This window comes from Halorubrum miltondacostae (assembly GCF_041379815.1).
GTDB lineage: Archaea > Halobacteriota > Halobacteria > Halobacteriales > Haloferacaceae > Halorubrum > Halorubrum miltondacostae.
In genome coordinates this window covers 111,652-169,322 of record NZ_JBEDNY010000005.1, presented here as the reverse complement: position 1 = coordinate 169,322, position 57,671 = coordinate 111,652, and the positions used below count along the sequence as shown (strand labels likewise).

The window sequence follows — 57,671 nt, the reverse complement described above, 5'->3', positions numbered from 1 at the left end:
ATTCCTTCGAACACGACGTACATGATCGGAAGATTCGAAACACTCCGTACGTGTTTGAGCAGGAATGAGCGATCGGCCGAAATTAGTTGACTCTTCACCCCTCTACCCGCTCCCGGATGCGCTCCTCGTTGACTCGAGCGTCTTGGGTGGAATCGGGCGATCTACTCCAGAACGGCGACAGCTAATCAACTACATTCAGTCGAATGATAAGCAGTTGTACGTCTCCACTGGAGTAGTCGAGGAGTTGGACAAGGAATGGGCTGGTCCCTACGGTGTCAACGATTGGCTTGATCCAATACGTAACGAGGACTGGATTGTTGCCCTTCCAGAGCCGGATTACGGTGCGCGAATCCGTGACGGCCCTACCGTGAGCGAGATGGTTGACGAAGCACACAGAGAATTAGCCAAGCTCGAACAAGAGCGAGAAGATGAACTCCCGAAAACGGACGCCAAATTCGCCGGTAATCTTGTTCAAATACGGGTGTCTGAGAGTCACGATTCCGTGGGGCTGATCATCGACGACAGGAACGCAGAGCGCGCACTGTCCCAAGTAGTCAGTGAGACAGAGTACGAGCAATTCTTCCGGATACTGAGAGGGCCAGAGGTATTAGAAGAAATACAATAACGTTCCCTCTTCATCGGGGCCACCCCCCTCGCGCAGCTTGTGAGATGAGTATCCGATAAGTCAACGACCTCACCATACCGCTCGCGCCGGTCCTGAGACGTGTTGCGAAGATAGGGAATAATGCGCAGGTTCGACGTCGACCACTTACCAAACTGAGTGCTCTGTGTGCCTCTGCTCACCAGTAAACAAACCTACTAGTCTCCTGAAGTCATATTTCTCAGACACATTCTAGCGTGAAACAGATGTTCGCTGAAAACTACACATCTTGTGGAGCGGTAGATATCAACAATATTAACAATCCTCGTCAGATGTCCTATCGTATGTAGTATCAGCGCCTGAAGAACCAATCTCCGTATCTCATCCAGGGCTTTGGAGCGGTACTATTTTTTTATTGCTGTCGTTCACCATGGGACCGAATTTTACGTCCTTAGTCAGCTGGCTGGTCCATTGGTCGCAATTTTCTTGGACGGCCTACCAGCACTTACACTAGCGTACGCCGGCCACTGGCTTAGTGAAGCTGATCTTCCTCCTGAGGGCCGCTGGCGGGCTTGTATCTGGTGTTTCGTTGGTACAACCCTGTTCGCGGTCGTCATGGGTCTTTCTTTGATTGTACGGGCCTTCGAGGGACGCGTCGTCGGTGAGGCCTTGTTTCCCCTCTTGATCGCTGCTGAAGCAGGGGGAATCGCAGGTGTGACTGCAGGCTATTACACTGGTCGTGCCCGAGTAGAGACTCGCCGAGCACAGACCGTGAGTGATGCGCTCGGATTCGTGAACGACCTCATTCGCCATGACCTCCGCAACGATCTGAACGTAATCCAAGGCCACGCTGACCTGATCAAGGCCAATGCTGGTTCGGGAGACACCGAGACAGAGGTTGATACTCCGTCGATCATCGCTGAGAAGGCTGATGAAGCGCTCACTCGCATCGAAACGACTAGCGCGGTCGCACAGACTTTGACCGGTGATGCTGATTTCGGGCAGGTTGATCTCGCGGCCATCACGACAGAAATGGTTACGCAAATTGAGAATAGCTATAAAATTCCCGTCACGACTGAGATTCCTGACCGAGCGCCGGTGACCGCTAATAATGGACTGCGATCAGTTGTCGACAATTTACTTGAAAACGCAGCCGAGCACAACGATGCCGACGATCCGCAGATACGGGCTACGGTAGAAATAAATGCAGAGACAACTCGATTGAGAATCGCCGATAACGGACCGGGAGTCTCAGATGTGGATAAGAAGCGTATTCTTAATTCTCAGAGTGGAGAAAATAACACCGGAGGTCTCTCACTCGTTCAGGTACTAGTCAAAAGGTACGGCGGAAGGGTGTGGATTGAGGACAACGAACCACGCGGGTCAATTTTTATTGTGGAACTCTCGCGGCCAGATGCTGAACAGGTATGATAGCACTTCCTTGGTCGATATTGCTTTGATATGTACTGAACGCTCCGGCTTGACCAAATCCGAGAGGAACTTATTACGAGATTCGCGCTGTGTATTCAGCAAGCCACTATGAAAATCAACGAAATTTGATAGAGATCTCAGCAGTAGGTTCGCATAGTAGTTGTAACAGGCTAGCGCTACAACGAACCGTGTGGAATGAGGGCTTGAGGAGCCGGTTTGATCGTGAGATCGACGCTATCGATAGCTGAATACTGGAGTCTACTACCCCGGATCGAGGGTCATTATTGCGACCAACTATCTGCTTCCTATGAGCGTACTCGAAACGGATAGTCAGCTCTATCCTTTGACATCCTCCCCGCGCTGAAGCGCGAGGATTCCCACGGCACCGCGCCGCTGAGTTGGGATATTGTGGTTTACGACGTGACCTGTTCTTGAGGCGCGAATGCGCCAGTTTCCGTGTCAAACAGGAACGTCGATGGCTGTGCCAACCAGCCGTTACTCCTATTCACCGAGAGAGTCGGTGAACTCGGAGATACTTTCTGTCGAATGTTCTCGGCTCCGTTCACGTCCGCGTTCGCCGTCGTTCCACACTCGTCGCACACGTACAACCCACGCTCGACACGGTTTGTATCGCACTTGCGACTACAGCACGAACACGATTTCGACGTATTGCGCTCAGACACCTCCTCGACGGTAATGTCTTCCATCTCGGCCTTGCAGGTGAGTAGCTCCGTGAAGCGGTCGAACGCCCACGAGTGAAGATCGAGGTTCCCATGCTTGCCCCGGTTCTTCGACTCACCGTCCTCGTCGTCCTTGCGGATGCCAGAGAGGTCGCCGATCACTATCGTGCCGACATCTTCCTCAACACACCGCTCGACGATGTGTCTCGAGAGCGTGTGGAAGTAGTGCGTGCGCCGACTCGATTTCTTCTGATTCAGCCGTGTAGCCTGCTCAGATTTTGAATCGTCACACCGCGCAAGCCGCTTGCTGAAGTAGTAGTCGTCCTGCTTCAGACAGTTGAGCGGATACAGCTCGCTGTGACCGTTCTCGTAGGCAAGCGCGGCGAAGTTGTTGATCCCGAGATCAATACCAACCGTCTTTTCGCCGGGCGACTCAGATACCTCAATCTCAATCTTACAGACGAAGTGGAGTTCCCACTCGCCGCCTGCCCACACTGTCTTCACCTGTTGGACGTTCTCCACGGTGGAGAGATCAACGTCGGGTCGCGTCTGATAGGTACAGAGGATGAAGTCCGACCAATACTCTTTGAGATTCGATCCCTGAGAGAGTCGGACGCGGTTGTACTGGGTATCGAGTTTGAAGCCAGCGGCTTTGAACGTGACCGTGCTTCGCGGGTGTTCGTCGCCGTGTTTGCGGTAGCCGGGCGGGTTCGCTTTCGTGTCTCCGTTACGTCGTTTACCGTACCAGCCGTTGAACGCCTCAGCGAGTTCTTGAAGGACTCGCTGACTTGACTGCGAATGTAGGTCATCGTAGCGTTCGTGATTCTTGAGGTAGGTGGTGAGCTCGTTGTGGTTTGGGATATGACCGATCTCGTCCCAAATCCGGCTACACGTCCACCGCCCGACGTTTCAAAGTTTCGAGGCTGCGAACCCGAGGGCATCAAGATCGTCAGACACCCGAGACTGATTCCGAATGGAAGCAGTATAGGTGCGTGTGACGACCTGTTTTGCCATACGTAACTTATGACAATAATTCTAGTTAATAGTAGCCATTCAGATGGTGTGGAATATCCAACCATGCCTTCGAGCGGTGGGCTGTGGAGGAGTTGTCGGATTCATCCCCGCGCTGAAGCGCGAGGCTTTCTCCTTGATTCTCCGTAACTGACAAAGTAGTCTAATCCTCAGATATCAAATCTATTAAATACATGTTGATAAAATTATACAACATGGCCAAACAACACATCTTCACTCGGATGATTCCCGAACAAGACGAGCCAGCACTATATATCAATCCCCGTTCTGAACAACTCGCAGCTTTCGCAGACGAAGCAGTAACGGTTGAGGATCAACCCAAGGTCCGGCTGCTCGCAGACCCAGGTGAACTCAAAGACGCCTTCTACAGTTTCCTTACAGCATCGAAAACCGCCGAGCTGATCCGCCGAGATCAACTTAGCATCCGAACACTCAGAGAGCCAGTCCAGAATACCATCTTCACAACCGAGTCTGAAGCCGTAGTTCCTGTGATGGACAACCACAGTATTTCGAGCTCGGACCCCGAGCTGGTCTCATCAGTCTATGGTGAGTTCGACTCCAGATTCGAGGCTGCCGAGCAGTACCACCTCCGGACACCTGCCCTCTCTATAGTGGAACAGACGCTCCGGGAGAAGATTGGCGACGACGTCGCAGACGAACTTAACGAAGTCCTCGCACACGCTGAAGAGATTTCCAGCAGCAACGAATACCTCAGTATCGTCGAGATTATGCTTATTCTCGCAGCCCGCAATGAGGTCCTCCTCTACGACATCTCGAAATGGGGAGAGGATACAGGTATCGCTTCGAAAGCGACCTTCTCACGGGCCAAAACAGCACTGGAAGATGCTGGCCTCATCGAGACTGAAAAAGTCCCGCCAGAAATCGGTCGCCCCCGACTTCGACTTCTCGCAACCGACGAGCTCGCGACAGCAGACCTAAAAACACTCTCCACCGAGATCCGGTCTCCGCTGTAGTATTTCAAAAATCGGATAAGTAAATTGCGACATGTACGATCTCACTAACTTTCAGCGCGATCTGCTGTACGTAGTTTCAGTACCTCACAAAGCATTCACAGCTAACTCATTCTGAAGCTCTGGTCCTATCCTGAGGTCCCATCGAAACCGGATGAACGTCGCTTTTCAACGAGAGAGCAGTCGCTGTCTACGGCGATCAGCCACCGACGCGACGGCGTAGCCACTCACTAACAGGCTTTTCACCGATCAAGAATCACTGGTGGAACCGGTCGCCACGTGGTCAGTTCGCAGGGACGCCTCAACGCACTGCGAGGGCCGTTAGGACCCCGAGGCAATCGCCTTGTTTCTCTGTATACCAAATCGACCACATGGTTTCTTATAGATTGGTCGGCCAATCTCGGCCAGTAACAGATGGTCATAGATGCACAGACCGTTGGTGGGCTTCAGTTGGTTGCGGGAGTGCTAGCTTTGACACTTCTGCAGCCGGCGGTCAACAACATAGACACGCCTGGAAGCAAGGGGTACGCCCTGCTCACCGTCGGGACTGCACTATGGATGTTCAGTTTGGCGTGGGCAAACTTCGTCACAAACTACACGCTTGTTACATTCGGCTACCACTTCCTTGTGCTGGGTACCGAACTCGCTACGGTGGGGTGGCTGTTTCTAGCGCTGTTTACCACCAATCGAACGAACCTCGTCCGACACACTGCAGTTGTTGTCGGTGCCGGGATTGTGCTCTTGCAACTCCTACTCTGGACGAACCCACTCCACAGCTTCATGTACCAGTCCGGCCCTGGGGTCGTCGGGGGAGTAGTTCGAAACAAAAATCAAGCAATCGTGGGAACCGTAACATGGTGGTGGCTCCACGTCGCCGCGAGCTATCTGTTGGTGATTGCAGGCGAGGCGTTGCTGGTGTGGGAACGGTTTCGGTCGACAGGCATTCGACGCAAACAGTTCAGTTGGCTGTCGCTCACGTTTGTCCCATTATTTGCAGCGAGCGTTGTCTCGACGTTTGGGCTGGTTGACGTGCCCTACAACGTTTCCTCGTTTGGATTCTTGCTGGCGCTCCCGTTTCTGGCTGTGGGGCTTTTTCGAACGAAGCTTCTGGACATCGTTCCCGTGGCCCGACGGACCGCAATAGCCGAACTGAACGCGGCGGTCGTAACACTCGATGAACAGGACCGTGTCGTCGACGCAAACAGGCGTGCTCGTGAGCTGTTCGATAGCGGGCAGGACTACGTTGGGACGGACGCTCGGAAGTTCTTCGGCTTAGTCCGGGAAGATGTATTTTATCGGGCCATCGACAGCGACAGCGCCGACACCGAACTAACAGTCAGCGTTGAGGGGCAGCAACGACACTTTTCTATTTCTACCGCACCGGTCGGTGAGCAGACGACGCAGGGGCGTGTTGTCTTACTTTACGATATCACCTCCCAGAAGCAGCGCGAAAAGAAGCTCAAGGAATTGAATACGCGGTTCGAACTCGCACTTGAGGAGACGGAGACGGGTGTCTGGGAGTGGAATCTCAAAACCGGCGAACTCGTATGGGACGAAACCAGTAAGCGATTGTTCGGCTACGATGCCGGTGAGTTTCCTGGCGATTTTGCTGGCTTCAGCGACCGGATTCCAGAGGCTGATCTACAACGTGTCGAAGAACAAATTGATCATGTTATCGAGACGGGCGACCAGTACCGGGCTGAGTTCCGAGTTCAGCCACCCACGGAGGATCAGCGGTGGATCCAAGCGCGTGGCATCGTTGAGTACGATGGTGATGGCAAACCGGAGCAGTTACTCGGTATTCAGACCGATATTACAGAACATAAAGAGCGCGAGGAGGAGCTAAGAGAACGTAAGCAAGAAATCGGGCGGGCACACGAACAACTCCGGCAAATTATTGATCTCGTCCCAGATCCACTCTTCGTAAAAAACCTAGACGACAAGGTGCTCCTCTCGAACGAGTCAAATGCTGCATTACATGGAATGACCGCGGAGGAACTTGAGGGACAACGCGAGTTCGAAATTGAACCGAACGTCAAGAATATCGAAAACTTCGACCAGTACCGACAGCGGGAGAAAGAGGTTATAGAAACGGGCAAAGCCATGACTTCTGAAGAGGAACTGCTGAATCCCGACGGTGAGACACGAAGTTTTAAAATGACAAGAATCCCGTTCAAGACCAGCGAGACAGGTGAGGATGCAGTACTTGGTTACGCGCGGGACGTGACTGATCTCAAGGAATACGAGCAAGAACTCAAAGACACGAAACGAATGCTCGAACAATCGAATGAGAAACTCGAACAGTTTGCCGGTGTTGTGAGTCACGATCTGCGGAATCCACTAAATGTCATCAAGGGCCGAATGGAACTTCTTCGCCCAGACGCACCTGACGAACACGTCGGACCCATTCTCCGTAGTGTCAACCGGATGGAAGCGATGATCGAAGACCTGCTGACGCTGTCACAAGCGGGCGAAAGCGTGAATGCCCCCGAACCAGTCTCACTAGCGACTGTCGTCACCGATAGTTGGGAAACTGTCAGTAGCGACGACGTCGAACTCAAAGTGGATATCGCAGACACCGTAGAACTAGAGGCGGATGGGGACCGGCTTCAACACGTCTTCGAAAATCTCTTTCGCAACGCCAGCGAACACAATGAGCCACCAGTCACAATCCGTGTCGGTACGCTCTCCGGTGAGACTGGGTCAGTTTCGGGATTCTTTATTACCGACGACGGTGACGGTATCCCAGAGGCAGATCGTGAAGAAGTGTTCGAACACGGCTATACAACGAACACAGATGGAACCGGATTCGGTCTCTCGATCGTTAAGGAAATCATTGAGGCGCACGGATGGGCTATCTCGCTCACCGAGAGTGACGCAGGCGGCCTTCGTTTCGAAGTTCATACATCTTGCCAGAACTGAATCTAGTTTCAGTACATCACAAAGCCGGTTAGTTGAGACGTTTGCTTGCTGAAGGTGTGTCTAAAACCAAGCAAGCAGACGGTGAAATTCACGAGGACCAGCTTCTTAACTTCCTCGTCAACTCCCTTGACGAGGAAGTTGGCCTCACACTCGCTGAAAACGCTGAACTCGATGCTGAAGACATCTACGAGGCCCTCGTCGGCGCGTGCGCCGACGGGACCTCGGTCTAAACGCTTTGTGAGAAAAGTGAAGATGTACCCTACGAAAACTCGGTTCTCTACCATCTCCGCACCAAATTCGATCTTGAAACGCTCGAACAAGTCGGAAACGCGCTCCTTCAGAAGGACGTCCTCGATGTCCTTCCCCAGCAGGCGGAGGTCGTTTCAGACCTCCACCTGCGGCCCTACTACGGCGACGAAGACGGGACAGACGGCCTGTATCACTCACAAGCGAAGCGTGGAACAACTGCGTTCCATGCCTACGCCACACTCTACGCGCGTGTGAAGAACAAACGCTACACGCTGGCGGTGCGCCGTCTCGAAGACGGCGACACCGCCAGCAGTGTCCTCGCAGAGTTTCTCGGTATCCTCGACAATCTTGACCTTGAGGTCAAGGCCGTCTTTCTTGATCGCGAATTCTACGACAGTAAGTGTTTGACGCTGCTTCAGGCACACAACCACGCCTACGTCATGCCGATCGTCCGCTGGGGACAGACGATTAAGCAAGAACTCTCGAAAGGCTGGAGTCGCGTGATTCAACACGAGATGACGGCGAAACTCGACGGTCACAGCTGGACCGTCGATTTTTCCGTCTACATCGACTGTACGTACCAAAACGGACGGTACGACGAACATGGGGTGGCGCGTCACGGCTACGCCGCTGACGCGCCGTTCATTGACTCGCCACGAGACGCTCGATACCACTACGCGAAACGTTTCGGTATCGAGGCCAGCTACCGACTCTCCGAGCAAAGTATTGGGACGACCTCGACACAAAATCCGGTCGTACGGCTGCTGTACGTCGTAGTGAGCTTGTTGTTACAGAACGTCTGGCGCTATTTACACTGGGAGTACGTGGCGACGCCCCGCCGTGGGGGGCGTCGCCTCTGGAAGTGGTCGTTCAAGGAGTTCATCAACATGATTCAACGGGCAGCGTGGACGACCCTCGCGACGCGTCGGGACGTCCCCGCAAACCGACCACCAGACGACCGGTTTACCCGCTAATCTCCGACCGAGTTAGCCTTCATCAAGAGTGGCAACGCTGTCGCGTCGGCGGCAGCCGCCGCCGACAGCGACAGCTCTCCGTCGGTTCGTTGACGATCTTCTTGTCAAGGCCACCAGTACAACCGCTCCGCCGTGGAACTCAAGCTTCAGAAACAGCTAGCCGAGGATGCTTTGTGAGGTACTGATATTGACTTCGAGTCGATGGCACTCAGCCAACTGGGCTGGCTACCAGTTGCGGCCCGTATCAATACAGCCGAAGCAAGAGGCCGGGGGTGAGGGAGCACATCCGACCTGTGCGTGTGAATGGCTATGCCCCAATCGCTGAGACAATCAAATATATTATACTTTTGTATAAAAAAGTACTTGACTAGTTCTCAAAATTGATTGTGTAATCACATAGGAGGTGTGGCGTTGTGCCAAGTATGAGTTCTTCCCCTGCTCTCTCAGAAGCATTGGTATAAGAATTCACCCTGCCCGGTTGAGATGATTAGAAGTTGATATATACTGGGTGCGAGATGTATCGGGTACGTTCAATAGACCAGTACCGACCGGGGATACCTCTATAACACAACCAATTGAAATGTAAACTGAATGTCTCTGGAACCTCGATGGAATGAACGCATTTCAAAAACAGGTCGGCCTGAGCAGCCGCTTCGGGCGAATACAGTCCGAATCCGTATGGAACAGACCATCTCTCGGGGGATCACCACAGACGTCCGAGCACGAGGCCGGTATTTTTCCAGCTTCTGCTGGGCGATGTATCGTGTCTCTAATTCATCTATCACCGCTGATCTGCCGAAGGCAGACAAACGCGATCTTCTTGAAGGGATCGAAGAGATCCTCGGACTGGCTAGCTATTATCGGCAGTTGACCAAAGAAGAACAGCAAGATGGCTTATCCGGCGTCACCGGTAGCTCGAACATTTCAGACGATTCATTATACGATGGCGAGACAATCGATCTAGATTCTTTTACACTCTTAAGTAACAGCCCATACGCTATCTTTTTTCAAGGCGAGAATCCCGCCGTTTACAGTAGTTGCCGAATCAAATCTTGCTCCGTACTAACCACGCCGTTGCGTTCGCGCACTTCACGATCGTCGCGGATTTCACTGTGACAGATTCAGTGAGAGAGCGAGGGAACGCCGCGCCAGCGGCGTTCCCGAGCGATGCCTCTCTGCGATAAGGCGTACTCACCGGTTATCCCGGTCAGATCCGAAGTGGACTCAACCGTAGTCTGTCGAGAGAACGAATCTGCGGAAGATCCGTGTTGAGATCAGCGGTGTCTCTGGAACTGTTTCAGCTGAAGCTAACACGTTGGCTAACACCCACAGATTGTACAACGACACCGCGAACAGAAAGTAGAATAATCGCACCGAGAACGTCGGTGACGACGTTCTCGGGAGAAAATCGCCGAGCTGTCGATATGACGTTTCGATCCCCCAGCGGCGGCGGAACGCCGCCGCGTACGCCTTCGCTGTCGACGAATTGACGTCCAAACTCGTCACGAACCAGACGTGCTCGTCTTCGCTTGTACGGTGCGGAACCGCGAAGACTGTGACATCTATCGACGCCGTTGGTTTGCGCTTTCGCTGCATCGTATACTCGTCTGCGACCGTCTCAGCGCCGGCGCTGAGACGGTCTTTCATTCCACTGCTCGGGCGCGCACGCACGATATAATCAACATCCTGCTGTTCTAACTCTGTAACGACGTGGACTTGGTAGAATCCACGGTCGAGGTAGACGTGTCGAATGGAGACGTACTGTTTGGCTGTTTCGAGCAAGGAGCGAACGGCTTCGCGCTTGGCGCGAAAGCCGTTCGCGTCCATCGGGACCACCCCAAGCGTAAATCGCGTGCGAGGAGCGACGATACACAGTGTTGCGAAGCAAAACGCTTTGTTTGTTCCGAGGTCTGGATACGTGGTTAAGACGTGGTCAGTGTCGGCAGAGCCGTAGAAGCGCCACTCGTGGAGATCGATGGCAACATCGACGAACGCAGGAAGTCGGCGCTGAGACCGGAGGACTTCGAACAGTCGACCTTGGACGCCATCGAACTGGTCGGTGATAGCCTCTGATGAGAGATTGCGTAAGTGATACAGCAGCGATTTAGCGAGCGAATTTCGAGCCGTAGCGGTGATATCGACGTGCTCGTCACGATCAAGCTGGAGCGTTTTCCCACCCGTATTTGCGAACTCCTGATCAAAAGCGATCCGAGAGAGGATTTCCAAGAAATCCTCTCTCGTGTACTTGCCACACGGTTTCACGCCGAATTCGAGAGCTGGAAACAGCACCGTCGACGCAGCACGGCAAACCTGTTTCGCCTCAGCTGTCTGGACCATTTGGTGACCAACACAGCCCAGCGTGAAGAGCCTCAGTCAGGTTCGGCAACTACTGTTTACGGCGGGCGTGAAGCCGACAACTCCTACACGAACCACTATCGGTTACAGACCGAATACCCTACGACTGCAAGTCTTTATTAGAATTGGGTATATAGAAATTAATACGGCCAAATGAAGTACAACCTCGAAACCGGGTCGCACACGGTCTACGCGCTCCAATATCACTTTGTGACCGTCACGAAGTACCGTGTAGACCTACTCACCGACGAAATCGCAGAGCGCATCGGTGAGATTGCCAGCGACATCTCCGAGGACTTCGGCGTGAACATCCAGAACGTCAACGGCGGTTCCGACCACGTTCACATCCTCTTCACGGCGAAGCCAACGACCGACCTCACCAAATTCATCAACTCACTCAAAGGCGTCACATCCCGCAAAATCCGTGACGAAAACCCCGAAATTCGGCAGGCGCTCGACAAGGCGTTCTGGCAACCGGGATACTTCCTCGCCACCACCGGCCAAGTGAGCATCGACGTACTCATGAAGTACGTGGAGGAGCAGTAGCGTGTCTCCGACCGTCACGAAAACGTTACAGGCGACGTTCGCGCCACCCACGGCGCACAAGCAGTCGAAACTGAACGACCTGCTCGAAACGTACCGTGACGGTCTACAAGAGTCGTTCGACGCGGGGGCAAGTACCATGTCGGCGGTGAGCGACATCGTGACGCCCTACGACCTGCCGTATCAGGCCAAAGCCGCTCTCTGTAACTACGTCCCGAAACTCCGCAAGACGTACAACGCGAAAGAGTTGGACGACAGTCACCCGATACGGCTCACGAACCAAGCGGCGAAGTTTGACCACTCCGAAGAACGCGACTACGAGTTCACGTGGTGGGTTCCCCGACCGGGACGGGGAACGAACTTCTGGATACCGCTCCGTATCAACCCCGAGCAGGAAGACCTCTGGCATGATCTCGTATCCGAGGAGGCGAAAGCAGGCGAGATACGGCTTCAAAAGCACCGGAAGAACTGGGTACTACACGTCACCGTCGAGTACCCGGTCGAAGAACCAACGACAGACGGTGACGCCACGCACATCGGCTTAGACATCGGAGAAACCTCCCTCATCACGGGCTGTGCCCTCAAGGATGGTTCTCCGACTGACCCGTTCGTGTGTAGCGGAAGCAGAGCGAAGCATCTCCGCAAAGAGATGCACACGACCCTGAAACGCCTCCAAGAGCGTGACGCATCCGAGTGGCGGATTGAAGACCGATTCAGCCACTACCAGAACGCGCTCACCGACATCGTGGAGAAAGCGTCTCGGCAAGCCGTCGAGTACGCCAAGCAATTCAAGAACTCGGTGTTAGTGATGGAGGACTTGACGTACATCCGTGAGCGTCTCGACTACGGGAAGTACATGAACCGTCGGCTTCACTCGTGGGCGTTCGCCCGACTGCAAGGACGCATCGAGGACAAGGCGATGGAAGCAGGCATCCAGGTCGAGTACGTGAATTCGGCGTACACGTCGCAGACGTGCCACTCGTGCCACCGTATCGGTCGGCGGGACTCGCAGGCCGAGTTTCGGTGTCCGAACGACGACTGCCACGTTTCGACGTTTCAGGCCGACATCAACGCTTCCGCGAACATTGCACGACGGATTGACCCGTGGGGAGAGAGCGTCCCGCTTGACAAGGCGGAACGCGATGACTCGCCACGGGATAGGAGCGGTTGTGACACCGCCACGACTCACCGTGAGACGAGCGAGACACCCTCGCAGATGACGCTCACGGCCTACGAAGAGTCGAAACCCTCTGCCAGCGACGACTAACTGGTATTCCCCATGCGTGGGAAGCCTCGCCGTTTACGGCGAGGAGGATGTCACATTCAACGGTCGGTTCCTGACAATCTTAGAGTAGATATCGTGAAGCGTGCTGTATACAGAGCGCAAATCGGTCACCGGTCGACTCGCTGAGAAACGGGACTAGGAGTCGCTCAGTACAGGGGACTGATGTCCCGCTTGGTCGGTTGAACTATACTATCTATCAAGAACGCTTTGTGAGATACAGAAGGCGAGTATAGCAGGTGAGAGATTCGGCGGCTGGACCCCTCCCAAAATAAGTTAGTGGCCTCGCAAATAGTGTCTATGGAGGGTAAAGTTAGCATACTTCATGTTGACGACGAGCGCTCGATGCGAGACCTGACGGAGACATTTCTTGAGCGCAATGAGCAGTTTACTGTTGAGACAGTCCCGAGTGCCGAGGAGGGTCTAGAAAGAATTGAAGCCCACCCGCCTGACTGCGTTGTTTCCGACTACGACATGACTAAACTAGATGGGCTTGAGTTCTTAGAGGCTGTCCGCGAGCAGCATCCTAATCTACCATTTATTCTGTTTACGGGCAAGGGCAGCGAAGAGGTTGCCAGCGATGCGATTGCTGCTGGTGTCACCGACTATCTTCAAAAGTCAGGGGGTTCTGAGCATTATGAGTTGTTGGCTAACCGGATTCACAACGCCGTCCAAGCTAGGCGTGAAGCCAAGCGAGCTGACAAACAAGAGCGGTTTACTTCACAGGCACTCGACACGCTAGAAGATGTCTTCTACGTGCTCAACGAGGATGGCAGTTTCCGCCGGTGGAACAACCGACTTTCCGAGATCACAGGGTACCCCAGTCAAGAACTGGCTGAAATGCATGCCACCGGCCTGTTTCCCGAAAACGAACACAACAAAGTCCACGACGCTATCGAAACAGCTCTCACCAGTGGAGAGGTCACAGAGAAAATAGACCTCCTTACCGCTGATGGCGACCGTCGCCCCCACGAGTTCAGAGGAACACGCTTAACAGACGGGGATGGAGAACCGACCGGTATAGTTTGGATCGGTCGGGATCTAACCGACCGCAGACAACAGGAACGCCGGTTTCGTGCGCTTGTCGAAGAATCAAAAGATATTATTTCTGTCATTGACTCCTCTGGCCGGTTCCAGTACCAGAGTCCGTCTGTCAAGCATATCCTCGGTTATGATCCTGACGAGACGGTCGGTAACATGGCTTGGGACTACATCCATCCCGACGACCGTGACCGTGTTATTGAGCAAGTTGAAGAACAAGTCGCTAACCCCGACTCTGAGAGTAGAACAATAGAATACCGCGCTCGTCATGCTGATGGGTCCTGGCGCTGGATGGAGGCCAACGGCAACAACCAACTCGATAATCCTGCGGTTGAGGGACACATCATCACCAGCCGTGATACTACCGAGCGGAAGGACCGGCAACAAGAACTCAAGAAGTACAAAACAATTGTCCAGTCGCTGACCGACGCGGTGTATGTGGTTGATAACAACGGACGGTTTACTTATGTTAACGATGAGTTCGTAGAATTGGTTGGCTACGACCGAGAGACAATTGTCGGGAATACACCCTCGTTGATCAAAGACGAGAATGCCGTTGATCGGGCAAACCGCCAGTTGGGTCGGTTGTTATCAACTGATGGGCCAAACACAATTAGCTTCGAGGTAACAATACACCCCCGCACGGGTGATCCATTCGTCTGTGAGGATCATATGGGTGTTCTTCCCTACGATGATGAGGAGTTCGAAGGCTCCGTTGGCGTTCTCCGAGATATCACCGAGCAGAAAGAGTACGAACAGACGATAGAGGCAGAAAACGAGCGATTAGCAGAGTTCACCGGAATTGTCAGCCACGATTTACAGACCCCACTCGGCGTCGTCGAAACTCGTCTCGAACTGGCACAGCAGGAGTGTGAAAGCGACCATCTTCACAAGGCCCGCGACGCTCTTGACCGGAGTCAGACACTAATCGATGACCTCCTGATACTGGCACAAGAGGGCAGTCAGGTAGTTGAGTTTGAGCGCGTAGAGCTTACGCATGTCAGTAAGCAGTGTTGGGAGAGTGTCGAGACCGATCAAACAACCCTCCAAGTCGAAGATGTACCGGTGATTAACGCCGACCGAAGCCGAATTAAACGACTGTTCGAGAACCTCTACAGTAACGCCGTTAATCATGGTGGAAGTGACGTAACTGTCCGCGTTGGTACAATGGACGACGGGTTCTATGTGGCGGACACTGGCTCGGGTATTCCTGAATCCGAGCAGGAGGCGGTCTTCGAGGCAGGGTACTCGACAAACGAAGAGGGGACAGGCTTTGGCCTCCGGATTGTTGAGGAAGTTGCCGATGCCCATGGCTGGGAGTTGAGCGTGACAGAGAGCAAGCAAGGTGGGGCTCGATTCGAGATGAGCGGTGTCGAGACTATAGAATGATACATACGCGCCCTATATTCAGTACGAGACTATAGACATCACCGGAAATTGGCGGGAATCTTTTCGGTCAACGAGCAAGCGCATTCTATCGGCCGATTCAGGACTCAGACGGAGAAAATAACGTAGTTCCTGTGCTGACTAGATTCTCTGTATCTCGCACGACGTTCCTGACAGGTAACAAGTAAGTCCGTAGCTTGACTGGTACGTGAGTTTCCTGTACTGAACGATCCGGCTGACCGTATCTTGGAGAAACTTAGTACGAGATCCGCGCACTCTATTCAGCAGCGGCTCGGTCAACTCCCGACTGTCTGCCAGTACCGGTGTGACCGATACAAAGGATGTAACCAACACCGGGGCTGTGTTATTTTCTCCAAAATATGTCCTGAGCTAACCGATAGAATGCGCTTGCGTATTTTGCGGTGATTGAATTTCCAGATACGATTGGTATTTGTACTGGTATACAAATCGTGAGAAACACAGTAAACGTCATATATTCTCCACTAAAATATCTCAGTATGGGAGTGGATACTTATAACCACATCGACACGATGCTTAAAAGCGCTCAACAGGACGTGACGGATTCAGAGATAAGATTCAAATTACGTACCGCCCGTCAGTTGTGCGACGCAATGAAAAAGCAATATACTGAGGGACAACAAGCAATTGAAAGAGCCGACATAGATGAAGAAACGATTGAATCGCTCCGTGACTTAGGATATCTTGACTGAGTAAAGTGCTGTACAAGATCTGCGCTGTGTATCTTGTGCGGTACTTGTGACGAGTATCTGGGAAGGTGTGCTCCCTACTGATCACTACTTGCTCTGTACTGAGCGATTTGTAAGTCCTCTGTACTGACCACATCCGGTCAGAATATATCATTTCCTAAGGATTTCAACGAGGCCGCTCAAGTATAATCCTGCGCTTGGCGACTCGTTCGCACTGGCAACGGCTGAACATGTCGACGCGACGCTCTTAGTTGGCGGTGACGACGATTATGACGATGTCTCTGATATCCCGATCGAACGGTTCCGCGACGGTTCCGCGTAGGTACCCGCTCGAAGATCTGACTTGTCTGTGACTTCCAACATTCTATGAGTGTCTGACGCACTCTTATGCCTCTCCGATATCTTTGCTCTCTTTGAGGACAAAGACACGTATGAGACTCGGAGTTACCAACCAGAAAGGCGGTGCCGGGAAGACAACCACGACACTGAATGTCGCCGGCGCACTAAACCAGCGCGGCCATGATGTTCTTGTCATCGACCTCGACCCACAGGGACATGCCACTGAGGGGCTCGGCTTCGAGGATCTGTACGACGATCCAGATCGTGACTCGCTGTTCGACGTCCTCCCTGATCTCGACCGGATGGGCGACCTCGAGCAACTAGCCGTCAAGCACCAAGAGGTCGACGTCGTTCCCAGTCACGAGCGGATGATCAACGCCGAGGATGAGCTCGCGAACGTGATGAAGCGCGAAGAGCGCCTTGACATGCTTTTCAAAGAGAGCGACGCCGATCAGCGCTGGGACTACATCCTCGTTGACTGTCCCCCGAACCTCGGTGTGCTCACCGACAACGCAATCGTCGCGACGGGGAACGTCCTGATCCCCGCGCAGGCGAAGTCGACGAGCATCCGCGCAATCGAGCTCCTATTCAAGCAGTTGCGGTCGATCGAGTCCGCATTCGGCGATGTCGACGAGGTTGGACTCGTCGCGAACGAGGTCGGCGTCGACGGCGAGGCCGAGGAGATGATGGAGTGGTTCAAAGACATCTTTGAGGACAGAGAGGACTGTGAGGTCTTTGAGATCAGAAAGCGCGTCGCACTACAACGGGCGTGGAACGCCGGCGTCTCCATCTTCGAACACGAGGAGGACTGCGACATGGAAGAGGTGTACCTCGATGTCGCTGAGCACTTGGAGGACTATGCTGATGACTGACAGTGATGAGAAGCGCGATCGGAACCCTTGGGACGACCGCTACGACCACGATGACGACAATCATGACGATGCCGTCCCCGAAGACGATCTGTCGACCTCAGAGACAGAAGAGACATCAAACACACCAAATACATCAAAGAACTCAAAGACCTCAAAGAGATCAGAAACCACAAAGATGTCAAAGAATAAAATGAACGCAGAGAGCAAGGAGAACAGAGAGAGCAGCGGGACTGTCCGAGAGCGAAAGAATGTGAACATGTACCTCCCAGAGACGCTTGTTGACGACCTACAACTACGCTACTCAGAACTGAACGTCAAGTGGCGACGACAACACGGCGAGGACATGCCGAAAAACGAGGAGTTCTACCCGGCCGCAATCCGGGCAGCGCTGGGGGAGTCGTCTATCGAGGAAGAGCTCGGCCTTGAGGAGTAGCGGTCACAAAATTCCTATAGCGAGATGCGATATATTACATGTCGATAACGGGGAGTTTCTCCGAGTAGATCCCGGATCGAGGCGTGTTTACCCCTGCTTCGAGACAGAAGGATCGACCTCCTCGGAGGTATGAAAACGCCGGAAACAACGTTTCCGGTAGGTTTAGTTCTACAATTTCGGGATAATGTAGTTATCCGAACATGTTGGACCAGTTAGGACCCCGGTAAGAGAGCGAGGGTCAGCTGGTGGCTATTCTATAACCAATCACCACAGACCCAGTAGCACATCGAGGCGGTTCCCACACTTCCTAAGGATTTCAACAGAGCCAACGATTCCTATACCGAGGTGCGTGAGTATCTTTCTGTCAGGATAATTCTGGGGAAGGATTGCGCTGTGGTGATTACGTGAGCCGGTGTTGATTATCAATTCTCGCAAAAGAGACAGTCTTAAGACCAAATACACCAGATCAAATCTCCGCGGTTGCTTGGGCTATTTACGCTGGTGAACGTCGAGAAGCGTACTACTCCACCGGAACAACGGGCGATATCAAAGAAACTCTCGGGGACACGATCGCGCTGTGGACACGTGATATGACAGGGCTTGCTGAATGGGACGATGCTGAGAAGATGGCCGCGATAGCGTTCTACTATACTGATCTTAAGGAACGAGACATCCGTGGCATCTTTCGCACTTCTGGAGCGGATGAGTATCCGGGGAATCCACCGTGGGAAGTTCGCCATCCGAATGAAGACGACCAGATCCTGAAAATCCAACAAGAATAGGCGTCTGAATCGCCTGTCTAAGCAAGTAACAAATGGCAACGGTGATCCGATGCTTGTTATTCGGTGTGAACCTGAATATGATATCGAGTCGCCTGTGCTACGCGAAATCTTAGACGATATTTTATCAGTCTCAACAAACTGATCCGCCCCAGCGAAACACCTACTAACGATGATAAACACGTAGTAACTCCCAGTCGCGAACGCGAGGGGGCCTACCATGGTTGTGAACGCATGAAGAATCCATTGGCAAAAGCGACGCCGGAGGTCGGGTATCAAACAGTCGAGTGGGATATGCTGAAGCCACCGGACGAGAGGGTGATGCCGCTGAGACACACGAACCGGCTGAAACTGTCTGATATGTCGGTCCGGCCGGACCAGAATCTAACTGAGTACAGTCTCGTTGACCGAGCCGGGAACACGTACACGCAAGCTGATTTCGACCAGATTCCTGAGACACCGGATCCGGAACGGCTCGATGAAGTTTTGAGAAAAGTCAAATCATCATCCGGGAAGCAACGCCGCGTGGCGCTTGCGCATCTCGCCCCGATGACAGCGGTAGCGCCTGCTGCGTGTGCCGCGGCCGTCGAACCGATGGTCGAGTTACTCGCCACCAGTCCGCCTGCGGTACAAGGCGAGGCACTCAACGTTCTCACAACAATTGGTGAGTCAGACCCGGAGCGCACTCACCCAGCAGTCGACCCAGCAGTGGCGCTGCTTAATTCTGGGACACATTCGTTGCTGTGGAACGAAGCAGTACCGTTTCTCGCGATGTTTGCTGAGCACGATGCGAGTGCTGTCACAGCTGCTGTGCCAGCGCTTGCGACACGCCTGCGAGCTGAATCTGCGAACACGAATGATGTCGCACGCATTCTGGCTGCGATCGGTCGATCACAGCCCGACGCATTGATTGATGTCGTCCCGAAATTAGAGGTATTCTTAGAGACGGAGCCTGGACGCGCACACGTCTGGATACTGACCGCAATCGGGCACCTCAGCAAGGAGCATCCGGACATGACTGTCGAAGTAGTCCCTACGGCCGGCGAGTTACTTTCACATGAAGGGTTGGCGCTCCGATCAAACGCGGCTGGGGTACTGGCTGATATCGCGGGTGAGTATCCAACAGAAGTCAAGCCGTGGGCTCCAGACGCAATTGGGTTACTAGCCGACGATGATGCGCAGGTGCGCCAGAACGCAGTCGCAATTTTGGCCCGGGTCGCAGCAGAACATCCCGATGCGGTACGCCCGGCTTCAGAGGAATTACTCGCCGTGCTTGAGGATGACTTAGACCGGACACGGTTCAACGCCTGCTGGGCGCTCAATTACATTAACGCGACAGAGGCCGTCGACGCGTTGCGAGAAGTCGCAGCAACCGATCCCGCCGGCGACGTCCGGTCAGTCGCCGCGTTAGCCGTAGATAATATTGAGAATTGAGATGTAGCATGGAGGCACCCCACCGATATTGCCTCTGTACACCGGCAGCGTTGCGATTCAGAGATCTCCGTGTTGGAGAGTATGACGAAACCACTCGCCGATTTTAGACGACACGGCTACCCTAGAATGTCAACAGCGTGCTCTAACTACCGCGTATTGTCTACTATGTCGCTTTTTTAGTCGGTGCCTCTAGTGGTGGGGGTTTGGGGTAGTAGAGCCGAAATTTGAATTAGAAGTGGGCCCTTAATTTGTACACCGACACTCGCGAGGCCTACAACCAACTCCTCGACGATGGCGAAACGGGACGGTTTGACCTCGTAATCGTTCACGAAATCAGCCGACTTTCTCGCCTCGGCCCGACTGAGATTCACGAATTCATCCAGCACTGCTTGGAACACGACACCGGCGTTGAAGCTCTCGACGTCGCCCTGAAGATTCACGTCGACGACGGCCAGCTCCAGCAGACAATATACAGCATGGTCGCTCGATTGATGGGCGACCTCGCCCAGATAGAACACCAGCAAAAGCTCCAACGAATCCGATCGGGAGTCCGTGCCACACAGCCTGCCGGAAAGTGGACCGGGAGTCGCGCCGTGGGGCCGTCCAGCGGTCAGCGAATGTCGGTACAATCGAGCGGATCCTCCACACGAAACCCACCAACGAGGTATCAACAGCGCTCTGTAGCGTTCTATCGATACCGACGCTTCCCCGCGATTTTCGATACCGCTTCTCCGGTCACACCACACCGCCCAGATCCGCTAACACCTCGATTTCGCCTGTGGTGCGAGTCTGACGTCACGGGAGTACATCCCGAGGCAGTCACCCCTTACTGGTCGAGCGGGTCGTCGGTCGACATCACGGAGACCGGCGGTCGATCGCGGGACCCAATCGTCTCCCCGACGTCGGCGTACTCGTCGTCATGGCGGTGACACGCGCTGTGCCAGCTTTCGGCGTGTTGAGTCGCGTTCGGGTGGACCGTCTCACACACCGAGCCGAACGTCGAATTGAACCGTTCGATGGCCGCATCGGTCTCTCCCGCCGCCGCGAGCCCGACCACATCGTCGACGACCGCGTGCGCGTCACGAGGCAGTGTCACGTCGTTGAGCAGTTCCTCGACGGTGGCTTCGAACTCGTCGCCGTCGCGGAGGCCAAGTCGTCGGGCGAGCGATCCCACTACCGGCTGGGACTCACCGGCGCGGCGGTAGAGGACCGCCTGGACCGCGTCGATCGCCTTCCACGCCGCCGGCGACAACGACCAGTCGTCGGGCCGGATCTTCGCCGGACACCGGGTGGCGAGCGGGCACCCCTCGGGCGGCGTCCGCGGGCTCGGCGGCGTTCCGGGGAGCGTGACGCGCTCGCCCTCCCACGGCGACCCGCTCCCGGGGATCGCGGAGAGGAGCGAGACGGTGTACGGGTGTTGTGGCGACTGGTATACGTTCGTCGTCGGGCCGATCTCGACGATGTTGCCGAGGTACATGACCGCGACGCGGTCAGCGATGTGGCGGACGACGCTCAGGTCGTGCGCAATAAAGAGGTACGTCAGCCCGAGCGTCTCCTGTAGCTCTTCGAGCAGGTTGATGATCCGCGCTTGGACGGAGACATCGAGCGCGCTCACAGGTTCGTCTAACACGAGGAACTCGGGCTCTAAGGCAAGCGCACGGGCGATCCCCACTCGCTGGCGCTGCCCACCCGAGAACTGGTGAGGATAGCGATAGAAGTGCTCCTCAGCGAGTCCAACCCTGTCTAACAGTCGGAACGCTCGCTCGCGACGCAGCTCCGCGCGCGACGGATCGACGTCAACGGTGACGGTCGCGGGGGCGCTCGCGTCGGTTGCTGTCGGCTCGTTGACCGAGACGGTCACCTCATCTCGGTATAGTGGAAGCGTCTCCCGGATCTCAACCCTCGGCGCGTCACCGCTGATATCTATCGTAAGCGCTGGAGAGTCCGTGGCACTCGCCTCGGTTGCGTCGCCGGCGAGCGCGGCCTCACCGCCGCGGACCGCGACCGAGAACGTCGGCCAGTCGTGCGCCGAGAGCGGTTCCTGGACGATCTCGCCGACAGTCATCCGGTCGTTGAGGCTCTCTGCCGGGTCCTGAAACACCATGCCGATCCGCGTTCGCCAGTCTCGGCGCTGCTCGCCCGATAGCGCGGTGATATCGGTCCCATCGACGGTGAACCGGCCGTCGGTAGCGTCCAGCAGGCCTAAAAGCGTCCGTCCGAGAGTCGTCTTTCCACAGCCCGACTCGCCGACGAGCCCGAGTGTCTCCCCGCGCTCGATGGTAAAGCTGACATCGTCAACGGCTTTTACTGGGGGCTGGGCGCCGATCAGACTATCGTCTTCGTAGTAGGTCGAGAGGTTTTCGACGCTTACGAGCGGGTCACGAGTCATTGTGAATCGGTCTGCTGGTGTGCTGTCGAGTCTTCGTACAGGAGACACGCCGCCGACTGGGTCGTCTGGGGCGCCGCCGATTCGTCATCGACGGCGTCCCGGTTCGAGGATCGTTCGGTAGCGCGCCCGGCAGACGCGTCCCGGGGCGATGCCGACGAGGAGCCGCCTCCGCCGGTGTCGATGGAGACGTGCGTCGGGGCGGTGTCTTCACACGCCGCGAACGCCTCCGGGCACCGCGGTGCGAACCGACAGTGCGAGGCCGGACCGGTCGGCGTCGGGACTTCGCCGTCGATCGTCGGGAGCTGTGCGTCGGGCGGAGTCCGTCCGGGGATGCTGTCCAACAGCGCCCGCGTGTACGGATGCGCCGGCCGATCGAACAGGACGTCTGTCGGGGCTCGCTCGACGATTTCGCCCGCGTAGATCACGTTGACACGATCGGTCGCGTCCTCGATGACGCCCATGTCGTGCGTGATGAACAGGATCCCGAGGTCGTCGTCGCGTTGGAGGTCCGCCAACAGGTCGAGGATCTGCGCTTGGATGGTGACGTCCAACGCTGTCGTCGGCTCGTCACAGACCAAGATGTCCGGGTCACAGGCCAACGCGATCGCGATCACGACGCGCTGTTGCATCCCGCCCGACAGCTGGTGGGGATACTCGTCGACGCGAGCGGTCGCGTCTGGAATTCCGACGTCTTCGAGCAACTTGACGGCACGGGTCGTCGCCGCTTGCCCGCGGAGCCCCTGATGGATCCGGAGCGCCTCCGTGATCTGGTCGCCGACCGTGTACACGGGGTTGAGCGAGTTGGCCGGGTCTTGGAAGACGATCGAAATTGTCCCGCGATGGCCGTCCCAGCCGCTCGTCGTTAGCTCCGTCCCTTGGAGTCGGATCTCCCCGCGCTTGATCTGCCCGGGCGAGGACAGCAGGCCGAGAACGGCTCTCGCGGTGACCGACTTTCCGGAGCCGGACTCGCCGACCAGCCCGACCGTCTCGCCGGCGCGGATCTCGAAGCCGATCCCGTCAACGGCGCGGATTACCTCGCGCTCCGTCGTAAATTCGACGACGAGGTCCTCAACGGCCAGCAGCGGCGGTTCGCTCACGCTCCACCTCCGCGCCCGGCCTGCCCGGCTGTCTCGGCGTCCGACTGCGGGTCGATTGCGTCACGAACGCCGTCACCAAGGGCATTGAACCCAGTGACGACGAGAGTAATCAACAGCCCGGGGATCAGCGAGATGTGCCACGAGCCGGTTCGGACGTAGTCTTGTCCGAGATTGATCGCGCGACCCCACTCCGGGGTCGGCGGCGCGACGCCCAGCCCCAGATAAGATAGTCCGGCGATCGAAATGATTGCTCCGCCGAGCGTCATTGAGCCGTAGATCAGCAAGTAACCGGTGATGTACGGAAGGATATGTTTTCGCATGATCGTCCGGGGACGCTGACCGAACCCCTTTGCGGCGTCGACCCACTGACGGCCGGCGACTTGGAGCGCCGGACCACGGAGGGACCGCCACATGTACGTCCAGCCGGTGAAGGCGAATATGATCGCCAACAGGAAGCCGCCGCTGTAGATGTCGTTCAACCACGTGTTGCTGAGGACGCTCGTCAGCATGATCAACAGCAACAGCTGGGGCATCGCCATGATGGCGTCAGAGACTAGGACTGCCCCAAGGTCGACTCGATTCTTGTAATAGGCGGAGATCATCGCAAGCGACGCCGCGACGCTCGCGCTGAGACCGACAGAGACGAGTCCGATCACCAGTGAAATACGCGATCCGGCAGCGATAAATGTGAATAGATCGCGTCCATTCGGAAGTGTCCCGAATGGATGGAACCGGTTGTAGTCATCGTACTGGAATGGTAGGACGCGTTCTGCGTTGCTCCCACGGGATTGCGAATTGAGGTTCGCTTCGCCAACGAGGACGGTCTCAACTTCGCCGGTGTCCGCGTTCCAGTAGTCGAGTTCGTGCTCGTAAGAGTTGCGCATGTTTTCCTCGACAGTCGTCGGGCCGAGAGTCGGGGCGAACACCGCCATCACGATAAACATGAACACGACGATTAGGCCGAAGATGCCCCAACTGTGCGACCGAAGGCGACCGATCACGTCGTCGCGTGGCGTCCAGTCGGCAACGCGGTAGCGAGTCCGGTAGAGGCGGTATCCGACGACGGCCCATCCCGCGACGGCGAAGGCGTACAGGTACACGAGCCCGACTCGAACTCCCCACGCGGCAGCCGGTTCGAGCCCGAGGAACGTCCCAACCCAGCGATTCCCATTCCAGTACCCTTGGTTGGAGACAAGATCGCGTGAGAGCAGAGTGGGGAGTGACTGTGCGGTCGACTCTGTCGCCTGAAGAAGCGTCGTGACCGTCCCGAGCGGGCCGCCGCCGGCAAAGACAGCGACGGAATCCGCGAGTAGGCCGGCGACGAAGGAAGCGAGCGCCCCCACTTGGAGCCCGAGTAGTACGGCACCGACCACGAGCCATACAACGGGCGGCCGACCGCGAAGTGTGTTATCTCGGGTGCGACGGCGACGATGATCGGTGGTGTCAGTACTCCTACCGACTCCGGTTGAATTTTCTACATCAGTCATTTATGAGTTCTCCAGCGCAACGCGCGGGTCAATAAGCGTGTACAGGACATCTTGGACGAGGTTTATCCCGACGATCATGAGGATGAACACGTACATTAGCGTGCCAACGAGCGGGAGGTCGCCCTGGATGGCCGCTCGGAAGAACAGCCAACCGATGCCGTTGATCCCGAACACCGTCTCAACGAGTACGCTCCCACCAATGAGGAGAAACGCCTCGCTCGTGATGATCGGTACCAGCGGGACGAGGGCGTTACGGAAGATATGCTTCCACACGAGCGACCGGTCGGAAACTCCTTTCGCCTTTGCGAGGTCGACGTAGTCTTCGTTTCGGACCTCTAAGACGGCTGTCCGGCCGATACGCATCTCATTTCCCATTGAGGCCGAGCCGAGGACGACCGCAGCGGGCAAGACCTTCTTCACCGCAGCGAGGAAGCCGTCAACCGTGGTGAGCCGCGAGAGGTCCGGGCTGCCGGTCAACGCGTCAAGTGGAATCAACACCGATTGCCACTCGATGCCGATTACCGCCCCCGTACTGGCCAGCACCGCGAGCAGCATGATCGCTAGCCAGAAGTTCGGCATAGCTCGCCAGACGATACCGCCCATCGACGCCGTGTAATCGGACAGCGAGTTCGAGTGTAACCCGGCGTAGAAGCCGAGCGGAATCCCAACGAAGATCGCAATCACCACTGACCAGAAGCCAAGCCATAGCGTCTGGGGGAGGAAATCGAGGATGAGTGCGTTCACGTTCGAGCCCTGATACAAGAGCCACGTCTGGCCGAGGTCGAACACGACAAGACTTGAGATCCAGTCAATGTAGTGTTCGAGCGGCGGGCGATCCAATCCGAGCTGCTGTTGTGCCGCTTCGTACGCGGCTGGATCCCGGAGTTGGCCCTCGCTGAGCAGCCGCGACGTCGGGTCGACAGGCCCCATGAAAATGATGAACCACGTCATCGAGGTCCCTATCCAGACCACGGGAATGCTCATCACTACTCGCTTGAGCAGGTACAGTCCGCGCCCCATTTTATCGCACCATCATGCGACACGTGTCCGTCTGTCGTTGAGACCTATCGTTGTGGCCGCGCGGCTGAACAGCGGTCGATCGGAACGCTCGAGAGGAGCACATAAACTGTGGCTCTTGATGGTTACCGCGACAGCGTGAGACCGTTGAGGGTCTGATCTTCCATGACGCCGTACATCGGGATGTCGACGCCGGTATGCCAGAACCGCTGGACTGTGGGGTGGACGGTTGGCAGCTCCTGAACGGACGCCCAATTGACCTCTTCGATCGTCTGGAACGCCTCGTTGCGTGAGGCCGCTGTCGCGTCTTCGGCGGCGTAGTTCGACTCCCAAGCGTCGATGGCGAGATTACGAACCTCCTCATCGTAGTAGCTCCCCTCAGCACCCCACCGAGTGAACTGCGAACCGGGGTTGCTCCCCCACAGGAAGCGGAGGAAGTTCTGCGGCCCCGGGTACTCCATCCCATCGCCGAGCGCGAATACCTCCATATCTCCGGAGACAGCGCGGCTGATGATGGTACCGAACTCGGCTTCCTCGATCTCGATGTCGATATATGCCGGCCGGAGCTTCGACTGAAGTCGAGTGAACACCGACGCGTACGCGCTGTTGCCGGCGATTGTTGTCGCGGTGACCGTCACTCGGTTGTTGTCACCGTATCCCGCCTCTTCCATCACGCTGGTCGCGTCATCGAGTCGCGTCTCGCCGTACCCGTAGGGATAGCCGTCAACACCAAACTCGGTGTTCGACTCATAGCCCTCTTCCGCGTGGCGGGTGTACGTCTCGGAGCCAGACACCCCGTCCTCGAATGTGGGGTACGGTGCAGGCGGCGTAATATGGTAGCCCGGCGTCGCGTTCCCTTTATATACGTTTTCTGCGATGTCGTGCTGGTTCATCGCATACGCGAACGCTTTGCGCACGGGAAGCGGCACTTCGAGGGTGTTAAACACTATATACTCCGTCTGAAGGGCTGGCACCTCGCCATAGTTGACCGTCGTGCCATCGTTGAGCGTGTAGGTGCCGACAGAACGGTTGCCCTCTTGGGATTCTATCGAAACGTTGTCCGGGCTGAAAGAAGCCGTCGGCATGCCGTCGAGGATGTCCGCGTTTCCATTCCGGAATCGGTCCAGCCGCGTGTTGCCGTCGCTGATGATCGCGTAGGTGATCTCGTTGATTTCTGCGGGCGTGCCGTGGTACTCGTCAAACGCCGTCAAGCTGAGCTCGTTGCCTTTCACCCACGAATCGATGGCGAAGGCCCCGAGACCGGCGTATTCTGGCCCGTCATTCTCCGTGCTGAAGAACTCGTTGTACGCATACTCGCCATCGTATCCTTCAATGTCACCCACTGACCCCTCGGGTAAGACTGCGAACGCGCCGCCAGCGATTTGCGAGAGAGTGAACTCGAACGGCGATCGGAGGGTCATCTCGAACGTGTAGTCGTCGACAGCTTCAACAGCGAGCGAACCGGAGACGTAGTCTTCAAGTGTGGTTTCGTCGCCGGAGGTGTCCTTCTCGTGTTCGATCGTCATCGTGTCACCGATGATGTCGTCCCGATTTCGGGAGTTGCTTGAACCTGCGAGACGGCGGTACGAATACACGACATCAGAAGCAGTCAGTTCTGTCCCGTCATGGAACTGGACTCCTTCCTTGAGATCGAACGTGTACGTCAATCCGTCGTCAGACATTTCATAGTTCGTGACGAGCGCCGGTTCAGGGGGATACTGTCCATCGGGAAAAGTAAACAGCGACTCCCCGTATTGGCTGAACCCGGCACCTGATCCCTTCGCGTTGATCGGGTCAAGTGACTGGATCGGACCGGACGACATCAGTCGCAGTGTATCGCTCGGCCCGCTAGCGGAGTTCGTTGTCTCACTCTCAGTGGTGCCTCCCGACTGTCCGTCATCGGTAGATTCGGATGTGTTCGACTCCGGAGGCTCTCCCTGACATCCGGCAAGCGCAGTGACCGCACCCGTCCCAGCAATCGTCAGGAACCCACGTCGTGTATTCGAATCCGACATCATATTTTTTGAATTTGTTTAGTATAAAGAACATTTATATTATTATCCTAAACTGATATGTGACCCACGTGAGGCCTACATAGTAACATTAATCTCTAAGTATATCATTTATTACACGAAAACGTATTTTATTGTTCGCGGAGGACATCAATTCGTGAACACAGAGCGGTCCCAGACCACAGGATGGGAAACGACGCTGAGTACAGCCAGCGAGATGGCGGACACACTCCGCATGGACGGGTGCGAGGTGACAACAGCCCGCGCTGCGCAGGTAATTCCGGAAGCCCCCGCCGATGGTGAAACCGACCGATTTGGACTGGTGTACGTTATCGGGCAGTCCGATGCGGACGCGCTGCAGTCACGCGTCTCAACAGGCGAGTTCACTGAGTACGAAGTGTACAACCGACGGCAGGGGGACACGCTGTTCGTGTTGACCCGCATATTTGATCAACAGCGCGAGAAGGCGGTGTTGCTGGTCGGGGCCGTTGATCTCACCCACGCGGATAAACTTCTAAGAGCCGTTCAGGATAGAGACGAGATCTACTCGCACGTCCAACTGCTTGACGGGACGACAGTCTGTTCGTTTCGTCACAGCAATCCAGCCGCCGTCGTTCCCATCAATAAATGAGTGGTGATACCCACCCGGGTCAGGTGCTTGCGCGGTTACCCGAGCCGCGCGGGGAACTGACACGAATCGCAATCGTGGCTGACCCGCATGTGGCGACAGAAGCGACCGGAACGTCGAAGCTGCTTGAAAAAACCCTCCAGCACTTTACCGCGGCGATTGACGACATCCGCGGCCGGGAGTTCGATCTCGTTCTCTCGCCGGGTGATCTCACAAAGGACGGTGAACCGTGGAATTACCGCGCTGTCGATTCAGCGCTTGCGGACCTCGAATGTCCGTTCTACGCCGTTCCAGGTAATCATGATGTCCCGAAGGCCGGCGACGAACACGAGACGCCGTCGGTACAGCGGTTCATCAGCAAATACACACCGGGAAAGCTGCCGTATAAGCTGTCAACGGAAGGGGTCGACATCGTCGGCGTCAACACTGCTGGCACAGCCGACCGACTTCTAGAATCGCATAACGGACGCGTGACTCGAGACACACGTGAGTGGCTTACCGACGCGCTTGACCCGGGGCGACCGACAGTCGTCTTGGCCCATCACAACTTTCCCCCGATCAGCGACCAGATTGCCGCCCACCAGTCGATCGACCCAGAGATGCACCTTCCGCCAGTTATGGAAGACCCTGAGCCGTTCGCGGACGTGCTCGCGAACGGGGACGTCGAACTGGTCGTCACGGGACATTACCACCTGCCGGCAACGGGAACATATCGTGGCGTGAGAGAGATCGCGGCACCGACCACTTGCTCGTTCCCACAGGCGTACCTGAGCTGTACGATCGGGCCGACGGGGACGACGATTCGTCAGATACCGGTCGCGGACGCGCACGGTCTCGAATACGGCCATCACGAGCGGACGACCGCTTCACCTACGAGCGCCGGCCTCACTGCGATCGCGGCGGCCCGCCTCGCTTCTTTCCCACTCGTCGGATCGTCCGAGCAGTCTCCTGAACGATGAACGTAGTCACTTGTACTCAGTCTGAAGACGGTTCCGTGCTCCGTCGCGCGTTTTGAAGTATCGTCGGTCGCCCTCCGCTGTCCGAACAGCCCAGTCGTACGTCTCGCTATCAGGACGGTACCAGTGATCGGAGTACATATCGAACACGGACGCTCCCCCATCCGAGTGAGTCTGTTTTTCATCGGTATCCAGATCGGCTTCGTCCGACACCTCGGATCGAGCGTCTGTCTCTATCTCCGTGACATCCTCAACGAGAAGCGCTTCCTCGATCAGATTCGTATTGACGATCATTCCAGGACCGTAGCCGTTGTCAAGTGCTGCTTCCGTCGCTGTCATCAGTATCTTTTGGATGTCTCGAACCGGGTCGTCGTCGGAAGAGACCGCTTCGTAGGTTCCGTCGCTTTGCATTACCCATCGACGGCGGTTATCTGTTAGTGACGCCTCCAATATGAACCGGAGCTGTTCGCGCAGTTGCGTGTCTTCGACCGGCGTGACCGCTTCTACTCGATAGTCAAGATTCCGGGTCATCCAATCGGCGGAGCCGATGTACCACTCAGGATTGCCTCCGTTCTCGAAGTAAAATATCCGAGCGTGTTCGAGGAACCGGCCGACAATCGAGTGGACGGAGATATTCTCGCTTAGCTCTTCAATACCGGGACGAAGCCGGCAGATATCTCGAACGATCAAATCGATTTCGACGCCGGCCATCGAAGCACGATAGAGTTCCTCGACCATCGACGGGTCTTCAAGCCCGTTTATTTTGACCACAATCCGTGCCCGCTGACCAGCACGAGCATGCTCGGCTTCTCGTCTGATCATCTCCGTGAACCGCTCACGCATCGTGACGGGTGCAATCAAGAGCTTCCGGAAGCGGTCATCGAGTGTCGGTCCAGTAAAGAAGTTGAACACCTTCGTGAGATCGAACCCAATATCGCGATCGGCTGTCAACAACCCCAAGTCGGAATACCCTTTCGCGGTCCCAGAGTGGTAATTGCCAGTGCCGATGTGCGAGTAGAGCTGAACGCCGTCGTCCTCTTGGCGCACAACGAGCGCCGTCTTCGTGTGGGTCTTCAACCCCACAGTCCCGTAGGCGACGTGGATGCCCTCCTCTTCGAGTTGCCGAACCCATTCGAGGTTGTTCTCCTCGTCGAATCGAGCCTTGAGTTCGACCATTACCGCTACCTGCTTGCCGTTGTCGGCGGCGTTGATGAGACTTTGAATGACCTTCGAGTCGCTCGCCGTCCGATAGATGGCCGCTTTCACGGCGAGCACGTCGGGATCGGTCGCCGCCGCCTTGAGGAACCGCTGAACCGTCCCCTCGAACGAGTGATACGGGTGATGCGCGAGTATATCTCCATTTTTAATCTCATCGAAGATACTTTTCTTTTCGTCTCTGGTGCCACTCGTTAGCGAGCTCAGTCGCGGATGGGGCTTGGGTGACCACGCAGGAGGCTTGAGGTCGGGACGATCGAGATCGATGAGTTCAAAGAAGTCCTCGAAGTCGATCGGTCCCTCCCGGTGGAACACTTCTCGGTCGTCTACCTCGAGCTGATCTTTGAGAATCGCCAGCGACCCGTCGGGCATATCGGCGTCGACTTCTAGCCGAACCACCGTTGCGAAGCGTCGCTGTTCGATAACCTCTTCGACCATATCGACGAGGTCTTCGGCGACCTCTTCGTTTCGCCGCACCTCGGCGTTCCGAGTCACCTTGAATTTCGATACATCACAGATGTCGAGATCGGGGAGCAACAGGTCGAGATTACGTTCGATGAGGTCTTCGATGAGAACGTATCTGTCAGCCTCGCCAGAAACGCTGATGAGGCGGGGTTGATTCGGCGGAATCTTGATCCGGGTGAATGTCGGCTCGTCACCCCCATTCGACGAGAGCACAGCGAGCGACAGCGAGAGGTTGGAAATGAACGGGAACGGGTGAGCGGGGTCGAACGCGAGCGGCGTCAGTGTCGGCAAGATAGACTCCTCGAAGTGCGTCCGTAGCTGTTCTTGATCTCCTTCGGATAACTCGTCAGGGGTACAGATCTCGATCCCTTCGTCGGCGAGCGTCGGTTTGAGAACGGACTGCCAGTATTTCGACTGCTGCGCAAAGAGTGGGCGTGCGGTGTCGAGCACTTCGACCCACTGCTCCTTCGGTGTCCGTCCATCAGGCGTCGTCTTCGTCACACCGGCGTCGATCTGCTGTTTGAGTCCGCCGACGCGCTTCATGAAGAACTCGTCAGTGTTTTTCGTGAAGAACGCGAGAAATCGGAGCCGTTCGAGCGGCAGATTCCGATCGTCCATTCCCTCTCGAAGAACTCGCTCCTGAAATGCCAGTTCGGAGAGTTCTCTGTTGAGGTAGTACTCTGGGTCCGTGAGGTCTCTGTCGGTCACAGAATCACCCGCGTAAAGAGAGTTGATACCGTGAGTCGGCTCCTGTATCTGTCAAACTGAACGCTTCCTATCATCTCTGAATCAGCAGAAACAGCACCTTACAAATGAGAGAGTAGTACTCATTTTTCGGATTCACCTTGTTGTGATCGGTTACCCTTCGACATCGAGTTAGCGGGACGAGATCTCAGCTGACGGTTCGGGTGCTGACAGAGACCCTTCGCCACCGGACAGGGCACCATCGGGAAGCCATGCGTCGTCGCGTTCCGTCCACTCCTCGACCGGAAGTCGCTGGTGAGTCTCCGAGGGAATGACAATCTCAGTAGCGTTAGAAATGATCCCGTACTTTCGAATCGCCATTTTGGGCTCGTTGAGATCGTGCCTACCTAAATGCGGCTTCACGCGAGCATGTAGATCCTCTTTCGAGTACTCGCTTCGTCGCCCTTCGAGTGCGCGAACAGCGTCACAAACTGGACACCTGAGAAGCACAGCCGATTCCATACTTTATTTAGGCTACGCTAACTACAAGAATCCCCATTAATAGTCGTATATATCAATATATAATAGTTTGGAGTTCAATATATTTGCTACACTCAGTCTCCACGTCCCGAGATAATTGACGCCGGTGAAACCGTCCGTATACAACTCACTTTGAACTCTGGAACGGTGACGCCGAGTGGCAAATTCACCGTCTACTTGCCCGTGTTCGAGGCTAAGTTTACGGATAAAAATTTCTCCCACCGAGCGAAGTCGATAGACTGAGCGAGGTAAGGTGGGGTTGTTGACCACGGTTGCTCGGGTCACTGGGGGCGCTTCGCCGACGCGTCGGCAATCGTCTGAAACTGCGTCGGGTCTTGGAGGAAGTCTTCGCCTGTGTCGGTGATCGCCGACCGATCGATGTATTCGACGCCGTCACCGTACACCGCTAGCACGGGCTCGTCTTTGAACTCACCAATCGGGCGAGACGTAGTGCACTCTATTGCGACGTGCGTTCCTCCCGGAAGGGTGGGTGCGTCGGCGTAGGCCGCCGGGAGGTCGTCTCTGTGAACGCCCGCCAGCATGTGGCCGGGAAGGATCACCATCGCGGTCCGGTAGCCGAACGCCGGCTGCGAAAGCATCCCGACCAGCAGATACGTGAGGTCCTCGCAGTCACCACAGCCATCAACGAGCGTCTCCTCGACGGTTCGGATGTAGTCCGGCGCTCCTATCGATTCCGCATCCGTCGCGTATTCGAGCGAGTGTACGAGTCCGATCGCCCCGTCTAGAAGGACCGACTCAGGGAGCGACCGCCGAGTATACTTGCCCGTCGCGCTCGCGCTGGCGAGCGCCTCCGTGAGCCGCTCAGCATGAGCACTTGCCTTCGCCGCTTTGAAGCCTCTCAGATATCCGTTCGCCTCATCGGCCGCTTCTCTGTACGCGGACCGCTCAATCGGGAACTCCAGATGCCACTCACGTCCGGACGGGCCCGTCCACTCGTACGTCATGGCGTAGCCGTCCGCAGTCCGTTCCCGAGTAGTCGGATCTCTCGCGTTGATGGGTGTCGGCCGCGTCGGCTCACTCGCAGAAAGAGACAGCGCCGCAGACCACAGATCAGATAGTTCGACGACCGAGGAAGCGACGGCCCCGAGCGCGACTCGGTCCAGCGTTTTGTTGAGGAGTTCCCGTCGTTTTATGCCCACCGACGGACCACCTCGGATTTGTTCCTTACCGGTAGAGGCGTCCGACTCGGCGGCGGGCGAAACATCCGAGTCCGTGTCGACCGGGGCACCGGATTCGACGCGGGCCGGCACCGTCGGGCCTCTTGACCGCCTCGCCCGCTGTGGTCGCGGTACATCCGGGCGGTTATCGGAAGCATTCGGGCTTGATGACGGAGTCGACGTCCACCGTCACCCACGTCGACAGCCGCTCATCATCGGTTGCCTCCGCTGGGAACACCGTGACCCGATCGGGACCCGACGGCCGCCTGTCGACCTGATGTACCAGACCGGTGGACGCGGGGCTCACCGATTTCTGTCCGGTCGTCTCATCGTTGCTTGACCTCCGGTTGATATCCGTTGTCATTTGTTACTCGTTCGGACTATTCGGCAGCCTGCGCTTGAACGCTTATAATAGGTGAACGGACGCGTCAGAAGCCGACCGGTGGGATATATACTCGTCGTGACCAGTCAGTCGTTCCCGTTCTCGCTCGGCAAAGACAAGTTCTCTCCAATGTTTAAATTGTGGTCTTTTAAACTGAAATAATTAGACTGCGACGTGGCCCCGGACAGGACTTGGGAGATGGCCGATCATGTCATGAGCGGTTTGATACAAATTCGATTTCCCCCTGAACAGAGGACGCCTGTCCGGCCGCTGATCTCGTACGGAGTGATATATATCACTCATAGCAACAAAAACCGTATCGCGGTGAAATCTCCGGCTGTATGTCCTCTCGGGAATGCGAGACGCTGTCACCGGTACTCGATACGCTCCACACTGGTGTGGCGATCTACGACGCCGTCTCCGGGACCGTTCTCGACGCGAACGCGCGACTAGAAGAAATACTCGGTTACACTCCAAACCAACTGCGTGAGCTCTCAGTAGCCGAATACACGGCGAACACCTATCCGCACACCGAGTCCGAGTTCCACGATCGACTCTCCGCAGCCGCCAACGGAAACCCGCAGCAGTTTATGTGGCGGGCGAAGCGAGCGGACGGCGAACTCATTTGGATCCAAGTGTTCACTTCGCGACAGCGTCCGACAGCCGACCGCTGTGTCCACGTGGAGGTCCGGGATATCACGCAACACTACGACACCCACCATCGGGCGGAGCTGTTCTGGCGCATCCTTCGGCACAACCTTCGGAACGAGGCCGCAGTTATTATCGGATGCGCAGAGCAGGCCATGAAAGACCCCGAGAGCGAACCGTTCAAGAAGGTCATCTCGACTATTCGGTCCAGAGGCGAAAAGCTCGGCAACATCGCGACGTCTGTGAGACAAATCGAAGACGCAGTAACCGACTCAAAGAAGAGCACTGTCCGCGTGTCCGCTATGAGCGCTGTGCGAGATGTCGCGAATCGGGTCAGTGCCGAACACCCCGACGCTGATATCCGGGTCACAGAACGAGAGCGGATGCGGATCGACATCAACGAGGCGTTTGAGTACGCACTCGCACACGCCGTCGAAAACGCCGTTGTCCACAGCAGTAATGAGTCACCGGTCGTCGAGATAACGGTCGGCCCTTCGCCGAACACCGGTCGCACGGAGATCCGTATCGAAGACGCGAATTCGCCGATCCCGGCTGAGGAGATCGCCGCGCTAAATTCGCCGACTGTCACCACGAGCACGTCTCACGGCTCTGGAATCGGCCTGTTTGTGATGAAGTGGTGTGTCGAGTCGCTCGGCGGCGAGGTATCGTTCGAGTCACGAGATTCTGGGGGAAACGCCGTCTGCTTGCTGCTGCCACCTAAGTGACTTTTACGTTCGGCGACAACCGTCTGATCTTGCTGAATGGATGGTACCCCTCGATCGCTGCTGGATGGTCACAGATCAGAGTCGTACTCGTGTGTCGCCTTCCAGTAGGCACCGATACGATCCACTAACTGATCAGGGTCTTCTGTAAAGAGGCGCTCACCTAGCGGCCGGCCTTTGCGATGGTATTCAGACCGCTTCGCAGTGATTATTTGATGTAGTGTTTCTCTGGTCCCCATGGCAAATAGTTCTTCGTCGTGGATTGTCATGGCGATCTCCGCTAAGTCGTTTTCGTATCCGATGATATCCGACAGATCTTTGAGTTCTGCTCGACGCTGCTTCATCGGTCCAACCCATACGCGCCGCAGCAATCGGGTGTGGTAGCGGTGATATTTGATTCTCTTCCGCCATTCGTGAAATCGTTCGAACTCCGGGTCGTTATACGCCTCTATCATGCGGTTGCGAGCTCGCTTGTAGGACTTCCGAAGCCCACCAGCAACCGCATCATAGCCTTCCGTTGCGATAGGGAGGTCATCAACACGTCTACGCCCCTCGATCAGATCTGTCCGGACTGCGTTTAGTCGCTGCTCTATGTTCTGCTCGACTGCCATTGTGTCACGCCGCTCAAGTAACGTTGTCCGGATGTCAGCGAGCGTCTTCTCGTCTAATTCGTTACGCTCTTGCACAGCGGGTTTGAGACGTTCATCAAACGTCTCGATAGCGGCGTGGGCATCGCGGATTGTAGAGATACGACGTGCCGCGTCCCGATAATGGACGTTTTCCTGTTTGTATGTCGGCAGGACCGGTCTGACAAGCCGAAGGGCTGCTCGGATCTCTTTACACCGTTTTCGGACCTCATGAACCGTTTCGTGGTGGTCGTTGTTCTTGTCGATGTGATCGATGGCTCGTTTGATTTTCCCGTCAATAATTCGCTTGATACCGTCCGAGACGCGTTCGTTGGGCTGTAGTGTGTATTCCATGGATCACAAACCGGGGCTATTGTTCAATGCGGCTTGCAATCTCTCTGAGAGCTCTTGCGACTGATTCAACCTCGGCGGTTGAATCGAAAGAGTCGAACTGTTCAATTGCGTCGTTGGACCACGTCCCCGTGCTTCGGTGTTCTTGTATGAACCCTTCGAGAAAGACTGCTGTGCGGTAGGCTTCTTGTGGGTTTGGATCAGGAGGCATATTTGTCGGGACAATGGTGTTGAGATCATCTCGGTACTCTCGGACTTCAAAATCCCAAGATCCAGGTTTGTCGAAAAACTCCTCATATCGATTCATCCACGAGAATTACCATGCGCACTTGTATAAGTATATATGCTCATATATGCGTAAATATAGCATATAAATTCATGTCTGATATACATAACATGTATATGACGGGATTCGAATGCCGAAGCCGTTAGCACTGTCGTTGATAACGCAGTTAGTATGAGCGAAGAGATTACCACACCAATTGAACAAATCTTGAACGGGATCGACGACCAGTCCGACGCAATAGAGCAGGTCGCAGCAAATGTCCACCAACTCAGTCCGATGAGCGATTCGCTATACCACTATGCTGACTTGTTCAAGATTGCTACCGACGAAAACGCAAATTTGACTCATACGAAGTGAACACAAAACACGATCTGCCAGTATGAATTAATACTACCCTTAACCGGGCCGTTGCCGCCGATATCGAGACTTCTGTTCTGATTTAGATCCGAAGGTAGAACCGCGATGTTTTGACTCGGCAATATCATTCCGATAGCTGTTCACAGTTTCCGGTGCTGGTGTCTCCGTTGGTACGTCCAGCCGGCGATGACGCTGAGTGGCATGAGTATCACTCCAGCCCGTAGACTCCAGTAGAGGAGTCCACCGTATGTAACAACGACGAGCAGCTGCGACGTACTAATGAAAATCTGATAGGTTTCGGGAGTCCACCACGCAGCCCTGATATACTCTCGCGCGAGTATAAGCAGGCTGAATAGTAGTGGGACGAGAAGCATCGTCACGACTGCCGAGGCGACACTGGCAATCGCACCCCTTGTCGGGCTTGACGAGGGGGAAACCACGCATCTCCATACTACTGTTCCAGCGATCAGTGCCACGAGTGGAGCAAGAATTAACGCGTAGAATATCAGCCCAAAATAGAGGAAAAAGTACAGCTCGGTGGTACGCGGTAATCCTGTATACAGTATATCAAGAAACCGTAGCACGGGAACATAGAGGACGGCCGCAACCAACGCCGTACCAGCGGCGACAGTGCCCGCGCCGACCTCGTAGCGCGACACACGGGGACGAGTCCGACGCGAGTTAGACATACCATCTGTTTGGTCTGATCGTGTATAACAGAGCGGGTACAGCAACTGTACTGAGCAGACTTAGAGAGAACGTATCACGATCTATTGGTTTCAACAGAGCAACCCAGCCACCAATGCTTGGACTGCCAGTATGTTTATTATTACATGCTTCTTCTGGTCGTTCACACCGTTTCTGCTTAATAAGGGGCCAGATTCTGTCAGTTGGTTCAGAAGATATGTAGAAAGGAACCACCCACAGCACTAACTCCGTCCTTTGGTATTCAGCGCAACTACTGAGGAGATGTTACGGATTAATGCCTTGTGAGCGCTACCGATCATTTACCCGCTGATCGGTCTGTGAGAACGCCTCAGTCGCCATGTCTGCGCGTTCAGCCGCCTCGATGTGCTGGTACGCCTCTCGGACCTGTTCTTCACTATTGTCGAGATACCGGGCTGTAGCGGCGTAGCCGAACTGCCGAACAAGAACCTCCCCGACACCCCGACGCCCACCGTGGAGCTCGAGGTAGTTACCATCGAGTGTGAGGTCCAGTTCGTCCCGTCGCTCCACTAGGCTCTCATGATTCCATAGCCGGTCCATGATCGAGCGGGCCCCCTCGGTGGTGAGTGGTTTCGGCGCAGTCAGGTCGTGTTCGGCGGCGACGACTAGGTCGGGAACCGCACCACGAATGCGCTCGATCGCGTCGTCATCAAGACCGCATTCGGCAAGGCCCTCAGTGACGTGTGAAGCGAGCGATGGCCGGTGTAGTGTCGTAAACACTGGCCACGACTTCGGGACATCCAGCACCTCAGCGTACCGACGCAGCGGCGTAATCACAGGGTCAGGGAGGGAGGCCTCCTTCCACTCGCGACCTTTCCGGAATACCGTCACGCTGCTGTCCGCGAACGACACGTCACGCCATCGAATCCCGTTACGGCCCTCACGGTCCTCTTTCGGGGCCGAAAGGAACTCCGAGCCGCGCAGGCCCGTATAAGCGACGACGTACACGAGTGCTTGCTCACGACAGCGTTGGTAGGCATCGAACCGGGCCCGTTGTTTGGTCTGCCAGATTTCGCTTTCCGGATCACCGTGTTCGGCTTGGGGAACATCGATCGCGCCGAGCGCGTCGAACGCCTCGGAAACACGGCGGTCGACGAACTGAGTGATCAGGTCGCGGTGGATTGGTTCCCACGACTGCTGGTCACCTGGTCGCCGGCCATCGTTCTCGGGGAGCGGATCCTCGGCGTCCGACTCCCTAGCGTAGTGGCGTGGAATATACCCTTGTGCGTGCGACCATCCACACCACGACGCGATATGTGCGTAATAGGTGAGGACGGTCCCAGCAGCGTACCCAGACGTCGAGAGGTAGCGGGCGTAGTCTGAGAAGACCGTCGTGTCGAGGTCCTCGAACCGAACGGTATCCCCGTCGACGACGCCCGCCCAGGACTCCAGCGGCGAGGCGTTCGCCGGGTCAGCTGTCTGACCGAAACACCACCGATGGAAACGTCGGAGCTCCCGCTCGGCATCAGTTCGATACGCCCCTTGCTCGCCGACGTCGCCTTTCCCCTTGTCCGTGAGGTATTTGCTAAATGTGTCGTCGATCGGGGTTTCCACGGAGCGGCGACCCGTCATTGAACTCGCTGGGTGTAGGGATTGGATAGTCGAAACGCCGCTCTAGCACCGGCGAGCCGGCTGGAACGGACATTGAAGGAAGGGCTGGCCATAATTCTGGAATTGACTCAGTTGAGCCCACGGGTGGGGGTCACTAAGAGTTTACTCTGTCTTACCGAGATAAGACAAAGTAAAATAGTTGGCCTGATATTCGTGTTTCTGAGAGATTATGGCCTGATTTCAGCCGCGAGAGCCCATGTACTTCGATCGGGACAGCGCATAAATAATATATCGCTATATGGAATTAGACCTTGTCCGCCAATAACTCGAACACCTCGTCTGTTTCCATGCGGATCCGTCGCGGTCAGGCAATCTAGTTCCTAAAAGATCAGTTTGAGTCGTGGTAACTTATAGAGACGAACGGTCATGTTTATGATCTAGTTTCATTCCGAAGCGGGGTCACTCTTCGCTTAATTCCGAAAGCCGGGCTTGGATTTTCTTAGCATCCGCCTCAGAGAGCGCTTCTACACCGAACTGCACGAGTAGCGGGTAGAAATGGCGATTCTTCTTGAACTCGTCCTGCCCCGCCTTGCGGAGCTTCAGCTGGGACTCGAGGTAGGTATCCTCCATCTCGTCGAGGACATCGTCGGGAATGTAGATCGTTCGCCCGTTCCACTCGTCCTTGATATTTGTCTTCGTTTTGCTCGTTTTGTTCGTTTCACTCGTTGAAGTCGATTCGGTCGTCTCGGTCGATGAACTGGTTTCCACCGTTTCACTCACCTCAGTCGTTTCGCCGGAATCTGTCTCATCGTCCTCCTCTTCGTAGTTGCCCTCGATACCGGAAGCATCACCCCAGCCGTCGCTCATGCTTTCACCTCCTCAGGCGCGGTCTTCTCAAACGTCTCGTCAAACAGGTCGGCGATCTCGTTGAACAGGTCGCGTGTATCTTCGACCCGCTGGTTCTCCTTACCGAATCCGAAGACAGACACCCCCTTGCCAATCGACTGGGAGAGATCGGTCCGCTTCGGGATCTCGAACACGGGGAGGGAATACGCCGACTTGATCTCCTCGATGGTGTCGCGGTGTTCGGCGTTCTGCTCGACACGGTTACAGACAATCGCGAGCCGATTGATGTCTCCGTAGGCCTGTTCGAGAGAGCTCAGCTGCTTCGCGAAAATCTGGAGGCTGTTGGCGTTGAGCTTCTCGGGAATGACGGGGATCACGACGTTGCCGGTCGCGACGAGGGCGTTGTCGGTGAGGACGTTCAGGGATGGCGGCGTATCGACGATGATGTAGTCGTAGTCCTTCTCGAGTTCGTCGAGAGTCATCTCCAACCGCTCGCGACTCTTCGGCGCCTCAAGCAGGGTCTGGATATTTTTGTTGTTCGCGAGCTTCTCGCTGGCGGGAAGGATATCAAATTCCTCGTGTTCGACGATGATGTCGTTCACCGACTCCATCTGGTCGAAGTCGAGGACATCGAACAGCGTTGTCCGGTCGGTATCGTAGTACAGATCGTCGTAGCCCAGCGAGCAGGTGAGCCCTCCGTGATAGTCGATATCGACCAAGAGAACGTCGTGGCCTCGGGCAGAGAGTGCGCCGCCAGCATGAATAACGTCAGTTGTCTTCCCCGCGCCTCCCTTCTGATTCGCCACCGTGATTCGTGCGGTATTGGTGTCGGTCATTATCTTCGTTTCTCTCGTTGTGTTCGTTTCGTTCGTTTTGCTCGTTTAGTTCGGTGCGTTCGGTGAGGTGGTTTCACTCGGTGAGAGGATTACTACGATCTTAAAACCAACTGTTCGTTTCGCTCGTTGAATCAAACTCACTCGTTGCCATCAACACATTCGTTCTATTCGTTTTGTTCGTTTCTCTCGCTCTGCTCGCCTTGCTCGTTGAATTCGTTATAGCCGTTCCGCGTGTTTTAGCGGGGATCAGGGCTACTCGAGACAAGTGGAGAGATCGTGTTTTAAGTCTAGTCGGATAAGATTTTTAACTGTTACCGGATTATTGGTAACCACCAGATGTATGAGGTGCTCGACGACACGGCGGCACAGACTATCCTCGCCATGGACAGTGGTGATTCCATCCGCCGTGTCGCCCAGCACCTCCACACGCCGTATGAGACAGTAAGACAGGCCGTCAATCGACTCGAAGACGCAGGCTACGTATCCTATGATGACGGCCTCACTGTCGTCGACGACCAAGTACGCGACGCAGCCCGCGACCTCGTCGCTGCCAGCGCCGGCGTCAGTCCAGCCTCCATCGAGGAAACGTACGTCATCCCACAGTTCGGTGACTGGCCGTTCGCATTCACGCGGATCGACGCCGTCTACGTGTGGACCCAAGGCGGGTACCAAGTTGGGCGGAATCCGGATGACTATCCGCTGTTCTTAGCCGTACGTGAACAGGACGTCGACGCTTGGGAGGCATTTTTCGAATCATTCGACCTCCCCACCGCATTACAGCGACAGCCCCGAGAGGAGTTGGACGGACCGCTACAGATCGTTCTCGAGCCACGCCTTTCACTCGACATTGAGCATGTCGAAGGGTATCCGGTGATCCCGAGAGCGGGGACAATCGAGTATATGCGCGAGAACTACGCCCAGTTCCAGTCTGCGCTGGCAATGCTCGACCGGATGTACGAGGACCTCGACCTCGGCGTCGCGTATCGAGAGACCGAACGAGCGCAGCCATGATCTTCAACTTCTGTCGAGTGGAGTTTCCTGTCTGAATAGCAACGCAGCGGACACGGTGAGCGAGTAGGTTAACGAGAGTGTCGCTCCCATTCGTATATCAGAATGTTCCATGTTCTGAGGGCGCAGTAGGGCGGAAAAGAAACGGCAACCCGGCTTATTAGATAATTGTTTGATCTCAAAGATAGTTGCTAAGCCCCCTTCGTCAAATAGTAATACAAAAATTAAAGCAGTCGAATAACGCAGCAGGGAGTGGGCTTAGCGAGTAAGCGCAATACGTTCCAGCGGCTGTGCTGAATATAATCCGAGAGTCTCATACTCACACACTGGCTAATGAATGTCGTTGTCCGCCTCTGCTTGGGACTTGAAACTGAATTGCTGTCCCGCTATTTAGATCATCTACAGAGATATCTCCGCCCGCTTGCTTGATTGCCATCCGAATTTTCCAGATTCCAAGGGCACTACCGTGCATTAATGCGGACTCTTTGCCTGTTTCTAATACCGCAGCTTCTGCAGGTGGGATTCCGGGCCCATCATCTGCAATCGTAATTCTGATCCAATTGTTGTCGGTGTTAGATACCGTCACATCTACACTTGGTGTTTCTTCGGTGCTTGCCGCCACGGCATTATCAATTGCTTCGATGATTGCTTTTTTTATATACCCTGGGATGCGTCCGGCAAATGGAGTGTCTAGTGTTAGCGAAATTTCGGCTCCAGGGTGTTTAGATTGTTGTGACTTAACAATATCTGTTAATAAATCACTGGTTATTTTATGATCTGGTTGCTCAGATTTTAATTCAATTAACTTTTGAACTTCTTTCAGCTCATTTGTCATTTTTTCCCACGAGTCCAAGATATTTTTGACTCTATTTGCGTGAGACATACGCTCTTCATGAGAGGCCGCTGTCGCAGCCATCTGTGTCCAGCCATTAACTTTCATCAAATCGTTTCGCATGTTATGGCGCATCAACCGGTGGAGAACTCGGAGGTGCTCTCTTTGCCGCTGTTTGTCAGTTATATCGTAGCCAGCCACGATGAGCTGTATGACATCACCGTTCGCGTTAGTGACTGGCTTCGCTGAAATCTCAATAGTTCGAAGACCATCAGCACCCCTCGCTTCAGTTTCGTAACGAACAAATCCGCCTTCTTTTGCTTGTGCTATCGCATCTTGGATATTCTCTTGAACTTCTTCGGAGTGGGTCCACCACGAGATCTCGTCGAACGGCTTATCTACGACGGTGTCACGCTCAAGATCACCAAACTCTAGTGCCGTATCGTTGATCTCAATGATGCTCCCATCTAATCGTAAGAGACCGGTTATTTGGATCGTATTATTGAACAGGGTTTCGTACCGGTGATTGAGCGTTTGTTGACGGGCCGCGTAGTATCCGGCAGTAAACAGTACTAACGCGCCACCACCCCCGGAAACAAGCAATCTGAACTGCGGTTCTACGAGAGGCCGACCCTCAACTACCTGTACTACAATTGTCATTCCCGCAATAGTAGCTCCTACAAGACAACCCAGAATCGTCCAAATACCAACGGACCATTCTGTTGTAGGGGTCAAATTTCTCTGACGAAGCCAGTATCCTGCATATATTAATCCAAGACTGAGGCTCCCGTCTAAAAATAGTGCGATCGCCGGTCCAAGTCGAGTGGAGATTACATTGATCTCTCGCACGTGGTGGCCAACGGATATGGTCAATAGCAGACCACCGAGTATCATGACCGCGACTGATCCTCGCAGTCTAGACATACATAATAATGTAGACGCACCCACATACCGTTTGTTACCCCTCTGGACTTAGACACGTACTACTTTGTGGTCAATTAGTAGGGATGTGGAGGTTGATTTCTGTTCCCTTCCCACTCAGTTCAACCGAGATATCTCCGCCTATCTGTGTGGTGATCATCCGAACCATCCACAATCCAAGGCCCTGCCCATGATTAAGATCAGTTTCGTTTCCAGTCTCGAGGGCATGGGCCTCGATTTCTGGGAGACCGGGTCCGTCGTCACAGACACGGAGTTCAACCCACTCGTTTTCAGCTGGGGTGATCTCAATATTAATTGTAGCGTCAGTGTCTATTTTAGCTGCGTTCTCGACAAGTTCTCGGACAGCGTCAAGCAATATCGCCGGCACTTGTGTTGACGCGTCAACTGATATATCAGTTGAAATAGTTGCGGTAGGGTACTGTTCGTTGATCGGAGCCACGGCGTCCTCAATTAATGAGCCGGCATCAACACCAGTTCCTCTATTTGACTGTTGAGACGCTTGACGTATCTGTTTTATACGATCAATCATCGACTCCCACTTGTCGAATATCCGTTCGAGCGTTGCGAGATGTTCGGCACGCGTGCTCGGCTCTGGCTCCTCACTCATTTGCTGTGCCCAGCCACGAAGTTTTGATAAATCATTTCGCATATTGTGCCGCATCACCCGATGAATGACATCAATATGCTGGCGTCGGTGCTGTTGGTCGGTAATGTCGCGACCCTCTGCGACAAGCATAGAAATATCTCCTTCATCCGTTATGACCGGTTTTATTGAGAGGTCAACCGTCGCGAGACCAGACGCGTCTTGCATCTCTGCTTGGAATCGAACAGTCTCACCTTTTTTCGCTTGAATGATCGCATCCTGTACGTTATTTTGTGCTGTCTCTGAGTGCGTCCAGAAGGGGGTTTCGTGGAATAGATCTCCGACAATTCTATCATTTTGGTCGTTAGCGGGTATTATTTCACTGTCGTTCACCTCAATGACTGTTCCGTCAGGTTCCAATAACCCCGCAAACTGGAACGTCTGATTGAAGATACTCTCAAATCGCCGCGCACGCCGCTTACTGTTGGTAACATCTCGGAGATATAGTAGCATTCCGTTGATAGCGTCGTCGTCCAACATATTCCGGCACTGTAACTCAATATTGAGCCAGTCGTCGCTACCCGACTTGAATCGACATTCTGCCTGCTGGTCAGCATCCGTGTTTTCGACAGTAGCGAAAAACGTCTGCATCAACTGCTCGCGTTCAGTCTCATAGACGTAATCGAAGATATTCTCACCGAGCATTTCATTTGGGTCATACGCAAGAACAGTTTGTGCTGAGCCGCTAACGTAAGTAAACGTCCCGTCTGTCCCGACGACCGCGATCACGTCCTCGGACTCTTCAACGAACCGCTCAGTGCGACGCCGCTGCTGGCGTCGTTCAGTCATGTCCCGGACAATCTGTGCGTACCCATGAGACGTCCCCTCATCGTTCTCAAGCCGAACGTACCGTGTATCAGCGTAGAACTGGTCCCCATCAGCTGTCACCCGCCATCCTTCGTGAGAGCTCTTCCCGGTGAATTTGGCCTGCTGAAGTAGTCTCTCTGGGATCTTTGATTCTCGATCAACAGGCGGATGGAGTGTAGCGACATCCATCCCAAGTGCCGTTTCGTGATTGTATCCGAACAGTTGTTTGGCGCTTTCGTTCCACGTCTGGATCTGCCCGTTTTCATTGATTGCAAGGAATGCATACTCGTCAACGCTTTCGATCAATAATCGGAATCGTTCGCGCTCTGCAAGCAATTTCTGTTCGCGCTCTCTACGTTCAGTAATATCCTGCTGGATGCCGATGTAGTTCTCAACAGTACCGTGTTTGTTTGTAACGGGCGTGATTGAGAGCTGACTCCAGTACCGTGTCCCGTCTTTTCGATAGTTTTGAATGTCAAGTGAGACCGGTTCTTCTTGCCTAATCGCCTCGCGCAGCCTCTGTTTATTTTTTGGGTCGGTGTCGTCACCCTGGAGAAACCGTGGATTTTGGCCGAGTACCTCTTCTGGCTCGTATCCAGTTATTTTTTTGAACCCTTCGTTAACGTACACTAACGGATTGTCGTCTTTTGTTGCGTCAGCGATCTGGATGGCGACAGTGGCCTCATCCATCGCCCGCTCTTTCAGTTCCAGCTCACGCTCGCGTTCTTTGCGGTCCGTTTCGTCCCGGACAGTACAGACGAGGCGGCCATCGTCGATGATTGTCAGAGAGAGTTCAGCAGGGAACGTCGTTCCATCAGGCTTGGTACCCGTGACCGGCCCACGCCAGTGCCCGTCAGCTTCGAGGGCTGGGAAGACCTCGGTTTCGAACCGTTCGATCTCAGCGTCATCGTACAGTTTGCGCCAAGAGTTTCCAAGCAACTCCTCCTTACTCTCGAAACCGTACATCTCAATATGTGTCTTGTCAATGTGCGTGTATTTGTCATTTTTAAGAACTGCGACGCCATCAGCCGCCTGTTCAATAGCCTGCTGGAAAAGTTTGAGCTCACGCTGTTGATTTTGTTGCTCGGTCTCGTCGCGAGCAGTACATACAATCCGGCCGTCATCGATCAGAGTTAGGGAGATTTCAGTGGGAAAAGTTGTTCCGTCGGGACGTTGACCTGTGACCTGTCCGCGCCAGTGTCCGTCGGACTCAACTGCTGGGAGGGCTTCTGCTTCAAGCCGAGAGATCTCAGAATCGTCGTACAGCGTGTGCCACGTTGACCCAATTAGTTGTTCTTTGCTGTCAAATCCGTACATTTCGACATGAGTGTCATCAACGTAAACGTACTCCTCGTCGTCCAGAATAGCGACGCCATCAGCACCTTGCTCAATTGCTCTTTGAAACGAGGCCAACTGCCGCTCTCGTTCTTTTCTACCGGTAACATCTCGAAGGACACCAGCTGTCCCACGAAATTCATTTTCGCCAATTAATGCGATCCGGTTCTCGACAATAACAGGCTCGCCGTTACGCGATTTAAGTTCAAATTCCGATCGTTTTGACCGCTGATCCGTCGTGATTAGATCATCAATCTGCGATTGGATATGAGCGATGTCGTTTTGATCCATCCCAACTGATGGGTCTGCACCGATCACGTCCTCTCCGTAGCCAAATTCTCGCTCTGCGGCATCATTGACAAATGTGAATTTTCCATTAGCATCGAGCGCATATACTGGGTCATCAACCGCTTGAAGAATAGTCTCGTACCGTTCGACATTTATCAGTTGGTTCTGGTGTTCGATTTCAATCCCAATCCGCTGTGCGAGAAGGGTAATAAACTCGTGGTCGTCGCGGTTAAACGTCTCTGACCGCGGCTCGCTACTCGTAAAGTTGACACTTCCGTATAGATCTCCATCAACAAAGACTGGGACGCCGATATACGCGAGGCTGTTCCCTGACGCTGGATGGGTTCTGTAATTCTCCATAGACGCGTCGGCAAACGATACAGATTGGAGAAGGTCTTGATTGAGTGTGGCTTCACACAGTTGATCTGTAATATCGTGTGTCGTCTCTTTTTCGCGTTCAGTCGTCGAACCAACCGTGTACTCAATATCGATTGTAGAGTTCTCTACTTTCGTTAGAATTCCAGTGTCAAGTCCGACGTAATCCTGACCAAGTGAGAGTAGCTGTGTGACGATCGTCTCGTGACTATCTGTAGTTGTTTTAGGCTGATAGATTTGCTCGAGTGAGTCCGCATCAAATTCGACTGTGTGCTGTTGTTTGTCCTCATTTACTCCGTTATTTTGGGTCAGTCGGTCAAGCGCTGCTGTAGCCGCAGATGTGGCCTGGGTCAGCCGCGAAAGCTCACCACTGGGGAAATGGTCTTCATTCAACATACCAACTCGTAATACGCCATGTTCACCTACAGGTAGAAAAACCTCTGTTGGGGTACCTTCATTAGTCTCACTGAGGCTCTTTGTTTCCAAGTCAGTACGCCGCTGTGATTGGCCTTTCTCAATAACAGAACGTACAACTGATACTGACACAGCTTTTTGTCTAACATTTCCAAAGTTGTCTGTAGTTTTTTGTGGGCTAAGTTCTGTAGCCGGATCTGGTTCAGTACCATTTTTGTAGAAAGCAACCGCCGAGTTAGGAAAAAACGACTGAGCTAGCAACAGTAGGTTATTAACAACTATTTCACTTGACCTCGCGCCGCCAATGGTTTCAGCGAAGGCTAACGAATTAACTTCACTGCTTGATTGGCTGCTAATATTCATAAGTAACTATCGAAACAAGCGAATATTAATCTGTTGGATGATTTGGAGGTAGCGTTGCGATAAGGAACGAGACGGTCAAAAGACCGTGTGATTCATGATCCGACTTCGACCGCTTCACCGGCGATAGCAGTTGTATCTGCTCTGTCGAATCCGATGACAGCACGGAGATCACGATCTCTGAAGGCGCGATTATTTCGCTTTTCACCGTCGAGATATTAGATCGATCCACCTAATGATCTCGATACTGACTCTCTCTACAAAGATCCCATCCCCGAATTTTCTCGATAGCGCTCCTGAGTCAAGTACAGAGTGGCTCAATACCGACGCATCCTGCGGATTCAACTGAAGCGGTAGCGCGGAGTCCCCTTCCTCAAGCGCGAGCAGAGCGAGCGGTAGGGAGGGGAGGAGCGCGTTCGTATAAAAGAAGAACACTGAACTATAAGTAGCCCCGGAACTACATTGAAACTGTGGCAGACGACTACGTGCGTCGGACGGCAATCACCCGCCTCTCGGTAGAAGACGAGCAACGCGAGTTGCTCGAAGACACCATCACCGAGTGGAAGCAGGGTTGCCAAATCGCCACGGAAATGGCGTGGGGTAAGTACAACGCCAAGAGCGACGTACAGCCCCTCGCCTACGACGAGGTGCGCGAACACACCCCCCTCGGCAGTCAGCACGCGATTCTCGCCACCCACCAAGCCGCCCAAGCCATCACCGGCTGCATCGAACGGAAGGCGAAGGGAAAGAAGGTGGGTAAGCCCACCTTCACCGCACCCACGGTGAAGTACGACACTCGGACGATGACACTGTTCGATGACGACACTGTGTCACTTTCCACCACGGAAAGCCGAGTCCGGTGCGACCTTGTGCTTCCCGATGACGACGATGGCTACCAACGGCAGTACCTCGACTCCGATGAGTGGAGCGTTACGGAAAGCACGCTCACAGCCCGCGACGGCGATTACTTCTTGCACATCGGCTTCCGCCGACCCAAGACCGATATCGAACGGAACACCGCTGAGGACGGAACGGTTCTCGGGGTAGACCTCGGTATCAAAAACCTCGCCGTCACCAGCACCGCCTACTTCTTCAGCGGGCGGGAGCTAACCCACAACCTCCGCGAGTTCGAGAAAGTGCGCGCTGGACTCCAACAGACCGGAACACGAAGTGCACACCGAACGCTCGAACAATCGAGTGGTCGGGAACTTCGCTACGTCCGCGACGTGCTTCACCGGGCGTCGAACGCCATCGTGGACGAAGCACTTCGGTACGAGTGCGACGTGATAGCCTTCGAGGACTTGACCGACATCCGTGACCGCACAGGCGCGTCATGGGGGCACAAGTGGGCGTTCCGAACGCTCTACGAGCAAGTAGAGTACAAAGCCGAAGCAGAAGGACTCTCTGTGAAGCAAGTCGGGTCGGCTTACACGTCGAAGCGATGTGCTGAGTGTGGGTTCACGGCAGACGAGAATCGCCCGACTCGCAACGACTTCCGATGTGTGAAGTGCGGGTCAGAAGCGAACGCGGACTACAATGCAGCAAAGAATATCGGGATGCGGTATGTCCGTCGAGGCCAACAGTCGTCTCGGCGGACGGGCAACAGTCAACTTGCCCTCAAGTCTGGAACAGTGACGCCAAGTGGCGGATTCACCGCCCACCCAGATGGGTTTGAGACCGAGTTCACGGACAAGCCCCACCCTCAACGAGCGAAGTCGTCAGACTGAGCGAAGTAGGGTGGGGTAGTTGACCAGAGCAGTACCGACTATACCTCCTCTGACGTTTTCTCAAATTCGACATCGATAACCTCGAACCGGGCTCCACCGTCATTCCCGCCTGTGACACGAATCTGCCAGTCGTGAGCGGTGATGATCTCTTTGACAATACTTAGCCCGAATCCGGTTCCCTCTGCCGATTTTGAGTATCCGGTCTCAAAGATATCATCATATTCGTCGGACGAAATACCCGGACCATCGTCCTCAATATAGAACCCGTCGTCAAGTTCCCCGACCGTCACAGTCACATCAGATCCGCCGTGTTCGATTGCGTTTCGAAACAAGTTTTCAAACACCTGCTTGAGGCGGCTTCTATCTGCAAATATACTCCGTTCGGTATTGTTGAATAATGCTGCTTGGCCCGTGTCAACGGTCTCCCAGCAGCTATTAATCATTGTATCGAGATCGAACGACTGTGCGTCAGTCACTTCTTTTCCTTCACGAGCTAGCGTCAGAAGATCGTTGATCAGCGTCTCCATCCGCTTGAGACCTTTCTTTGCCTCATCCAGATAGTCGCTGTCACATTCTATGGATGCCATTTCAATTCCCCCCGTGGCGATTTGTAGTGGATTTCTTAAATCGTGTGAAACAACACTTGTGAACTCCTCCAGCCGTTTGTTTGTGCGCTTGACCGACTCACGTTCGGTGATGTCGATATACATCGCTACCGTTCCGATGATTTCACCATCTGCTGTACGACGTGGTACCGAGCGCAAGAGAGCCTCTACCACCTCACCATCGTTAGCCACTAGATCGCGCTTCTCTCTGGAGAACTGACCGTTAATTGATCGGCTATATCCTCCAGATTGTAATTCTTTTTCTGACTCAGATGTGTAGAATTCTGTGAGTTCGCTGCCGGTTATTACGTCCGCATCGTATCCAAGTGTCTCGACGAACTGGCTATTGTAGTCCTCAATAATCGGCCGGTCGTCCTCAGATCGAGTGAGAACCGTCATTACTGGGGCTTCCTCGAACAGCGTTCGGTACTGTAATTCATATTTATTCGCCAAATGCTCCAGTTCCTCTGTTTGTTGTTCTAACTGCTGTTTGCGTTCTATTCGTCTGGTGATGTCGGTCGTGATACCGGTAAGCCGAAACGGATCGCCGTTCTCGTTGGTGATTACTTCGAGGCGGGCCTGTACCCAGCGTACCCCACGGTCGGGATGGTTAACACGGAACTCCTGCTCGATTGGCCACTCTACTGTTCCATCTTTTTGGGCTTCCAGATTTTTGAGCAACTCGCCCTTGTCATCGGTATGGACGTGTCGCAGCCAAGCCGTCGGGTCATCATAGGCTTCCTCAGGTGTAATCCCATAGATTGTTTCCACTGCCGGATTCACGTACTTGGTTTGGGAGTAGTCAGTTGGTAATAAGAAAAACGCGTCTTGGACATTACCGGCAAATCGTTCAAACCGCTCACGGACCATCCGAAGCTCCTGTTCGCGTTCCTTTCGCTCGGTGATGTCTTGGAACGTCCCTTGGACGGCGAGGATTTTATCATCTTCATATTCCGGTTCTCCAAGGGCGCTTATCCACCGCACATCATCCTCTGCTGTGAGAATTCGCACCTCCAATTCGTACGGTTCGCCCTCGGTTGTGAGACGGTTGATGGCTTTTCGAAGGGTCTCTTTATCCTCCGGATGGTAGGATTCAATTGCGTCTTCGAATGTCACATCAGTCTCCTGTGACACCCCGTGAATGTGGTACATTTTATCTGACCATCTCAAAGACTCTGACTGTATAGTAAATTCCCAACCACCGACAGCTGCAACTTCCTGTGTGTCTCGCAGAAACTGACGGCTCCGTTCAATTTCCTCCTTTCGCTGCTTTCGTTCTGTTACATCACGGTATAGCCACAGAATCGCTTCTCCTTCTGGCAGGGTGTACGGCACGTAATCGCGTTCAACAACGCGATTGTCTGCGAGGGTGAGATCCTCGTTTTGAACCGCCTCCCGCTGTTCAATCCGATCTGCTATGCCTTGAATAAACCTCTCTGGATTGGCGAACTGGTTTTTGAGCTCTTCAGCTGCCGCGGCACAGTCACGCCCAACAAGTTGGTCACTATCGATAGGTTTGCCAAGTGTCTCGCCCAGTAGGTCATTTGCCATGAGTACGTCACGTTCGGCATCTTCAACGAGCACACCCATCGGCAGGTTCTCAACGATTGTACGGAGGACAGTATTCGTCTGTTTAAGTTTCTGTTCGCGCTCTTTGCGCTTAGTGATGTCCCGGTTTGTATAAATAAGGCCGCCATCGTCAAGCAGTGAGAGTGTGATTTCCTGAGAGACAGAGGTCTCGTCGCGTCGCTTGCCCACAGTCTCGCCTCGCCACTCCCCTTTATTTTCGACTATTGGTAAGACCTCCCGTTCGATCCGCCTAATCTCGTCGTCACCATACAGTCGTTGCCAAGTGCTGCCGATGAGTTCATCGGCATCGTACCCGAAGATATCGGCGTGGGCTTGGTTCATGTATATATACTCGCTGTCCTCATTCAGGATCGATATCCCGTCCATCGCTGCCTCCATCGCAGCAGACTGGATCTCTAGTTCGTTTTTTCGTTCTTTGCGTTGAGTGATATCAGTAGAGATTCCGAGCACAGCGCTGCTATCGGTCTCTACCGGGTCGTAGGGTATCTTTGTCGTCTCCAAGAGCCGCGTTTTTCCGTCAGCAGTCGTAAATACTTCTTCGGGGATGTGTTTAGACTCGCCGGACTCAATAACGGCCTGATCGTCGGAGCGGAACCGGTTGACTTCTCCCTCAGAGTCAGCGAAGTCGGCATCTGTAGAACCCTCGAGGTTATCGACGCTGGTTCCGTACGCGTCGGCAGTGGCCTCGTTTGCTAGCAGAAACTCACCGGTCTCGTCTTTGGCGAAGACGAGCTGTGGGAGCATGTCGATAATTTGGCGCAACCTGTCGCGAGCCGCTTGGGCATGCTCCCGTTGACGCTGTCTTTCCACGGCATTTCGAATCTGATTGGCAAGCACAGTGTACTGACCTGTTCCAGACTCCTTTTGTAGGTAGTCAGTCACACCGGCAGCGATTGCGTCGCTTGCGACCGCTTCACTCCCTTGACCTGTATAAAGAATAAACGGCAGCGCGGGGTGATCCTCGCGTACGTTTTCGAGGAATTCAATACCGTTCTGGCCGGGCATATCATAGTCGCTCACGATACAATCGAAGTCATTTGCGGCAAGTCGATCTAGCCCTTCACGAGCGCTTGTAGACGTCTCAACAGTAAATTGGCTCTCTTGTTCAGACAGTATGTCCGCTGTTAGTTCCGCAAGAGCGGAGTTATCATCAACGAGAAGGACCGAAATGCCTGTTGACTCAATCATGTATAATAACCAAACGGTGCCACATATAGCCCTTCGGAGGAAATTTTCATTCGAGATAGTTCGCCGACCTTCTTCCCGCTACATATCAGAAAAATATTAGTCAATAACAAAACAAAACAATAGAAGCAGTGTATTCCGACGGGCGACAAAAAGAGCTTGTTATACAGATCCAGGAAGAATACCTGACCCTTCAGGGTCGGGATGAACAAGACAATACTCTACATGACCCACGTCCGATGGCATTCCTGAGTTTTCAAAATCTGTAGCTTCGAATATTTTTACTTCGTAATAAGGGTAAGATCAGGTCGGAACCTCGTGTTCAGATAAGCTGATTCCATGCGAATGCGAACGATCTGAGCCACATATCAGCAGTTTCTGCTTTGGCGTTGCTGAAACAGTTTGAGAAACTGGTAGTTCTGCGTTTTATTTCACGAAAGATACGTTTAACGCTGTTCCGATTTCCATGTCGTTCGTATCTGAAATCGAGGTCGTGTTTCTCACAGGCTCGGTGAAGTGGAACCGCTCCATCAACGAGAAAGATCGCGTCATCTACGTCGTGTTTCTCCCGGAGTTCCGCCAAAAACTGATCTGCGATCACGTTCGTTCTTGTCGGTTCAAGCTTTGTATGGAGTAAATCGTTTGAGTCGGGATCGACGGCGGCGTACAGCCAATATTGTTCATCATCAAGCTGAATCACGGTTTCATCTACCGCAACATGATTCGGGCACCGACCAGATTCCGGCTGTAGATCGGCTTTGTGAACCCAGTTATGAACGGTGGATCGAACCCGATCAACACCGAATACCTCAAGAACCGAAACAGTATTCGAAAGAGATAGTCCTGCTAAATGAAGCTGAATACTGAGCTTCATCAACAGCCTCGGTGTTGCCTCTCGCTCCACAAACTCTAAGTTGATCTCGTCTAAACAGCCGCTGAGGCGGTCGTTTTCGGGCGTAGAACACTTTGAAAACGCACCGCCTCACCTTTCAATCCTTATCTGAACACCGTCGCGGGAGTCACCGTCGGCACTGCCGGTTGTCTTGGTGTCCTTGGCAGTAGTGGCGCCGAAGGAACCATTCTCGGACCGCCGGAGCAAGACCTCAGCGAGGCGTCATTCCCGAGCTACGGTGACAACATGCCCGAGTTTACTGTCCCCGACCCGATCCACGGTGAGGAGATATCGACGGCCCAGTTCGAGGGCGAGCGCGCGGTGCTGTGGACATCATTTTACACCAACTGTCCGGATGGGGTGTGTCCCGCACTCATTCTCCGGCTTCGTTGCGGACAGGAGGCCGCCGCTGAGGCGGGGTACAGCGACCAAATCGCGTTTCTCCCCATCACGTTCGATCCCGAGCGGGACACCGCCGAGGTCCTCCGTGAGTACGCCGGCCAGCAAGGGGTTGACCTCAACGCGGGTAACTGGCACTTCCTCCAGACAGAGACCTACGAGCGGGCCCAAGAGATACACGACGAGCACTTCGGTCTGAAGATCGAGAAGCAACCAGCAGATGACATCGAGAATCTAGAGTACTGTTTCCCGCACTACGGGCTCATCATTCTTGCCAATAAGCAAGGGATCATCGAGCGGGCGTACCCACGGGGCCCGCGAACCGACATCGACCGGCTCGTCGACGACCTCGAACGAGTGGCCACCGCGTGACAGTTCTTGGGTTCTGGGAGGCCAGCTACTGTCATTTTCCGCATTGTAGTTGTTGATTGGAGCCCGTCGCTTGTATCGAGCCAGCGAAATGTGACCAGTACTCGGTTAGTGCCCCATCGCACCCCCGAGAGGCTGGTAATGCGGGAACATCGGATGCGGGAGGTGAACACCGAGCGCCATCAGTCCGTGCGCGAACAGCACATACCCCAGCACGACGAACACCACGCCGAGCAGCCGATGGACGCGTCGCCGATGGGAAACGTCGATCGACTGGATAATTGTCCCGTAGAGGAAGATGGCTGGAATCGTCCCGATACCGAGGGCACCAAGAGCGATTCCTCCAGTGGTGGGGGAGCCGCTCGCGAAGGCGAACAGATAGGCGGGATACAGCATCGGGCAGGGCAGAAGCGCGTGGACGGCGCCGAGGCCGACAATACTCGGGCTGTTCACGTGTCGGTGAACTCTCGTCGTAAGCCACGACGTGACGCGCTGTACGCCGGGTATTCGGATATCGCCTCCATTCCCCCCGATGACGTACCGAACGCCCGTTGCCACAATGAATCCCCCTACCGCGAGACCGACAGCACCCCGCAGGAGATCAGCGATCGGTGTCAGCTGGTCAGCGGTGACGAACACGACGCTTCCGAGCGCGCCGAAGATGGCCCCAAAAATTGCGTACGTCGTCGCCCGGCCGACGTTGAACAGGAAGTGCTGGCGAACCTCGTAGGTCGTGAGATGACCGGCACGCCCGTCGTTGGCCGTCACCGCCCCGCCGTCAGGTTGCGGCGTCATTTGCTTCGAGTACATCGTCACAAGCGGACCGCACATCCCGATACAGTGCGCGCCGCCCAGTACGCCGATGAGGACGAAAAGCACGACGTCAATCCGGAGGACCGACTCGATCATAGTCGTTCTCGGTTGCGTACGGGTTTGTGTCGTCTGGTGTGTCTCTCGAACAAGACCAGACAGATACCGCGGACATGTTACGATAGGCGAACAAGAGGTCGTGCTAGACTAGAGACGCTCGCAAGCATCTGGAGTGTAGCTTGGCGCAACAATTCTTGACAGTGGATGCGAATACACCAACAATGACAGACGAAATCGACATCCCAACCGAGCCGCAGGCTGCGGTCGACGCACTGGCGGCCCATCTAACTGCGACCGCAGATCGCCCAGTCCCGCCAGCGACGAACCGATGGCTCGGAGAGGCTGAAGCCGTCGCTCGCGATGCTACTAGTGATAATCTTGACACCCAAACCAGACAGAAACGGGTTCGGCAAGTTGCTACACTGCTTGAGTCGGCTGACGAAACGGACGATGCCGTCGCCGACCGCCACATCGAAGCGGCGATTGAATGCTGTCGAGTCGTTCTCGATAACGAGTGATAGCAACCCCGTTTATACGGAAGAGCCCTCTCGCCACGTGTTAAGTTCTACTAGGTAGAGAAACCAAATTAAACTACACAAAGTTATCTAGTTTTGTTAAAGAAACCATTATAAGTTACTAACGAGTGTTCCAGCGCACCACATTTATATTCGTAGTCTCTGAAGAATACTTTGATGAGCTCAAAACAAGACGACCTCAAGGAGACGAACACTGAGGCCCGCTTCGAGTTCAAAAAAGAGGAGAAATCCGCCTTCAAAAGCGAGAAGGGGCTCACCGAGGAGACGGTCCGCGTCATCTCGGAGGACAAAGACGAGCCAGAGTGGATGCTGGAGCGCCGCCTGCGCGCACTTGAGCAGTTTCAGGAGATGCCGATGCCCACCGACTGGCCCGGACAGCCGGACCTGAGCGAGGTCGACGTCGACGAGATCGTCCCCTACATTCGGCCAGACGTCGACGTTCGTGCCGGCGTCGATGACTGGACGGAGCTCCCGGACGACATCAAGGACACCTTCGACAAGTTGGGCATCCCGGAGGCCGAAAAGAACGCGCTCTCGGGCGTCGGCGCGCAGTACGAATCGGAGGTCGTCTACCAGAACATGCAGGAGCGCTGGGAGGAGAAGGGCGTCATCTTCTGTAACATGGACGAGGCCGTCCAAGATCACGAAGAACTCGTCCGCGAGCACTTCATGACGAAGTGTGTCCCCCCGAGCGACAACAAGTTCGCGGCGCTTCACGGCGCGATCTGGTCCGGCGGCTCGTTCGTCTACGTGCCCGAAAACACCACAGTAGACATGCCGGTTCAGGCGTACTTCCGGATGAACTCCGAGGGGATGGGTCAGTTCGAGCATACGCTCATCATCGCTGAGGAAGGATCTGAGGTCCACTACATCGAGGGCTGTTCCGCCCCGAAGTACTCGAAATTCAATCTTCACTGTGGCGGTGTCGAAGTCTTCGTCGACGAGGACGCCCACGTCCAGTACTCGACCGTCCAGAACTGGTCGAAGAACACGTACAACCTCAACACGAAGCGCGCCATCGCCGAGAAAGGCGGGCGCATGGAGTGGATTTCCGGGTCGATGGGGTCGAAGGCGACGATGCTGTACCCCTCGACGATCCTGAAGGGCCGCGGCGCCTCGGATAATCACATCACCATCGCCTTCGCTGGCGAGGGCCAAGACATCGACACGGGTGCGAAGGTGTACCACAACGCGCCGGACACGAAGTCAACGGTCGAGTCGAAGTCGATTGCGAAAGACGGCGGCCGCACCAACTACCGCGGCCTCGTCCACATCGCAGACGGCGCGGAGAACTCTTCGACCGCCGTCGAATGTGACGCGCTGATGTTCGACAATGAGTCGACGTCGGACACCATGCCGTACATGGAGATCAACGAGTCAAAAGTCGACGTCGCCCACGAGGCGACCGTCGGCAAGATCGGCGACGAGGACATCTTCTACCTC

General features: G+C 54.8%; 44 protein-coding genes and 3 pseudogenes (2 of these 47 only partly in view). 26 read left to right on the top strand and 21 right to left on the bottom strand.

The features are described 5' to 3' along the window. The 3 genes from ABNG04_RS14205 to ABNG04_RS14195 all read left to right on the top strand — a co-directional run. Positions 1 to 68 carry the 3' end of a DUF7437 domain-containing protein gene (locus ABNG04_RS14205; RefSeq protein WP_371163048.1) on the top strand. Its footprint begins 559 nt before the window's first position, so only the last 68 of its 627 coding nucleotides appear in the window; its start codon lies off the left edge, out of view; it ends in the stop codon at positions 66 to 68. Then, complete coding sequence (locus tag ABNG04_RS14200; RefSeq protein WP_371163047.1) at positions 65 to 625, top strand: PIN domain-containing protein; 561 nt, start codon at positions 65 to 67, stop codon at positions 623 to 625. The genes ABNG04_RS14205 and ABNG04_RS14200 overlap by 4 nt, the downstream gene beginning before the upstream one ends. A gap of 369 nt (positions 626 to 994) precedes the next feature. Next, on the top strand, positions 995 to 2,032 hold the full coding sequence (locus ABNG04_RS14195; RefSeq protein WP_371163046.1) for an ATP-binding protein: 1,038 nt from the start codon (positions 995 to 997) through the stop codon (positions 2,030 to 2,032). A 413-nt stretch (positions 2,033 to 2,445) separates the two neighbouring features. On the opposite strand, the pseudogene ABNG04_RS14190 reads toward ABNG04_RS14195, so the two are convergent. Beyond that, positions 2,446 to 3,726 (bottom strand): annotated as a pseudogene (locus ABNG04_RS14190) (RNA-guided endonuclease InsQ/TnpB family protein). A gap of 212 nt (positions 3,727 to 3,938) precedes the next feature. Here ABNG04_RS14190 and ABNG04_RS14185 point away from each other — a divergent pair. The 4 genes and pseudogenes from ABNG04_RS14185 to ABNG04_RS14170 all read left to right on the top strand — a co-directional run bounded on the left by ABNG04_RS14185 (position 3,939) and on the right by ABNG04_RS14170 (position 9,976). Next, positions 3,939 to 4,718 carry a transcriptional regulator TbsP domain-containing protein gene (locus ABNG04_RS14185; protein WP_371163045.1) on the top strand — a complete coding sequence of 260 codons (780 nt, stop codon included), beginning with the start codon at positions 3,939 to 3,941 and terminating at the stop codon, positions 4,716 to 4,718. Between the two features lie 411 nt (positions 4,719 to 5,129). Next, complete coding sequence (locus tag ABNG04_RS14180; RefSeq protein ID WP_371163044.1) at positions 5,130 to 7,637, top strand: PAS domain S-box protein; 2,508 nt, start codon at positions 5,130 to 5,132, stop codon at positions 7,635 to 7,637. Positions 7,638 to 7,693: 56 nt separating this feature from the next. Beyond that, positions 7,694 to 8,860: pseudogene (locus tag ABNG04_RS14175) on the top strand (ISH3 family transposase). 678 nt (positions 8,861 to 9,538) lie between these two features. Next, complete coding sequence (locus tag ABNG04_RS14170; protein WP_371163043.1) at positions 9,539 to 9,976, top strand: hypothetical protein; 438 nt, start codon at positions 9,539 to 9,541, stop codon at positions 9,974 to 9,976. Positions 9,977 to 10,084: 108 nt separating this feature from the next. Here the strand turns inward: ABNG04_RS14170 and ABNG04_RS14165 are convergent, their stop codons facing one another. Further along, entirely contained in the window at positions 10,085 to 11,197 is a 1,113-nt protein-coding gene (locus tag ABNG04_RS14165) for a transposase (protein WP_371163042.1), read from the bottom strand. Positions 11,198 to 11,368: 171 nt separating this feature from the next. Here ABNG04_RS14165 and tnpA point away from each other — a divergent pair, with 171 nt between their 5' ends. The 10 genes and pseudogenes from tnpA to ABNG04_RS14115 all read left to right on the top strand — a co-directional run bounded on the left by tnpA (position 11,369) and on the right by ABNG04_RS14115 (position 20,981). Then, complete coding sequence (gene tnpA, locus ABNG04_RS14160; RefSeq protein ID WP_371163041.1) at positions 11,369 to 11,761, top strand: IS200/IS605 family transposase; 393 nt, start codon at positions 11,369 to 11,371, stop codon at positions 11,759 to 11,761. A 1-nt stretch (position 11,762) separates the two neighbouring features. Next, entirely contained in the window at positions 11,763 to 13,025 is a 1,263-nt protein-coding gene (locus tag ABNG04_RS14155) for an RNA-guided endonuclease InsQ/TnpB family protein (RefSeq protein ID WP_371163040.1), read from the top strand. A 315-nt stretch (positions 13,026 to 13,340) separates the two neighbouring features. After that, positions 13,341 to 15,470, top strand: a complete 2,130-nt coding sequence (locus tag ABNG04_RS14150; protein WP_371163039.1) for a PAS domain S-box protein — start codon at positions 13,341 to 13,343, stop codon at positions 15,468 to 15,470. A 515-nt stretch (positions 15,471 to 15,985) separates the two neighbouring features. Further along, the gene (locus ABNG04_RS14145; protein ID WP_371163038.1) at positions 15,986 to 16,198 is read left to right on the top strand and encodes a hypothetical protein; all 213 of its coding nucleotides are present in this window, start codon (positions 15,986 to 15,988) and stop codon (positions 16,196 to 16,198) included. Between the two features lie 175 nt (positions 16,199 to 16,373). Beyond that, a pseudogene (locus tag ABNG04_RS14140) lies at positions 16,374 to 16,517 on the top strand (PIN domain-containing protein); the annotation flags it as partial. A gap of 109 nt (positions 16,518 to 16,626) precedes the next feature. After that, the gene (locus ABNG04_RS14135; RefSeq protein ID WP_371163037.1) at positions 16,627 to 17,406 is read left to right on the top strand and encodes a ParA family protein; all 780 of its coding nucleotides are present in this window, start codon (positions 16,627 to 16,629) and stop codon (positions 17,404 to 17,406) included. Continuing rightward, a complete protein-coding gene (locus ABNG04_RS14130; protein WP_371163036.1) occupies positions 17,399 to 17,839 on the top strand; it encodes a DUF8160 family protein in 441 nt (146 codons plus the stop codon). The genes ABNG04_RS14135 and ABNG04_RS14130 overlap by 8 nt, the downstream gene beginning before the upstream one ends. 590 nt (positions 17,840 to 18,429) lie before the next feature. Beyond that, on the top strand, positions 18,430 to 18,621 hold the full coding sequence (locus ABNG04_RS14125; RefSeq protein ID WP_371163035.1) for a hypothetical protein: 192 nt from the start codon (positions 18,430 to 18,432) through the stop codon (positions 18,619 to 18,621). Positions 18,622 to 18,852: 231 nt separating this feature from the next. Beyond that, complete coding sequence (locus tag ABNG04_RS14120) at positions 18,853 to 20,052, top strand: HEAT repeat domain-containing protein (RefSeq protein WP_371163034.1); 1,200 nt, start codon at positions 18,853 to 18,855, stop codon at positions 20,050 to 20,052. 248 nt (positions 20,053 to 20,300) lie between these two features. Then, entirely contained in the window at positions 20,301 to 20,981 is a 681-nt protein-coding gene (locus tag ABNG04_RS14115) for a recombinase family protein (protein WP_371163033.1), read from the top strand. On the opposite strand, the gene ABNG04_RS14110 is transcribed toward ABNG04_RS14115, so the two are convergent. From ABNG04_RS14110 to ABNG04_RS14090, 5 genes are all read right to left on the bottom strand, one after another. Then, positions 20,879 to 22,441 carry an ABC transporter ATP-binding protein gene (locus tag ABNG04_RS14110; RefSeq protein WP_371163032.1) on the bottom strand — a complete coding sequence of 521 codons (1,563 nt, stop codon included), beginning with the start codon at positions 22,439 to 22,441 and terminating at the stop codon, positions 20,879 to 20,881. The two genes, ABNG04_RS14115 and ABNG04_RS14110, sit on opposite strands and share 103 nt — an antisense overlap. Next, positions 22,438 to 23,538, bottom strand: a complete 1,101-nt coding sequence (locus ABNG04_RS14105; protein ID WP_371163031.1) for an ABC transporter ATP-binding protein — start codon at positions 23,536 to 23,538, stop codon at positions 22,438 to 22,440. Before ABNG04_RS14105 ends, ABNG04_RS14110 begins: the two co-directional genes overlap by 4 nt. Beyond that, positions 23,535 to 25,025 (bottom strand): ABC transporter permease, encoded by a 1,491-nt coding sequence (locus ABNG04_RS14100; protein ID WP_371163030.1) that lies wholly within the window; start codon positions 25,023 to 25,025, stop codon positions 23,535 to 23,537. The genes ABNG04_RS14105 and ABNG04_RS14100 overlap by 4 nt, the downstream gene beginning before the upstream one ends. Next, positions 25,026 to 26,045, bottom strand: coding sequence for an ABC transporter permease (locus ABNG04_RS14095; protein ID WP_371163029.1), 1,020 nt, complete (start codon positions 26,043 to 26,045; stop codon positions 25,026 to 25,028). A gap of 122 nt (positions 26,046 to 26,167) precedes the next feature. Beyond that, positions 26,168 to 28,057 carry an ABC transporter substrate-binding protein gene (locus ABNG04_RS14090; RefSeq protein WP_371163028.1) on the bottom strand — a complete coding sequence of 630 codons (1,890 nt, stop codon included), beginning with the start codon at positions 28,055 to 28,057 and terminating at the stop codon, positions 26,168 to 26,170. Positions 28,058 to 28,211: 154 nt separating this feature from the next. Between ABNG04_RS14090 and ABNG04_RS14085 the strand changes: the two genes are divergently transcribed. Continuing rightward, positions 28,212 to 28,685 (top strand): DUF7529 family protein, encoded by a 474-nt coding sequence (locus ABNG04_RS14085; RefSeq protein WP_371163027.1) that lies wholly within the window; start codon positions 28,212 to 28,214, stop codon positions 28,683 to 28,685. Next, positions 28,682 to 29,641, top strand: coding sequence for a metallophosphoesterase family protein (locus ABNG04_RS14080; RefSeq protein ID WP_371163026.1), 960 nt, complete (start codon positions 28,682 to 28,684; stop codon positions 29,639 to 29,641). The genes ABNG04_RS14085 and ABNG04_RS14080 overlap by 4 nt, the downstream gene beginning before the upstream one ends. A 6-nt stretch (positions 29,642 to 29,647) precedes the next feature. Here ABNG04_RS14080 and ppk1 read toward each other — a convergent pair whose 3' ends face one another. The 3 genes from ppk1 to ABNG04_RS18065 form a co-directional block, all read right to left on the bottom strand. Continuing rightward, on the bottom strand, positions 29,648 to 32,026 hold the full coding sequence (ppk1, locus tag ABNG04_RS14075) for a polyphosphate kinase 1 (protein ID WP_371163025.1): 2,379 nt from the start codon (positions 32,024 to 32,026) through the stop codon (positions 29,648 to 29,650). A gap of 797 nt (positions 32,027 to 32,823) precedes the next feature. Further along, positions 32,824 to 33,696, bottom strand: coding sequence for a hypothetical protein (locus tag ABNG04_RS14070; protein ID WP_371163111.1), 873 nt, complete (start codon positions 33,694 to 33,696; stop codon positions 32,824 to 32,826). A gap of 169 nt (positions 33,697 to 33,865) precedes the next feature. Continuing rightward, on the bottom strand, positions 33,866 to 34,084 hold the full coding sequence (locus ABNG04_RS18065) for a DUF7511 domain-containing protein (RefSeq protein WP_445972121.1): 219 nt from the start codon (positions 34,082 to 34,084) through the stop codon (positions 33,866 to 33,868). Between the two features lie 359 nt (positions 34,085 to 34,443). Here ABNG04_RS18065 and ABNG04_RS14065 point away from each other — a divergent pair, with 359 nt between their 5' ends. After that, on the top strand, positions 34,444 to 35,475 hold the full coding sequence (locus ABNG04_RS14065) for a PAS domain-containing sensor histidine kinase (protein ID WP_371163024.1): 1,032 nt from the start codon (positions 34,444 to 34,446) through the stop codon (positions 35,473 to 35,475). A gap of 68 nt (positions 35,476 to 35,543) precedes the next feature. Here ABNG04_RS14065 and ABNG04_RS14060 read toward each other — a convergent pair whose 3' ends face one another. Both ABNG04_RS14060 and ABNG04_RS14055 read right to left on the bottom strand, forming a co-directional pair. Then, a complete protein-coding gene (locus ABNG04_RS14060; RefSeq protein ID WP_371163023.1) occupies positions 35,544 to 36,452 on the bottom strand; it encodes a CHAD domain-containing protein in 909 nt (302 codons plus the stop codon). A 16-nt stretch (positions 36,453 to 36,468) separates the two neighbouring features. Further along, a complete protein-coding gene (locus ABNG04_RS14055; RefSeq protein ID WP_371163022.1) occupies positions 36,469 to 36,756 on the bottom strand; it encodes a hypothetical protein in 288 nt (95 codons plus the stop codon). Between the two features lie 150 nt (positions 36,757 to 36,906). Here ABNG04_RS14055 and ABNG04_RS14050 point away from each other — a divergent pair, with 150 nt between their 5' ends. Further along, the gene (locus ABNG04_RS14050; RefSeq protein ID WP_371163021.1) at positions 36,907 to 37,092 is read left to right on the top strand and encodes a hypothetical protein; all 186 of its coding nucleotides are present in this window, start codon (positions 36,907 to 36,909) and stop codon (positions 37,090 to 37,092) included. Positions 37,093 to 37,232: 140 nt separating this feature from the next. Here the strand turns inward: ABNG04_RS14050 and ABNG04_RS14045 are convergent, their stop codons facing one another. The 4 genes from ABNG04_RS14045 to ABNG04_RS14030 all read right to left on the bottom strand — a co-directional run bounded on the left by ABNG04_RS14045 (position 37,233) and on the right by ABNG04_RS14030 (position 41,051). After that, positions 37,233 to 37,751 (bottom strand): hypothetical protein, encoded by a 519-nt coding sequence (locus ABNG04_RS14045; RefSeq protein WP_371163020.1) that lies wholly within the window; start codon positions 37,749 to 37,751, stop codon positions 37,233 to 37,235. A gap of 337 nt (positions 37,752 to 38,088) precedes the next feature. Continuing rightward, on the bottom strand, positions 38,089 to 39,390 hold the full coding sequence (locus tag ABNG04_RS14040; RefSeq protein ID WP_371163019.1) for a site-specific integrase: 1,302 nt from the start codon (positions 39,388 to 39,390) through the stop codon (positions 38,089 to 38,091). A gap of 438 nt (positions 39,391 to 39,828) precedes the next feature. Further along, positions 39,829 to 40,236 (bottom strand): DUF8160 family protein, encoded by a 408-nt coding sequence (locus ABNG04_RS14035; RefSeq protein WP_371163018.1) that lies wholly within the window; start codon positions 40,234 to 40,236, stop codon positions 39,829 to 39,831. Beyond that, positions 40,233 to 41,051: a ParA family protein gene (locus ABNG04_RS14030; RefSeq protein ID WP_371163017.1), complete on the bottom strand. Its 819-nt coding sequence runs from the start codon at positions 41,049 to 41,051 to the stop codon at positions 40,233 to 40,235. Before ABNG04_RS14030 ends, ABNG04_RS14035 begins: the two co-directional genes overlap by 4 nt. 336 nt (positions 41,052 to 41,387) lie before the next feature. On the opposite strand from ABNG04_RS14030, the gene ABNG04_RS14025 reads away from it, so the two are divergent. Continuing rightward, a complete protein-coding gene (locus tag ABNG04_RS14025; RefSeq protein ID WP_371163016.1) occupies positions 41,388 to 42,062 on the top strand; it encodes a helix-turn-helix domain-containing protein in 675 nt (224 codons plus the stop codon). A gap of 316 nt (positions 42,063 to 42,378) precedes the next feature. Here the strand turns inward: ABNG04_RS14025 and ABNG04_RS14020 are convergent, their stop codons facing one another. Next, positions 42,379 to 43,785, bottom strand: coding sequence for an ATP-binding protein (locus ABNG04_RS14020; RefSeq protein ID WP_371163015.1), 1,407 nt, complete (start codon positions 43,783 to 43,785; stop codon positions 42,379 to 42,381). 100 nt (positions 43,786 to 43,885) lie between these two features. Next, positions 43,886 to 48,058, bottom strand: coding sequence for a PAS domain S-box protein (locus ABNG04_RS14015; RefSeq protein WP_371163014.1), 4,173 nt, complete (start codon positions 48,056 to 48,058; stop codon positions 43,886 to 43,888). Positions 48,059 to 48,525: 467 nt separating this feature from the next. Here ABNG04_RS14015 and ABNG04_RS14010 point away from each other — a divergent pair, with 467 nt between their 5' ends. Beyond that, on the top strand, positions 48,526 to 49,782 hold the full coding sequence (locus ABNG04_RS14010; RefSeq protein ID WP_371163013.1) for an RNA-guided endonuclease InsQ/TnpB family protein: 1,257 nt from the start codon (positions 48,526 to 48,528) through the stop codon (positions 49,780 to 49,782). Between the two features lie 38 nt (positions 49,783 to 49,820). On the opposite strand, the gene ABNG04_RS14005 is transcribed toward ABNG04_RS14010, so the two are convergent. Both ABNG04_RS14005 and ABNG04_RS14000 read right to left on the bottom strand, forming a co-directional pair. After that, positions 49,821 to 53,165, bottom strand: a complete 3,345-nt coding sequence (locus ABNG04_RS14005; protein ID WP_371163012.1) for a PAS domain S-box protein — start codon at positions 53,163 to 53,165, stop codon at positions 49,821 to 49,823. A gap of 319 nt (positions 53,166 to 53,484) precedes the next feature. After that, on the bottom strand, positions 53,485 to 54,081 hold the full coding sequence (locus ABNG04_RS14000; protein ID WP_371163110.1) for an IS6 family transposase: 597 nt from the start codon (positions 54,079 to 54,081) through the stop codon (positions 53,485 to 53,487). 81 nt (positions 54,082 to 54,162) lie between these two features. On the opposite strand from ABNG04_RS14000, the gene ABNG04_RS13995 reads away from it, so the two are divergent. Next, on the top strand, positions 54,163 to 54,825 hold the full coding sequence (locus ABNG04_RS13995) for an SCO family protein (RefSeq protein WP_371163109.1): 663 nt from the start codon (positions 54,163 to 54,165) through the stop codon (positions 54,823 to 54,825). Between the two features lie 105 nt (positions 54,826 to 54,930). On the opposite strand, the gene ABNG04_RS13990 is transcribed toward ABNG04_RS13995, so the two are convergent. Beyond that, positions 54,931 to 55,731 carry a sulfite exporter TauE/SafE family protein gene (locus ABNG04_RS13990; RefSeq protein ID WP_371163011.1) on the bottom strand — a complete coding sequence of 267 codons (801 nt, stop codon included), beginning with the start codon at positions 55,729 to 55,731 and terminating at the stop codon, positions 54,931 to 54,933. Between the two features lie 182 nt (positions 55,732 to 55,913). Between ABNG04_RS13990 and ABNG04_RS13985 the strand changes: the two genes are divergently transcribed. Together ABNG04_RS13985 and sufB are read left to right on the top strand one after the other, a co-directional pair. Continuing rightward, positions 55,914 to 56,210 carry a DUF8152 family protein gene (locus tag ABNG04_RS13985; RefSeq protein WP_371163010.1) on the top strand — a complete coding sequence of 99 codons (297 nt, stop codon included), beginning with the start codon at positions 55,914 to 55,916 and terminating at the stop codon, positions 56,208 to 56,210. A 174-nt stretch (positions 56,211 to 56,384) separates the two neighbouring features. Further along, on the top strand, positions 56,385 to 57,671 hold the 5' portion of the coding sequence (gene sufB / locus ABNG04_RS13980) for a Fe-S cluster assembly protein SufB (RefSeq protein WP_371163009.1). Its footprint extends 144 nt past the window's final position; 1,287 of the gene's 1,431 nt are visible here — the first part of the coding sequence; it begins with the start codon at positions 56,385 to 56,387; its stop codon lies off the right edge, out of view.

Excerpts from the sequence above, each read along its gene's own strand:
- ABNG04_RS14200 (WP_371163047.1), top strand. The coding sequence starts at position 65 with ATGAGCGATCGGCCGAAATTAGTTGACTCTTCACCCCTCTACCCGCTC.
- ABNG04_RS14185 (WP_371163045.1), top strand. The coding sequence starts at position 3,939 with ATGGCCAAACAACACATCTTCACTCGGATGATTCCCGAACAAGACGAG.
- ABNG04_RS14180 (WP_371163044.1), top strand. The coding sequence starts at position 5,130 with ATGGTCATAGATGCACAGACCGTTGGTGGGCTTCAGTTGGTTGCGGGA.
- ABNG04_RS14170 (WP_371163043.1), top strand. The coding sequence starts at position 9,539 with ATGGAACAGACCATCTCTCGGGGGATCACCACAGACGTCCGAGCACGA.
- ABNG04_RS14165 (WP_371163042.1), bottom strand. The coding sequence starts at position 11,197 with ATGGTCCAGACAGCTGAGGCGAAACAGGTTTGCCGTGCTGCGTCGACG.
- tnpA (WP_371163041.1), top strand. The coding sequence starts at position 11,369 with ATGAAGTACAACCTCGAAACCGGGTCGCACACGGTCTACGCGCTCCAA.
- ABNG04_RS14150 (WP_371163039.1), top strand. The coding sequence starts at position 13,341 with ATGGAGGGTAAAGTTAGCATACTTCATGTTGACGACGAGCGCTCGATG.
- ABNG04_RS14145 (WP_371163038.1), top strand. The coding sequence starts at position 15,986 with ATGGGAGTGGATACTTATAACCACATCGACACGATGCTTAAAAGCGCT.
- ABNG04_RS14135 (WP_371163037.1), top strand. The coding sequence starts at position 16,627 with ATGAGACTCGGAGTTACCAACCAGAAAGGCGGTGCCGGGAAGACAACC.
- ABNG04_RS14130 (WP_371163036.1), top strand. The coding sequence starts at position 17,399 with ATGACTGACAGTGATGAGAAGCGCGATCGGAACCCTTGGGACGACCGC.
- ABNG04_RS14125 (WP_371163035.1), top strand. The coding sequence starts at position 18,430 with ATGACAGGGCTTGCTGAATGGGACGATGCTGAGAAGATGGCCGCGATA.
- ABNG04_RS14120 (WP_371163034.1), top strand. The coding sequence starts at position 18,853 with ATGAAGAATCCATTGGCAAAAGCGACGCCGGAGGTCGGGTATCAAACA.
- ABNG04_RS14110 (WP_371163032.1), bottom strand. The coding sequence starts at position 22,441 with ATGACTCGTGACCCGCTCGTAAGCGTCGAAAACCTCTCGACCTACTAC.
- ABNG04_RS14100 (WP_371163030.1), bottom strand. The coding sequence starts at position 25,025 with ATGACTGATGTAGAAAATTCAACCGGAGTCGGTAGGAGTACTGACACC.
- ABNG04_RS14095 (WP_371163029.1), bottom strand. The coding sequence starts at position 26,045 with ATGGGGCGCGGACTGTACCTGCTCAAGCGAGTAGTGATGAGCATTCCC.
- ABNG04_RS14090 (WP_371163028.1), bottom strand. The coding sequence starts at position 28,057 with ATGTCGGATTCGAATACACGACGTGGGTTCCTGACGATTGCTGGGACG.
- ABNG04_RS14080 (WP_371163026.1), top strand. The coding sequence starts at position 28,682 with ATGAGTGGTGATACCCACCCGGGTCAGGTGCTTGCGCGGTTACCCGAG.
- ABNG04_RS18065 (WP_445972121.1), bottom strand. The coding sequence starts at position 34,084 with ATGACAACGGATATCAACCGGAGGTCAAGCAACGATGAGACGACCGGA.
- ABNG04_RS14065 (WP_371163024.1), top strand. The coding sequence starts at position 34,444 with ATGTCCTCTCGGGAATGCGAGACGCTGTCACCGGTACTCGATACGCTC.
- ABNG04_RS14060 (WP_371163023.1), bottom strand. The coding sequence starts at position 36,452 with ATGGAATACACACTACAGCCCAACGAACGCGTCTCGGACGGTATCAAG.
- ABNG04_RS14055 (WP_371163022.1), bottom strand. The coding sequence starts at position 36,756 with ATGAATCGATATGAGGAGTTTTTCGACAAACCTGGATCTTGGGATTTT.
- ABNG04_RS14050 (WP_371163021.1), top strand. The coding sequence starts at position 36,907 with ATGAGCGAAGAGATTACCACACCAATTGAACAAATCTTGAACGGGATC.
- ABNG04_RS14040 (WP_371163019.1), bottom strand. The coding sequence starts at position 39,390 with ATGACGGGTCGCCGCTCCGTGGAAACCCCGATCGACGACACATTTAGC.
- ABNG04_RS14035 (WP_371163018.1), bottom strand. The coding sequence starts at position 40,236 with ATGAGCGACGGCTGGGGTGATGCTTCCGGTATCGAGGGCAACTACGAA.
- ABNG04_RS14030 (WP_371163017.1), bottom strand. The coding sequence starts at position 41,051 with ATGACCGACACCAATACCGCACGAATCACGGTGGCGAATCAGAAGGGA.
- ABNG04_RS14025 (WP_371163016.1), top strand. The coding sequence starts at position 41,388 with ATGTATGAGGTGCTCGACGACACGGCGGCACAGACTATCCTCGCCATG.
- ABNG04_RS14020 (WP_371163015.1), bottom strand. The coding sequence starts at position 43,785 with ATGATACTCGGTGGTCTGCTATTGACCATATCCGTTGGCCACCACGTG.
- ABNG04_RS14015 (WP_371163014.1), bottom strand. The coding sequence starts at position 48,058 with ATGAATATTAGCAGCCAATCAAGCAGTGAAGTTAATTCGTTAGCCTTC.
- ABNG04_RS14005 (WP_371163012.1), bottom strand. The coding sequence starts at position 53,165 with ATGATTGAGTCAACAGGCATTTCGGTCCTTCTCGTTGATGATAACTCC.
- ABNG04_RS13990 (WP_371163011.1), bottom strand. The coding sequence starts at position 55,731 with ATGATCGAGTCGGTCCTCCGGATTGACGTCGTGCTTTTCGTCCTCATC.
- ABNG04_RS13985 (WP_371163010.1), top strand. The coding sequence starts at position 55,914 with ATGACAGACGAAATCGACATCCCAACCGAGCCGCAGGCTGCGGTCGAC.